Consider the following 56,682-nt stretch of genomic DNA (forward strand, 5'->3'; position numbering starts at 1 on the left):
CTTTGTCGAGATCGAAGAGGTGCGTGGCGAGAATGTTGGCACCGGGCCCGATGCAAAAGACGATGCGTTCGGCACGGGCGAGGATGATGCCGCCGCGGTGCTGGGCAATGTTCTGGGCAATGACAGCAATACGTTGAGCACACCGCTCAGTGTGACGGCCGTGAACGGTGCCGCCGATGGCTTGGGCGCCGAGATAGCTGGTAGTGACGGCGGTGTCTTCACCGTCAATGCAGACGGAACCCTGCGGTTTGATCCGAAGGATGATTTCAACGGCCTTGGCGAGGGAGAGACCGCCACTACCTCAGTCACCTATTCCGTCGAGGACGGGAATGGCGGCACCGATACGGCCACGGTCGTGGTGACGGTCAATGGGGCCAACGACAGCCCGGTCGCCGTCGGCAATGCCTATACTGTTGAGAGGAGCGAGGGTGCGGGCGACGTAGACGGCAACGTGCTGACCGATGACACCGGCGCCGGGGCCGACAGCGACCCCGAAGGCGATGTGTTGAGCGTCGTCGGCGTGGGCGCTCCCGCGGGCAATGTGGGCGCACCTGTTGCGGGCGACAATGGCGGCCTGTTCACTATCAATGTGGATGGCAGCGTGGATTTCTCCGCCAACGGAGAGTTCGACGGTCTTGGCCTGAACCAGACGGCCACGACCTCCGTCACCTACACCGTGGCCGATGGGACTGGCGCAACCTCGACCGCGACGGTGAGCTTCACCGTCAAGGGCATCAATAACGGTATCGTCGAAGGCACCGATAGCGCCGACACCATCGTGCCCGACTACGTCGACAGCGATGGCGACATCGTCGATGGCAACGACGCCATCCTGCCCGGCGATACGGGCGATGACGATCTGATCCGGGGCTTCGGCGGGAACGACGTGATCGATGCGGGCGCGGGTGATGACCGGGTCGAGGGCGGCACGGGCAACGATACCATTGATGGCAATATCGGAGACGATGCGCTTCAGGGCGGTTCGGGCGATGACAAGATCACCGGCGGTGAAGGCAGCGACAAGATCGCAGGCGATGACGGCAACGATGTGATCAATGCCGGCAATGACGTGGACCCGGCCTTCGATACGCCCTATCCGGGCTTTGGCACGCCCGATGCCGACCCGAATGACGACAAGGACACGGTTTTCGGCGGCACGGGCGATGACACGATTACAACCGGTGACGATGCCGACAGTATCGATGGCGGCGCGGGCAGCGACCTTATCGACGCCGGGATCGACGATGATACGGTAATCGGCGGCACGGGCGATGACATAATTACCGGTGGCGAAGGGTCCGACCTTATCGACGGTGGCGAGGGCCACGATCTGATCTATGGCGGTCTCGACAACGATCTGTTCGACATTCCCGATGATCGTGACCTGCTGCCCGACAACAATATCGACACGATTACCGGCGGCGCCGGCAACGATACGATTTTCGGCCGCGATGACGACGATGTGCTGTCCGGCGGCACGGGCGACGATCTGATCGATGGCGGCGTCGACGAAGACAGCATCGATGGCGGCGAGGGCGACGACCGGTTGCTTGGCGGACAGGGTGCCGACACGATCAGCGGCGGCGCGGGTGACGACACGATCACCGGTGGGCAGGATGCCGATCAGCTTTCCGGTGGTCTGGGCAACGATCTGTTCGTCGGCGGCAGCGGCGGCGACCATGTGGTCGGCGGCGAAGACCCGGATCTGGACGGTGACGGCTTTTCCGATGACACCGATGTGCTGGACGTCTCGGGCGAAAACGTGGAGCGGATCGAATACGATCCGGACAATTCCGAAAAGGGGACGGTGTTCTTCGCGGACGGGTCGACCATGACCTTCGAGGAGATCGAGAAGGTCATTCCCTGCTTCACGCCGGGCACCACCATCATGACCCCGCGCGGCGAACGGCTGGTGGAGGAGTTGCAGGTCGGGGACCGGGTCATCACCCGTGACAACGGCATTCAGAAAATCTCCTGGGTGGGGCAGAAGGGTCTCGACGGCAACGCCCTTGCAGCCAATCCGCATCTCAGACCGATCCTGATCAGAGCGGGTTCTCTGGGAGGCGACCTGCCCGAACGGGACATGCTGGTCAGCCCGAACCACCGGATTCTCATCGCGAATGAGATCGCCGAGGTCCATTTCGACAACCGCGAGGTTCTGGTGGCGGCAAAACACATGGTGGGTGCCAATGGCATCAAACAGGTCCCCGTCGCGGAAACGACCTATATCCACTTCATGTTCGAACAGCATCAGGTGGTGTTGTCCAACGGCGCATGGACCGAGAGCTTTCAGCCCGGCGCCTACACGTTGAAGGGCATCGACCAGGCTCAGCGGGACGAGATTTTCGAGTTGTTCCCAGAGCTTGCGACGAACGATGGAGTGTCGGGCTATCATGCGGCGCGCAAAACCCTGAAGGCTTACGAAGCACGTTTCTTGTTGGCAGAGCGCTGAAACCGGGCACCCCCCAGCCCATAACGCCTTTGCCGGCAGAACCCCGGCCCCGCCCCTTGATCTACGGGGGGCGCGGGCCGGGATCCTGCGCTTCCGCGCCATCCTCCTCCAAAGACCCTGCGACATCCGCCGAAGCGGTCGGAGATCCGGAGAGTTCCCCGCGCTGCGATGGGAGGGTCCGCTTTTGCCACCCTGCCACAGCGCTTGCCAGTCAGGGCAGTCGCGATGCAGCCATCCCTGTTAGAGGCAGTTCAGCAGCAACTGGCGCGTGTTCTCCGCCGTGAGCGGGATCGGGTTTCCGCCGCAGCTTGGATCCGCTAGCGCCAACTCGGTCAGCCTGTCGAGTTTGGTGTCGTCGACGCCGAGTTCGCGCAGGCCGCGCGGGATGTTCAGGCGGTCGTTCATCTGCTGCACGAAAGCGCAGAACCCGGCAAACCCGCCCGATATGCCCAGATACGCGGCGGCCATGTCGAAACGCGCCTCTATCGCGGGGGCGTTGAATTCCAGAACGGCGGGCATGCAGACCGCATTCGTGGTGCCGTGATGGGTGTTATAGATCGCCCCGATCGGATGGCTCAGCGCGTGGATCGCCCCCAATCCCTTCTGAAAGGCCGTGGCACCCATGGCGGCGGCGCTCATCATGTTGGCGCGGGCCTCAAGATCGGTGCCATCCGCATAGGCTCGTGGCAGGTAGTCCTTGACCAGACGCATGCCCTCGAGAGCGATGCCCTGGCTCATCGGGTGGTAATGCGGGCTGCTGAAGGCCTCCACGCAATGGGCGAAGGCATCAAGGCCGGTTCCGGCGGTGATGAAACCGGGCATGCCGACAGTCAGTTCCGGGTCGGCAATCACCACGCTCGGCAGCACTTTCGGGTGAAAGATGATCTTCTTCACATGGGTTTCGGAGTTGGTGATGACGCTGGCGCGCCCGACCTCCGAACCGGTGCCCGCGGTGGTGGGCACGGCCACGATCGGGGCGATGGCGTCGGCGTTGGCGCGGGTCCACCAGTCGCCCACATCCTCGAAATCCCATACCGGCCGGGTCTGGCCCGCCATGAAGGCGACCATCTTGCCGAGGTCGAGCCCCGAGCCGCCGCCAAAGGCGATCACGCCGTCATGCGCCCCGGCCTGGTAGGCCGCGATGCCGGCATCCAGATTCTTCTCGTTCGGGTTCGGGTCGACCTCCGCGAACAGCGCGCGCCCCAGCCCGGCGGCATCTAGGATGTCCAGCGCGGCGGCCGTGATCGGCAGACCGGAAAGACCCTTGTCGGTTACCAGAAGCGGGTTGGAGATGCCGGCCTGACGGCAGGCCTCAGGCAGTTCGGCGATACGCCCCGCACCGAATTTGATCGTTGTGGGGTAGGACCAGTTTCCTGTCAGGTTCATCTCAGGTGACCTTCTTCAGATGGTAGGACTTGGGTCGCGTCAGGCTGTGGTATCCGATGACCGACAGCCCGCCGCCGCGCCCGGTGTTCTTGCACCCAGTCCAGCAGAGGCCGGGATCGAGGTAATCTGCGCGGTTCATGAAGACCGTGCCGGTTTCGATCCGGTCGCCCACCCGCACCGCGCGGTCGAGGTCGCGGGTCCAGAGGCTTGCGGTCAGACCGAAGGCGCTGTCATTCATCAGGGCCACGGCCTCGTCGTCGGAGGTGACTTTCATCACTCCGACGACGGGCCCGAAGCTTTCCTTTCGCATAACGGTCATTGCGTGATCCACGTCGATCAGGATTTGCGGCGCAAGATAGGCGCCGCCGTCATCGTCGAACCGGGCGGTGTCGATGACCGGGGTCGCACCGCGGGACACGGCCTCGGCAATCTGGTCGCGCACGACGTCTGCAAAGCGGCTATGGGCCATCGGCCCGAGTGTCGTGGCAGGGTCGAGCGGATTGCCGAGGACATACGCTTCCACCACTGTCTTCGCCTTTTCCAGAAAAGTGTCGAACAGGTTTTCATGCACATAGATCCGTTCGATCCCGCAGCAGCATTGGCCTGAATTGAACATCGCCGCGTCGATCAGCGTGTCGACCGCCGCGTCAAGATCTGCATCCTCCATGACATAGCCCGGGTCCTTGCCGCCAAGCTCCAGCCCAAGGCCGGTGAAGGTGCCCGCGGCCGCCCGCTCCATCGCACGCCCGCCGCCGACCGAACCGGTGAAATTGATGAAATCGAACGCGTTTTCCGCGATCAGACCCGCCGTCGTGTCATGATCGAGAAAGACATTGACGAACACGTCTTCGGGCAAACCGGCCTCGCGGAAGGCGCGAACCATTCGTTCGCCCACCAGAAGCGACTGTGTGGCGTGTTTCAGAACAACAGTATTACCCGCGATGAGCGCCGGGGCGACGGTGTTGATGGCCGTCATGTAGGGATAGTTCCACGGCGCTACGACGAAGACGACCCCATGAGCTATGCGCCGGATGTACCGCTTGAAACCGGCATCCTCGCCCACATCGATATCGCCAAGCGCCGCCTCGGCGATCCCGGCCATGTGGCGCGCGCGTTCGTCAAAGCCGCCGAATTCCCCGCCATAGCGAACGGGGCGCCCCATCATCCATGCCAGTTCCGGGACGATATCGTCATTCATCGCCCCCACGGCGGCGACGCCCGCCATGACCAGATCGATACGATCCTGCAGCGGGCGCGCCGCCCAGGCGGATTGCGCGGCGCGGGTGCGGGCGATACGGGCGCGGGCGGTGTCCATGTCGAGCGTCTCCCGCTCGGCGAAGACCGACCCGTCGATGGGCGATATGCAGGTGAGAGTCTTTGTCATGTTGGCGCTTTCAAACTGGCGTGCGGCTTCCGGGCGGCTCCGATGCGGTGCCTTCATTCAGGCGCGTTCGAACCCGCGCGCGATCTCGTAATCGGTCACGACACGGTCGAACTCCTCGATCTCCCATTCGGCGGCGCGCACATAATGGTCGACCACGTCGTCGCCCAAGGCCTCCCGCAGCATGGCAGAGCGGTGGAGCGCGCTCCGCGCGTCGCGGAGGGTGCCGGGGATATGGCTGAGATCGCCTTCATAGGCATCCCCATTGAATGGCGGGCTGAGCGGCAAACCCTGTTCGATGCCCCATATCCCGGCCGACAGCAATGCGGCCATGGCAAGATAGGGGTTCATGTCGGATCCGCCGATCCGGCACTCGACGCGCACCGAGCCGGTCCCCGCGCCGCAGAGCCGGAAACCCGCGGTGCGATTGTCCACCGACCAAACCGTGCGGGTCGGCGCGAAAGTTCCCTTCTGGAACCGCTTGTAGCTGTTGATGTAGGGGGCCAGAAAATAGGTGTAGTCACCCGCATGGGCGATCAGCCCGGCCATGTAGCTTTTCATCAGGTCCGACATGCCGAGCGCGTCGTTCGGATCGTGGAAGACGTTCTGCCCATCCCTCCAGAGCGATTGATGAACGTGGGAGGAACTGCCGACCTTGTCATGATGCCATTTCGGCAGAAAGGTCACGGCATGGCCCTGCTGAAAGGCGATTTCCTTGATCGCGTGTTTCGCGATGCTGTGGTGCTCCGCCGTTGCCATCGCGGACGCGTATCTGATGTTGATCTCTTCCTGCCCGGTCTCGGCCTCGCCTTTGGAGTTCTCGACGGGAATACCGGCGGCGAACAGGTGATTTCGGATCGGGCGCATCACATGTTCTTCCTTGGTGGTCTGAAGCATGTGATAATCTTCATTATAGCCTGAAATCGGCTCCAGATCGCGGAATTTCTCCTTGCGGATCTGGTCGAAGCTTTTCTCGAACAGGAAAAACTCAAGCTCGGTTGCCATCATCGCCTGGTAGCCCATCTCCTCAAGCCGTCTGACCTGTTTTTTCAGAACCGAGCGCGGGGAATGGGGGACCTCCTCATGGGTGTGGTGATCCAGCACATCGCAAAGCACCATCACCGTGCCATCAAGCCATGGCACCGGCCGCAGCGAGGACAGATCGGGCTTCATCACGTAGTCGCCGTAGCCTTTTTCCCAACTGGTGGCGGCATAGCCACCCGGCGTCGCCATCTCCAGATCGGTTGCCAGAAGATAGTTGCAGCAATGGGTTTCTTCCCAGGCAGAGGCAATGAAATGCGCCGCGTGAAGGCGTTTGCCCATCAGCCGGCCCTGCATATCGACAAGGCAGACCAGCACGGTGTCGATATCGCCTGCGGCAACCCGCGATTTCAGATCGTCAAAACTCAAAGGCGCTTGCATGATACGTGTTCCGTTACAGAGGGTTGGGTGGCCCCGGCACCCTGGCGCCGGGGCCGCCGGATCAGGTGTAGCGATAGGGCCGGCCTGCGGCTTCCATATCGGCATTGTACTGGCGGATGATCTCGACCACCCGGGCCTTGGTGGGCGACTCCGCCGCGATCTCTTCCCAGAAGACCTGGGCCGCGGCTTCCACCTGGGCCCATTCTTCGTCCGGTATCGTGGTCAGTTCGAGGTCTTCGCCATGGACCCGCAGATGGGCCTCTCCGCCCCAGTACCACCACTGACGGTAGTAGTGCGACTGGTCGGTGCAGACCCGGAACAGGGTTTGCAGATCGTCGGGCAACTCGTTCCAGCGGTCCATATTGGCAAAGAAAGATCCGGCCCATGCGCCGGAGATGTTGTTGGTCAGGAAATAGTTGGTCACGTTCGACCAGCCGACCGTGTAATCCTCGGTGATGCCTGACCACGCGATGCCGTCCAGCTCGCCGGTTTGCACGGCCACCTCAATATCCTCCCATGGCAGCGTCACCGGCACGACCCCGAATTGTGTCAGGAAGCGGCCTGCGGTCGGGAAGGTGAAGACCCGCTTGCCCTGCAGATCGGCCAGTGACCGGATCGGCTCGACGGTGGCGAAGTGGCAGGGATCCCACGCGCCCGCCGAGATATGCTTCACACCCACGGCGGAATAAGCCTCGTCCCAGATCTCATTCAACCCGTACTGGTTGAACAGCACCGGCACATCGAGCGAATACCGCGATGCGAAGGGAAAATAGCCGCCGAACACGGTTACCTCGGTTGGCGAGGCCATCGAGTCGTCGTCGGATTGCACGGCATCGATCGTGCCCTGCTGCATCGCGCGAAACAGCTCCCCGGTGGGGACAAGCTGATCGGCGTAGAACAGCTCGATCTGCATCCGGTCTCCGGCGATCTTGTTGAACATGTCGATCGCAGGCGTGATCACATGCTCGGCCAGGGCGGCGCCTGCATAGGTCTGCATGCGCCAGCGGATGGTGGATTGCGCGATTGCCGGGGCCGCAAGGGTTGCGGCGGCGGCGCCCACCGTGGTCGTGGTGAGGAACTTGCGTCTGGTGGTCATTGGTTTTCTCCTTGTTGAATATCGCGCCCCGGTTCACGGGATCTGTCGATTTATTGGCCGTATACATATCCGGGCAGCCACAGTGCGATCTGCGGAAAGACCATCACGAGGGTCAGCGCCAGCGCCATTACGAGCACGAAGGGAATGATCGAGCGATAGATGTCGCCAAGGCTGATCTCGGGTGGGGCCATCGCACGCATCAGGAACAGGTTGTAGCCGAATGGCGGTGTCATGTAGGCGATCTGCGTCGTGATCGTGTAAAGCACGCCATACCAGATCAGGTCGAAACCAAGCTCGCCCACCAACGGCACATAGAGCGGCGCCACGATCACCAGCATGGCCGTGTCGTCCAGAAACGTGCCCATTATGATGAAGCTGAGCTGCATCAGGATCAGGATCGTCCAGGGGCTCAGATGCAGCTGTTCGGTAAAGAGTGCATCAATGGCCCGAACCGCGCCGAGCCCGTCGAAAACGGCGCCAAATCCAGTCGCGGCAAGGATGATCCACATGAACATGCAGGAAATCATCAGTGTCTTGCGGACCGAGTTTTCGAAAACCTCCCGCGTCATGCGCCCCTTGACCACGGCCACCAGAAAGGCTGTCGTCGCCCCCACGGCGGCGCTTTCGACCAGCGATGTCCAGCCATTCACGAAAGGCACCATCATCGCGGCAAAGATGCCAAGCGGCAGCAGGCCGGCGCGCAGAAGCCGGAGCTTTTCGGCCAGTGTGACCTTGCTCAGTTCCTCCTTGTCGATCGGCGGGCCCAGATCGGGCTGCATCCGGCAGCGGACATAGATGTAGAGGATGAACATGCCCGCCATCATCAGCCCCGGAAGTACACCGGCGAGCCAGAGTTGCCCCACCGGCTGCCGGGCGATCAGCGCATAGAGCACCAGCACGACCGAGGGCGGCACCAGAATGCCAAGCGACGATCCGGCCTGGATCACGCCGGTGACCATGATCTTGTCATAGCCCCGGCGCAGCAGTTCGGGCAGGGCGATGGTCGTGCCGATCGCCATGCCGGCTACGCTCAGCCCATTCATCGCCGAGACCAGCACCATCAGGCCGATGGTGCCGATCGCCAGCCCGCCGTTCAGCGGCCCCATCCAGACATGGAACATCCGGTAAAGATCGTCGGCGATCCGGCTTTCGCTGAGGACATAGCCCATGAAGATGAACATCGGCAGCGTCAGCAGCACATACCATTGCATCAGTTTCATGGCCGAGGAGAACGGGATTTCGACGCCACCCGTTCCCCAGAGTAGAACACTCGACAAGGCCGCTACGAAACCGATCGCGGCAAAGACCCGCTGCCCGGTGAACAGCATCAGCATCATCGAGGCGAACATGAGCGTGGCGATCATCTCGTAGGACATCAGAGCGCCACCCCGCGAATGCGGCCGATATCGCGGAAGAACTCGGCCAGCGCCTGCAACAGCATCAGGAAGACACCGATGCAAAGCGTGACCTTGATGGGCCAGAGATAAGGGCGCCAGGCCGTCGGGCTGCGCTCCAGAAAGCCGAGCATCTCGGCCGCGGCACCCGGCCCGCCGGTCACGAAGGCGACCAGCAGATCCCGGAAGAAACCGAACGGCTCGGTGCCGAAATAGCCAAGAGAGTAAGCGGTGGAACTGATCGCGCCGGTGAAAAGGACGCCCAGGTAGAAGATCAGGAACATCACCGTGAACGCATCGACCCAGGCCTTGGTACGCAGCGACCAGTTGCCGTAGAACAGATCCATCCGGACGTTCGCGCCAAGCTGTACGGAATAGGGGCCGCCGAGCACATAATAGGCGACCATCACGAATTGCGCCGTCTCCAACGTCCAGTGTACGGGGGTGAAGAACGTCTTGGAGATCGAACTCCAGAGCAGGATGCCCGCCAGCACGAAAATCAGATACATCGCGATCCGTCCGATAAACCGGTTCATGCTGTCGATGGCTCGGATATAGGCCAGGATGATCCTAGGCATGGGGCGGCCCCCCTGCTTGCACTCCCACCTCTGTCAGGGCCGGGGCCAGGATGCTGTGAAGCTCCGCAGCGATCCGGTGCTGTTCCGCCGGGGTGCCAATCAGGTCATTGCGGATTTCGATCATGACATTGGGCAGCGATCGGGCCATTCCGTGCAGCTTGAGCGAATGGGTCACCCCGTCCTCGGGGCCATAGGGGTCGTTGCGGCCGATCTTGCGATGTGGCAGCGACGCCGCCCGCTCAAGCACCGCATCGGCAAGCCGCGCGTCGGCGTCATGCACGATGCCGATATCGACATCGCGGGGTCGGCCGTGGAAAACGGGCGCGAAACTGTGCACCGTGACCAGCGCCGTGTCGGTTCCGGCCTGCTGCCTGCGGTCAAGCACGGTGCCCACCGCTGCCAGAAAAGGGCGGTAGATCGACTGCTCGCGCGCCAATCTGTCTTCGGGCGTCAGGTTGCGATTGCCGGGTATGTCGATGGCTTCGGACCGGTCGGGCATCGCGGAGGCGGCCTCCGGCGGACGATTGCAGTCATAGACAAGACGCGACACCCGCCCGGCCACCAGCGGCGCATCAAAGAGGTCGGACAGGTTCAAGGCCACGCCAATCGCGCCCGGATCCCACGCCGCGTGGCTATGCCGGGATGCTTTGGCAAGGCCAAGGTCCTGAAATTGCGCGGGGATATGGTGGGATGCATGTTCACACAGCAGCACCACGGGCCCGGACCGCGTCGGGTTGAAGGTTTCGACAACCTTGTCTTGTTCTGTTTCGACGAGGGCGGACATGGAGGATTCCCGGCAACTGGAAAAATCTTTCCTCACCAATATCTTTGTGTCAATATATTTTCAGTCGTGATCGGGCGGGCCGGGCAGAGCATCTTGGACCGGGGCAGTTTGCCTGAGAATGCAGCAGAGAAAGGATGACGGATCGGTGCCGAAACCCGATGTTACAGTGCGTGAACGGATCCGCGAGCAATATGCATCGCTGACGCAATCGGAACGAAAATTCGCCAAGGCGCTGCTTGAAAACTACCCGTCTGGCGGGCTGGCCTCGATCACCGCCGTGGCGGAAAACGCAGGCGTTTCAACGCCAACGGTCACGCGAATGGTTCAGAAGCTGGGCTTCAAGGGGTTTCCGCAGTTCCACAAGGCGCTTCTGCGCGAGCTTGAGGCGCGCGCCTCGGGCCCGACGCAACGCCGCGCCAACTGGGCGGCTGCCGCGCCGGATTCCCATATTCTGAATCGCTTCGCGGAAGCGGTGACCCACAACCTTGAACAGACATTCGCCAATGTGGATCTGGGCCAGTTCGATCAGGCGGTCGACATGCTGTCGGATACCGATGGTCGGCTGTATGTGGTGGGCGGGCGTATCACGCGGGCCCTGGCCGATTATTCCTTCACCCATTTTCAGGCCATTCGAAAACGCGTCACCCATATGACCTCGTCTTCGGCCACATGGCCGCATTACGTTCTGGATATGGAGCCCGGCGACACGTTGCTTGTCTTCGACGTCCGCCGTTACGAGACAAATATCGAGCGTCTGGCCGAATTGGTGGCGCCGCGCGATGTGAACATTATCCTGATCACCGATCAGTGGGCTTCGCCCGTGTCGAAAACGGCGAAACTCGTCTTCAATTGCTGGGCCGAAATCCCTTCCGCATGGGACAGCAACATCGCAACGATGATGCTTGTGGAGGCCCTGATTGCCGCGACGCAGGAAAACTGCTGGCCCGACACGAAGAAGCGGTTCGACAAGCTGGACGAACTGTTCGACATGACGCGGCTGTTTCGGAAGTTCAGTTGAGGGGACGGGCCGCGGGCCCATCCCGGCATGCTTTTCCCTCTTGCCGACCCACATGGGCCGCGCGAGGTCATCCGCAGGCTGGCTCGGGAGCGGCGCATCCTGCGTGAGGTGGCGCGGCGTCAGGCCTCGTCGGGTGATTTCGGCAGGCGGGGAAGCGCCCGTGTCATGTCGCCAAACGCGTCCGTATCCTCCGCGCCCTCCTTGCGCATCCCGAACAGCTGCAGGATCAGGCCGCCCCTGGCATCAAATGCCTCGATGCTGAGAGCGGGCCCGCGTTTCGTGGGCTTTTCCACCAGCCATGTCTCGGCAACATGATCGAGCCGCAGATGCAGGTTGAATCGTGAATCAAGCACGTTTTGCCATGGCCCCATTGCTTTCAGCGTCTCGATGCCGCCGCTGTGGATCTGAATGCAGCCCCGATTTCCGACAAAAACCATGACCGGTATGGCGCCTTCGGAACACGCGATCAGCGCGTTGTTCAGTGCGCCGGGGGCCAGCGCTTCGGCAAAGGGCGCGCCCGCGATGTGATAGGCACCAAGCCGGTTCATCTTCATCCTGGACACGAGGCGCAGGAACTGATGAGTGTCGGTCATTCTGGCCCAGGCAGTGCGCAGTTCCTCCGTTTTCTCCGGACGGCTGCGCGGAGGCTCGACATCCTGGCGTGCCGCTGGCACGAGCCTGTCAGAGCGATCGCCGGTGGCAAGTGCGGCCACCAGACGGTCCCACGCGGCCAGATCGGTCCCGTCACGCGGGTAGATCTTGTGAACCGCGTCGCCGCTTGCATCGAACACCTGCAAGCTTCTGGATGGGCCGGCATCGCGTTGATTGGTGACGGCAAAGGCATGAACCCAGCTTGACGGAAATATCCGCAGGTCGATTTCCGCGCCCAGAACCATTGCGGCATGCGCGCCGGGATGGAATGTTTCGTAGCGACCCGTTCGCTCGTGCACCGCGCTGTCGTTGCGGGTGAGCGCCATCACCTCGCCGAGGGTACAGACCGCCGGCATCAGCCTGTCGGGATGCGCCTCGATCCGGGTTGCACAGTGTCCGATTTGCGCCGCGACCAGTTCGGCCTCGGTGACGCGCAGCTTTGTTGCCAGATCGCGGGCGCGAAGGCCTGTGTTTTCAGCCATCGCGTCGCGAAGTGCGGCGGGAGACATCGAGATGTCGATCGTATCGGGGGAAGCCATGGCCGTATCCTCTTGCATGAAACTCGAAAGATGCGGGGTATCGGTCGATGCAGACCGGGCCTGGCTATTCTTGACAGTTTTTATCGGCTTTCGTAGGAGGATCAAGTCGGGATATGAAAACTCCGACCCGATCGACCCGAAATCGCGCAAGCCCGTTTGGTGCCAGCCTGACCACAACCCTGTTTCCAGATACAGGAGCGGACATGCTCACCCGGCTTTCACCCTATTCTCCTTTATCGTTCGCTCTGGCGCTGTTTGCGTCCGCGACCTCTTCGCAAGCACAGGACGCCGCCGCCGATGTCATGCTGGAGCTCAACCGAGTGGACCAGATCGACACCGCGTGTCGGTTGACCTTCATGGCCCGAAACGGCCTTGCGGAGGATATCGGGAGCTTTGCGCTGGAAACGGTTCTGATCGATGCCGAGGGCCGGGTGGCGCAACTGACGGTGTTCGATTTCGGGGCGCTGCCGGCCGGCACGCCGCGTGTCCGGCAATTCGATCTGGCGGAGCTGCGCTGCGATACGCTTGGCCGGGTGTTGATCAACGGTGTCGCGGAATGTGCCGGACCCGTCGATTGCGCCGAACGTTTGAGGTTCGAAACACGCACCGAGCTGGAGCTGATCGGATGACGGGCCTGCAATTCACCACCGACCGCCTGACCGATCTGCTAGATCTGGGCGGGCCGGTCATCGCGCTTCTGCTGGCGCTGTCGGTTCTGGTCCTTGCGGTGATCTTCTACAAGCTTTGGCAGTTCATGACATTGGGTGTCGGACGACATCGCGCGATAGACCGGGCGATGGCCGCATGGGACGCGGGCCAGAGGGAACAGGCCGCAATGCTGCTGTCGGAAAGCCGCAACCATCTTGCCCCGGTCCTGGCCGAGGCACTGGCAGGCGACCCGGAGCTCAAACCCCGGCTTGCCGCCATGGCGGAGGCGCGGCTGGCCAGGGTCGAAAGCGGTTTCCGGCTGCTCGACAGCATCGCACAGGTCGCCCCACTTCTGGGCCTCTTCGGAACCGTGCTTGGCATGATCGATGCGTTCCGCGCGCTGCAGGCCGCGGGCGATGCGGTCGATCCGTCCGTTCTGGCCGGTGGCATCTGGGTGGCACTTCTGACCACGGCGGCGGGTCTGGCTCTTGCCATGCCGACAGCGCTGGCGCTCACCTGGCTGGAAAGCCGTGCGGCGCGGGACCGGGCCCGCGCGGATCTGGCATTGGAGGCGTTGTTCAGGCCGCTATCCTCGCGCAGAAACCGCCAACCCGCGGTGCAGGGCCATCACGGGCGCTTGGAATTCGCCGATGCCCATTAGGGGTACCGCGTTCCGGCGGCGGCCAGCGGCGCTGACCCCGCTGATCGATGTCATCTTTCTGCTTCTGCTGTTCTTCATGCTCAGTTCCACCTTCACACGCTTTGCCGAACTGCCATTGCAGAACGCAGGCGGCGATGCGGAACCGGGCGGGTCACCTCCGGTTTTCCTGCGGCTGGAGCCCGACGGGTTGAGCCTGAACGGTGACGCGGTCACGTTTGACACGTTGTCCGCAGCGCTGTTCGAGCGCAGACCGCCGGGCAAGACAGTGACACTGCTTCTGGCAGTGGGCGGGGAGGTCTCGTCCCAACGTCTCGTCGATCTTCTGGTTCTGCTCCGGGCAAAGCCTTGGCTTGCCGTCAGCGTGTTGGGATAGCGGCCATGGCCCTTGCTTCACCCCGTAAACGACGCCGCGCCGAACCGATGATTGCGCTGATCAATATCGTGTTCTTGATGTTGGTCTTCTTTCTCGTCGCGGCCGCCGTCGCGCCGCCCCTTGACCGCGAGGTCCGGCTGGCGAGAACCGATCAGCTTGAGGGTCGTTCACCGCCCGATGCGGCTGTTATCCGAGCCGACGGCAGGCTGATGTTTCGGGGCGCGGAAATCACCTCGGAGGCCTATCTTGCCGCGCGCCTTTCGGAGCAGGAAGACGCGGTCGCCCTGCGGCTGATCCCAGATCGGGATCTGCCCGCCATCCGGCTGATCGAAATCGCAGGCGAACTCCGCGCATCCGGGGCGTCGGATATCCGGATCGTCACCGAACGGGGGCTCAGGTGAGAGGCCGGACGCTTTGGGGGGTGGGGCTGGCGGGCGCCGCATCAGTTTTTGTCCACGGTCTGGGGTTGCTTGTCGCGCCGGTCGCACCTGTCTCCATGCCGGGCGGCGGTCCGGCACAGATCGCCATGATCGGCGACAATTTCAGGGATGCCGCAACCGGGATCGTCCATAGCGCTCCGGATCGGACGCAAACGACCCCGATGGAACCCGTGGCGGATCGTGTCGGGGCGGCGCCGCCCCTGCCGCTTGCGCCTGCCACAATCCAGTCAGCGACCCTTCAAAGCCCGCCAGCGCCGGAACAGGTCGTGCGCGCGCACTCCGCGCCGATTGTCCCTGATGCAATCCCGGTTCTGCCCGCGACGCCGGTTTCGGCCCTCCCTACGGAAAGGGTGGTGGCCGCTGCGCCTTCGCCAGAAGTGACCGTGACATCGGCGCCGGTTCCGGAGCGGGTGGTCGGCCGTGCCGCGCCGGTCGAACAGACGCCAGGCGCAGACACGCCGCGCCCGATCCCGCGCGCCGAACGCCCGCCCATACCGGCCCCGGTCGCTCCGGAGCCTGCACGTACGCCGCCGCCAGCGGCAATGGCATCGCAAGGTAATGCCGACGCCAACGCCCGGGCCGGTCAATCCTCCGGCGAAGCCCGGGGCCGGTCCGCGCAAAGTCGCGAAGCTGGCGCCGGCCAAAACGTGCGGTCAGGTCGGGGGGCTGCCCAGTATCCGTCCCTCATCACCCGCCATCTGAGCCAAGTGCGCTGGCCCGTGACGGGGTTCGACGGAACGTCGGTGATCCGCTTCACCGTGGGCGATACCGGCGCTCTCTCGGCTATCTCGGTGCTGCACAGTTCCGGAAATGCGGAGTTTGACAGTCTGGCACTGAACCTGGTGCGCAATGCGGCCCCTTTCCCCGCTCCGCCGCCGGGTGCGCAACGCACATTTAACGTTCCGATCAGAAAGCGTTGATCGGAGTAGACTATATTATCATCCCAATACTTGACTTAATCTGTCAGGATTCTTTAAAGGACGGACAAGGCTCGCGACCCACCCCATGGCAGGTCCCGCGACAGGGACAGTCAACACATGGGGGAATATGATGCATCGCAGCATATTGACGATGACCACTGCACTTCTGGCAACCGGGATCACCTGGCAGGCACGGGCGCAGGACGACGGTTTCACACTCGATCCGATCCTGCTGAACTCCGCTTTCCGGGACGAACGCGCGCTTCTGGATACGCCCGTATCCGTATCGGTCGTGGAAGGCGAGACGCTGGAAAATCGACAGGCCGGAGATTTTCAGGAACTGATCGGCGATGTGCCCGGCCTGTCGATAGATGGTGGCCCGCGCGGCATCTCACAGGAGCCGAACATCCGCGGGTTCCGCGACGAACAGATCGTGCTGCGTTTCGATGGTGGGCGGTTCAATTTCGGGCAGGCCCATCGGGGGCGGTTCTTCGTCGATCCCGATCTGGTGCAACGGGTCGAGGTGATCCGCGGCGGGGGCTCGACCCTGTTCGGATCGGGGGCGCTTGGCGGCGTCATCTCGGTCGAAACCCGCGATGTCTCGGATCTGCTGGCGCCCGGGCGGACCATGGGCGGCCGCCTAAGCCTTGGCTATTCGTCGAACGGGGATGCGGTCAACGCCAGTTCGACCGTCTTCGCGGATTGGGGGGCATGGGATGCGATGCTGTTCCTTGGTGCGCGCCAGCTTGGTGAAAACATGGAGTCGGGCGGCGGCGCGGAGATCCCGTTTTCGGAGATCGACCTTGTAAATGGACTGATCAAGGTCGGGTTCGAGCCAAGCGCCGACAGCCGGATCGAGCTAAGCTTCTCGGCCTTCGAGGACGAGGGGCTGACGCCGGCCAATTCCAGCGGAAATCCGGACCCGGGCCGTGGCAACCCCATTGTAGAGCGGGAGGCAAGCGTCCGGAGTTTTCGGCTGAGCTGGGATTATGCGCCCTCCGGCTCGGATGCCGTCGATCTCTCGGTTCTGATTTATGGTGAACAGCTCGATATCACCGAAAACCGCGTTGACGTCTCGCGTCTGGACGAAACGCGCTATGACACCATCGGGCTGGAAGTCACCAACCGATCGCGCCTTGATTTCGGTGTGCCCATTGATCTGGTCTACGGCTTCGAAATGTTTCGGGATACCCAGGAGGGGTTGCGTGATGGTGCGCCGCGCGGGGCCTTCCCCAATGCGGAAGCCACGACCATCGGCATCTTCACCGAAGCCACGATGGAACTGAGCCCGCAATTCGATCTGATCGCGGGTCTGCGATTTGACCAATACGAACGCGACCCGGATGATCCTTCGCTGGCCGAAGTGTCCGAGACATTCTTCTCGCCGCGGATCGGGTTCAGCTATCGGCCGGTCGAAGACTGGCAGATTTACGGAAATCTCGCCCGTGCCTTCCGCGCGCCGTCGCTGAGCGAGCTTTACAGTTCAGGGCTGCATTTTCCGGGTCGGCCGAACAACTTTTTCGTGCCGAACCCCGATCTCAAGCCGGAGGAATCCACACAAGTGGAGCTTGGCGCCCGGTTTGAGCGTGGCGGCGTCTGGCAGTCAAACGACCGGCTGAGCTTTGCGGCGAATGTCTACTTCGCGGATGTGGAGAACTACATCGAGCAAATAGTCGACATAGCCGGCGGGACGACCAGCAGCGGCAATGTGGATGCCCAACTTTGGGGCTTCGAGGCCGAGGCCGAGTACGACGCTGAAACATGGTTCCTCGGCGCGGGCATCGGCATCGCGCGTGGCGAGGGGGATGACGGCGACTGGCTCGGCTCGATCCCGCAGGACCGGCTCACACTGCATGGTGGCTTCCGGCCGAATGACGCATGGGAACTCGGCACGCGCGCGACATTCGCCGCGGAGCAGGACCGGGTGCCGACGACTGGGTCGGTAGGGCCCTCCTACGAGGTTCTGGATCTCTATGCGACCTTCGCTCCCGACCGCGGCCCGCTGGCCAATGGCACGTTCCGCATCGGCGTCGACAACCTTTTCGACGAGACCTACCAGATTTATCCCAACGGCCTGTCGCAGCCGGGACGGACGCTTGAGATCTCGGCGACCTTCACCTTCTGACCAATGTGCCCGAGTCTCCCGAGATCGGCACCCCCCGCAGCCATCACACCGGCTGCGGGGGTTTATCTCCCGCGCCTTTGCCCGCCGCGGACCGAAGGGGCATAAAACGAGGCAGGCCGCACCGATCGATCCCCCCCTATAATCTGTGTCTCCGGAACGGCGACTAGCCCTGTCCGTCGTCGCGCCACTGGTTGACGATCGGATACCGCCGGTCGAGCCAGAAAGCGCGCTCGGTCAGGCGGGCGCCTGGTGCGGACTGGAACCGTTTGTATTCGCTGATATAAATCAGATGTTCGATCTTCTTCACCGTTTCACGGTCATGGCCCTTGGCCACGCAATCGGCGACGGAGGCTTCCTTGTCGATCAACATCTCCAGAATGTCGTCGAGAACCTCATAGGGCGGCAGGCTGTCCTCGTCCTTCTGGTTCTCACGCAACTCCGCCGTGGGCGGTTTCTCGATGATGCGTGGCGGGATCACCTCGCCCTCGGGGCCCTTCATCCATGGCCGGTGATTAGCATTGCGCCAGCGGCACGTCTCGAACACCCGCGTCTTGTAGAGATCCTTGATCGGGTTATAACCGCCCGCCATGTCGCCATAGATCGTCGCATAGCCTACCGCGACCTCCGATTTGTTGCCCGTGGTCAGTAGCATCTCGCCGAACTTGTTCGACAGCGCCATCAGGATCACGCCACGCAGGCGGGATTGGATGTTTTCCTCGGCGATGCCCGGCTGTGTCCCGTTGAAAAGCGGGCCCAGGGCCTCGGTCACCGCGGCGCGGGGCCCCGAGATCGGAACAGTGTCGAGTTTGGTGCCAAGGCGTTTCGCCAGATCGGCGGCGTCTTCCAGCGAGGTTTCGGAGGTGTATTCCGAGGGCAGCATGACGCAGCGCACATTCTCCGCGCCAAGCGCGTCGGTGGCGATGGTCGCCACAATGGCACTGTCGATCCCGCCCGAGAGCCCGAGGACGACCTTGGAAAACCCGGCCTTGGCGAGGTAATCCCGCGTCGCCTCCACCATCACGCGGTAATCGGCTTCCCAGGCATCGGGAAGCCTGGCCTTGTCTGCATCCAGCGCGCGCCAGCCTGCATCGGTTTCTTCGAAATCGACATGGAAGAGCCCCTCCTCGAAGGCGGGCATCTGATGGGTCAGTACGCCCCCGGGGTTCAGCACGAAACTGGCGCCGTCGAAGACCTGATCATCCTGGCCGCCAAGCAGATTGAGATAGACAAGCGGCAGCCCGGTTTCGACAACGCGGGACACCATCAGCATCTGACGGAGCGCGAACTTGCCCCGGTGGTAGGGCGAGCCGTTTGGAACCAGCAGGATCTCGGCCCCGGTTTCGGCGAGCGTCTCGGTGACATCCTCGAACCAGGCATCTTCGCATATGGGTACGCCGATCCGCACCGGACCGATCCTGACCGGTCCCGCGGGGTCGCCGGCATGGTAATACCGCTTCTCGTCAAAGACGTTGGAGTTCGGCAGGTGATGTTTGAGCACCTGAGCACTGATTTGCCCGTCCTGGAGAATGAAATAGGCGTTGAAAGGTTTGTCAGCGGCCGGCAGCGGGCCGCCGATGCCAATAGCCGGGCCGTCGGCGCAATCCTCTGCAAGCTGTTGCAGCACGCGCTGCACATCCGCGGCGAAGGCGGGTTTGCGCACCAGATCCTGCAACTGGTAGCCGGTGACGAACATCTCGGGAAAGGCGATCATGTCGGCACCGGCCGCCTTCGCCTCTTGCCATGCAGCGCGCGCCTTGGCGGCGTTGCCGGCAAGATCCCCCACGGTGGGGTTCAGTTGCGCCAGGGTCAGGCGGAAGGTCTGGGCCATCGGGGTCACACTTTCGGCAATCTCTGTGGGGCTGGTTTAGCAGAACGGCGCGCAGGGCCAAGCCATGGTGCAGCTCTTGCCCGTGAAATGCATTGCGAGCCCCCGGGTCCTCACCTAGGTTTGGGACGGATCAGGACAACAGGATCGAAACGGGGAGAGCGTAACGTGCATAAGCCGGGGTGGGGTATGATCCGACATTTGGCCGGGGCGGCAGCGTTTGGTCTGGTGCTGTCTGGTGCCGCCGCGGCGCAGGTGGATATCGAGATCTACGACAATGGCGGGATCTACGAGGGCGAGTTCCGCAATGGCGTTCAGCACGGGCAGGGCACCTATCGTCTGCCCAACGGGTATGAATACACCGGAGAATGGGTCGATGGCGAGATCCGCGGCCAGGGCCGCGCGGTCTTTCCCGATGGGTCGATCTATCAGGGCACCTTCGCCGCCGGACGGCCCGAAGGCTTCGGGATGATCACATTTGCCGACGGTTCCACCTATGAGGGGGAGTGGTCTGGCGGCCTGATCAACGGGCAGGGCGTGGCGCTTTATGCAAATGGCGTGCGCTATGAGGGCGGATTTCAGAACGCGCTGCATCACGGGACGGGCGTGATGGAAAGCCCCAACGGCTACCGGTTCGAGGGCCAATGGGACAACGGCCTTAAGGATGGCCGCGGAACGATCACCTATCCCGATGGCGCGGTCTATGAAGGTGAGTTCGAGGCCGGGCAGCGGGCGGGAACCGGCCGGCTGGAGATGGCAGATGGTGTCGTTTACGAAGGGGAATGGGCCGGCGGGCAGATCAACGGTGAGGGTGTGCTTACCCAACCCAATGGAGATGTCTACGAAGGCACGCTGATCAATGGCCAGCGGCAGGGCCGGGGCGTGGTGCGGTATTCCAACGGCGATGTCTATGAAGGGGAGTTTGCCGATGACCGCCGCCACGGTCAGGGCACGTTCACCGGGGCGGACGGGTATCTCTACGTGGGTGAATGGACCGAAGGGCGGATCGAAGGCGAAGGGCAGGTCACCTATCCGGACGGATCGATCTATCAGGGTACGTTCCGCAACGATCTGGCCCATGGACGCGGCACCATCACCTATGAAGACGGGTCCAGCTACGAGGGGGACTGGGTCGACGGTGTCATCCAGGGGTTCGGGATCGCACGCTATGCCAACGGGCTGGTTTACGAAGGTCAGTTTCTGAACGCCCGTCAGCACGGGCAAGGCGTTATGACGCAGCCCAATCCCGAATATGACGCCGAGGCCGCTGCGGCGGCGGGGGCGGGGTATGATGTGCCCGAATTTCTCTACCGCTACGAAGGCGCGTGGGAAAACGGCCTGCGTCACGGGCAGGGGATCGCCACCTATGGCGATGGCACCATTTATGACGGAGGGTTTGCCGAAGGTCAGCGTTCCGGCACGGGGACCCTGCGGATGCCTGACGGGTTCTCCTATACCGGGGAATGGGCGGATGGAGAGATCAACGGAACCGGTGTCGCGACCTATGCCAATGGCGATGTCTACGAAGGCGTGTTCGTGAATGGCCGGCGTCAGGGGATCGGCATGATGACTTATGCAACCGGTCAGGTGGTCGAAGGCGAATGGCAGGATGGGAGGTTGTCGGAGGCAACCGAAACCGCCGCCACACCCGCGCCGGCACCGGCGGCTGAGCCCGATACGACCGAGGCCGCGCCGGATGGTACGACCGAACCCGCCACCGACCAATAGCGGGGTTCTCCCGGGTCAGTCTGCCGTTCGGGATTGCTGCCGCCGGGGGGTGCCGACGGCGACTGGGGGCGCCCCCTGCATTCTGCGGTCAGCCCGCGATCAGACCCATGCTTTCCAGCTTCAGCAACACCTGCTGCGCGCAGAAATCGACCTCCATCCCCTCGGTGTCGACAACAAGCTCGGCGGCCTCGGGGGCTTCATACGGGTCTGAAATTCCGGTGAATTCCTTGATCTTGCCTTCCCGCGCGAGCTTGTAGAGCCCCTTGCGGTCACGGCGTTCGCATTCCTCGATGCTGGTTGCCACATGCACCTCGACAAAGGCACCATAGGCTTCAACCATTTCCCTCACGGAGCGGCGCGTTGCAGTGTAGGGTGCGATGGGCGCACAGATCGCGATACCGCCATTCTTGGTAATCTCCGACGCGACATAGCCGATCCGGCGGATGTTGATGTCCCGGTGCTCCTTCGAAAACCCGAGTTCGGAAGACAGGTGTTTGCGCACCACATCGCCGTCGAGAAGTGTCACCGGGCGTCCACCCATTTCCATCAGCTTCACCATCATCGCATTGGCGATGGTCGATTTGCCCGATCCCGACAATCCGGTGAAGAATACCGTGAAACCCTGTTGGGACCGGGGCGGACGGGTGCGGCGCAATTCGGCCACGACGGCGGGGAAGCTGAACCAGTCGGGGATCTCCAGCCCCTCGGCGAGGCGACGGCGCAATTCGGTGCCCGAGATGTTCAGAACGGTCGAGCCCTCGGCCACCTCGTCCGCGGGCTGATATTCGGCGCGCTCCTGCACAAACACCATATGCTTGAAGGGGACCATCTCGATCCCGATTTCCTCCGCATATTCCTTGAACAGATCCTGCGCGTCATAGGGTCCGTAGAAATCCTCTCCTTGGGAGTTCTTGCCGGGGCCCGCGTGGTCCCGCCCCACGATGAAATGCGAACAGCCATGGTTTTTGCGGATCAGCCCGTGCCAGACGGCCTCCCGTGGGCCGGCCATGCGCATAGCCAGATTGAGAAGGCTCATCGTCGTGGTCGCCGAGGGATACTGATCCAGCACCGCCTCGTAACAGCGGACCCGTGTGAAATGGTCGATATCGCCCGGTTTGGTCATGCCGACGACCGGGTGGATCAAGAGGTTTGCCTGCGCCTCCTTTGCCGCGCGGAAGGTCAGTTCCTGATGCGCGCGATGGAGCGGATTGCGGGTCTGGAAGGCGACGACGCGGCGCCAGCCAAGTTTGCGGAAATAGGCCCGCAATTCGTTTGGGGTATCGCGGCGGGCGCGGAAATCATAATGCACAGGTGGCTGGATACCGGTGATCGCGCCGCCCAGGTAGACCGGGCCCGCGACGTTGTGCAGATAGTTCACTGCCGGATGCGCGATATCATCGGCTCCAAAGACCATCTCGGCCTCGCGGGCCTTGTCGGGCGTGTACTTGTCGCCGACGGACAGGATGGCGAGGATCACACCTTCCTGATCGCGCAGCGCGATATCCTGTCCGGGTTCGATGCCATCGGCGAAATTCTGGCTGACATCCAAAGTGATCGGCATCGGCCACAATGTGCCATCGGCCAGGCGCATCGTCTCAACGACGCTTGTGTAATCCTCCTCGGTCAGAAAACCCTTGAGCGGGCTGAACCCGCCATTCATGAGCAGTTCCAGATCGCAGATCTGGCGTGGCGTCATGTCCCAGCTTGGCAGATCAGCCGCCTCTGTTTTCAGTTTCTGGGCGGACTCGTAGGAGACAAAAAGCTCGGGGATCGGGGCAAGCGGTTGGATGGGCATATACTCTGGTTTCCAAAATTGAATGGGACAACACTCGTGAGACGGCCCCGGAGCCGCCCCTGACCCCGCTCTCTAGTGCTGGAATATGGCCATATTCAAGCGATCCGGTGTCGCGTCGGCGAAATCGGGACGAAATGTGTTGTTTGAAACCCGCACGGGGACGTGCGTTCGCCTATTCCGCCGCGTCGGTCGCAACGGCGTAAACACCGGCGTCGGCCACGGTCTCGCCATCCTGTTCGGCCAGGAATTTCTCGGCGTCGAGCGCCGCCATGCAGCCCATTCCGGCGCTGGTTACCGCCTGACGATAGATGTGATCGGTCAGGTCACCGGCCGCGAACACGCCGGGAATGGAGGTGCGGGTAGAGCCCGGCTCCACCTTCACATAGCCGCCATTGTGCATTTCAAGCTGATCCTTGACCAGTTCGGTGGAGGGCGAATGGCCTATGGCGACGAAAAACCCCTTGCATGGCACCTCTGTAATCTCGCCGGATTCCACGTGTTTCGCGCGCACGCCCTCGACGCCACGTGGCTCGTCCGTGCCGACAATCTCCTCGACGGTATGGTTCCAGAGCACCTCGATCTTGGAGTTCTTGAACAGCCGGTTCTGCATGATCTTTTCCGCGCGCAGGCTGTCACGGCGGTGTATCAGGGTCACCTTGGAGGCGAAATTGGTCAGAAACAGGGCCTCTTCGACTGCCGTATTCCCGCCGCCGATCACCACGATCTCTTGCCCACGGTAGAAAAACCCGTCGCAGGTGGCGCAGGCCGACACACCGAACCCCTTGAAATGATCCTCAGACGGGAGGCCAAGCCATTTCGCCTGTGCGCCGGTGGCCAGAATGACCGCGTCGGCGGTGTAGGTCGTGCCGCTGTCGCCGATGGCGGTGAAGGGCCGGGCCGACAGATCCAGAGACATGATGTGATCGCTGATGATCTCGGTTCCCATCTCCTTGGCGTGATTTTCCATCCGCACCATCAGATCGGGGCCCATCACACTGCTGTCGCCGGGCCAGTTTTCCACGTCCGTTGTGATCGTCAGCTGTCCGCCGGGCTGGATGCCCTGCACAAGCACGGGCTTCAGCATCGCGCGGGAGGCATAGACTGCGGCGGTATAGCCTGCAGGGCCGGAACCGATGATCAGAACGGGGGAATGGCGGGTTTCGGACATGGGATGGCAGCTTTCGACAGAGGATGGCACAAGCCTTGCTTTCCGCGATATAACGATCACTGCGGGTGGAATAAAGGGTTTGCCAATACAGCACCGGAAAGCCTTGCATTTGGTTTTGAGCTCTTCCATATGTTGCGCAAGTGCGAAATATTGTTGCGCTTCATGTCTTGAATCGGGACGATTCTGACATGGGGCGAAGCGAGAAGGGGCTCCATCCATGGCAGGCAGCAAGCTCGACCCGATCGACAGAAAGATTCTGGCCGAGCTGCAGGACGATGGCCGCATGACCAATGTGGAACTGGCGAAGCGCGTCGGCATCTCCGCGCCGCCCTGTCTGCGCCGGGTCCGCACGCTGGAAGAGGCGGGGTATATCAAGGGGTATCACGCCGATGTCGACGCCCGCCAACTGGGGTTCGAGGTGCAGGTCTTCGCGATGGTCGGGCTGCACAGTCAGGCAGAGGCCGATCTGGTCGCCTTCGAAAGCCTGTGCCGGTCCTGGCCGCTGGTGCGCGAATGCCACATGCTGAATGGCGAGATCGACTTCATCCTTAAATGCGTGGCCCCTGATCTGAGCAGCTTCCAGACATTCCTGACCGAGCATCTGACCTCTGCGCCCAACGTCGCATCGGTCCGCACGTCGCTGGTGATCCGCGGTGCCAAGGACGACCCGGGTGTGCCTTTCGACGTCATGGAGGATCGGTTGAGCCAGTCGGCATGAAGAAGCCGGTACTCCCGCCGAAGCGACAGTCCATACCCGAGGCGTATCAGGCCGCGCTCAAGGCTCAGCAGGCCGGGCGGCTCGCCGACGCCCGAAAAGCTTATCTGGATATTCTAAAGCAGAAACCGCTGGCCGAGCCGATGTTCCAGATGGGCGAAATCAGCGCCAGAACGGGCGATTTGCCCGGTGCCGCCAAATGGTATCGGCGCGCGCTCAAGCTGAAGCCCAAGGAGCCCGCGCTTTGGCAGGCTCTTGCACGGGTCAGCGGCGGGGGGGGCCGCGAAAAGGTCCTGCGTCAGGCGAAGGCGGCGGGGGTGACCCTCAGATCGACCGCGGCGGAACTCGTGGCGAGGGCTGACGATCTGCTTGCCGCAGGGCAGGGCGAGAAGGCCAGACAGACCTATCGCGCCGCGATCAAGGCGGGCGGAACGGCCGTGCAGGTTCTGACCCATATGGGCACACGGCTTGGCGATGCCGATGACCATGACGGCGCCCTTTCCGTCCTGACCGAAGCCATTGCACTGGCCCCGACTGCCGCGGCGCCCAGGGTTGCGCGCGCGGTCTTGTTTCAGACCCTGGGGCAACTGGACAGGGCCGAGGCCGACCTGCGCGCGGCGCTGCAATCCGCACCCGCCCATGGCGGTGCGTGGCTGGCGCTCATGCGCGGGCGCAGGCAGGCAAAGGGTGCCCCGGATGTGGCCGAGCTGGAGGCACGGCTGTCCGAAGGGGTCAGCGATCCGGAAGGCAGGCGGCTGATGTGTTTTGCGCTGGCCAAGGCGCTGGAGGATCAGGCGCGGTATGACGAGGTTTTCGCCCATCTCAATGTCGCCAACCGGATCACGGCGAGGAAATTTCCGTATGGATTTGACAGTGATCTGAAGACGGCGCGGTCACGGCTGAGGAGCTTTGAGCCCGATCAGTTCGACGGGTATCCCGATATCGCGCCGATTTTCGTGACCGGCCTGCCCCGGTCGGGGACAACGTTGGTGGAGACGATTCTGGGTGCCCATCCCGATGTCATCCCGGGCGGGGAGATGGCCTTGTTCAGAGAGACGATCACGCCGTTGGTCGAGGCGCAGAGCGCCGGGCGACCGTCCTCTCCGGAGGCCTGGAAAAAGGCGGGCGCAGCCTGGGCCGACAAGGTGCGGGCCAGGCTGGGCAAGGGGCGCCCGACGGATAAATCCATCTCCACCTTCGCGCAGATGGGCTATGTGGCCCGAGCCCTTCCGAATGCGAAATTCGTTCTGCTGGACCGCGACCCGCGCGATGTGGGCCTGTCGATCTACAAGAACCAGTTTCCCGACGGTTTACATCGCTACGCCTATGATCTGGCCGAGATCGGCCGGTACATTCGGCTTTTCGAGACGGTAACCGCCGCCTGGCAGGAACGATTGCCGGGCCGCGTGAAAGTGATTTCCTACGAGGCGCTGACAGACGATCCGGAGCCCCAGATCCGCGAGCTCCTGGATTTCTGCGGGTTGAGCTGGGACCCTGCCTGTCTCAATCCCGAGAGGACCGGGCGGGCGGTCAAGACCTTGAGCGTGGCGCAGATCCGCCAGCCGATCAATCGCGGCTCTGTGCAGGCGTGGCGACGGTTCGAAAACGATCTGCAACCTCTGATCAAGGCGCTGGAAACAGAGATCACGCTCTGAACCGGTCCAGGAACAGAGAAAAGACGGCCATTCTAGCCGCCCTCTCTTGCAAGCATTCCGCTCGATGGTTTCAGCTGGCTTTGTCGAGCAATTCGCCCGTCTCCGCCCGCTTTTCTGCCCGGACCTGTCGTTCCCAGGGCATCCGGATCAGGTCTTTCCGGCTTTCAGCCAGAACCGATGTCATCCAACGCCGCGTTTCCATGTCCCAGTTCCTTTGTGCAGATCTTGTGGCTCGCTCGGGCGCGCTGCCCGCCTTGCAACAATCTGCACATTCAATGGGGCAGTCTTGCGACTTTTATCCTAATTTCCCGTAAAAATCCGTGGCGAAAATGTGGCTCCGTCGCCGTGCGTTTCAACTCGATTTTCATGAAACTAGATGGACCACGCCAGCTGCTTTGAGGCAGAGCCGGGGCAGGGGCTGCCCATACCTTGCCCAAATCGGCGATGCCTTGCCGCCAAAGGAGACGGGCCGGTGAGGTCAGGAAGGGTTAAAGCCGAATCGCCGAGATAAGGCGGCCGTAATCGGCGGCGCCCTCATGGGTCGCCCGGCGGTAGGAGTAGAAATGCGAGGGGTCGGAATAGGTGCAATGCCGCGTCCATTCCGCCTGCGCAATGCCTGCCGTGCGCAGACGCATCAGCCCGTAGGCCGGAAGATCGAACAGATACCTGTCGCCCGGCCCGTTGATGAAGAACCGCGCGGTTTCGGGATCATCGTCAAGAAACCGGTCGATGAACTCCGGACCGACCTCATAGGAGCGTTGGCTGATTGTGGGCCCGATTGCCGCGCGAATATCTTCGCGCCGCGCGCCGGCCTCCACCATGACCTCGATCGTGCGTTCAAGCACACCATCCAGGGCGCCTTTCCATCCGGCATGGGCGGCCCCGATCACCCCCGCCGTGGGGTCCGCGAACAGGACAGGCTGACAATCCGCGGTCAGCACGGCAATCGCTGTGCCCGGTGTCGCGGTAACGATGCCGTCTGCCCGGGGAACCGGATCGGGGCGGCCATCGGTGACCATGACGGCGTCGCTCGAATGCACCTGATAGATCGTCACGAGGCGGTCCCTGTCGACGCCCATCGCATCGGCGACCCGGTCCCGGTTCATGGCGACGATTTCAGCTTGGTCCGAAGACCCGCCGCCGCAATTCAAGCCTTCGAAAATACCCGAAGAGGCCCCACCCTTCCGGGTGAAGAAACCATGTCTCACGCCGTCCAGAAGGCTGGAGGTCAGAGGCTCAAGGCGTGTCGTGACCGGGGACATCGGGGGCAGCGGGCTCCAGGGCGGGCAATGGCGGGGCGTCTGGCGGGCAAAGGCCCATGACTTTGAACAAGGTTCCCATTTCATCGGGGTGCGTCAACCGCTTGTGGGCGGCGATATGCTGTTCGCGCGCCGGGCCGCTCAGTTTCGCAGCGAGTCTTTCGGCGCGCATGCCGATCCCCAGGCGTTCGAGAAACACGCCCTGCGGGATAAGCGTGGTGGCGCGCGCGGGCGACGCGGCGCGGGCCAGCGGCCCGAATGCCAGATGTGCGGTGAGATCGGCGGTGCCCGGATCCTGCAGCGGGTCGACCGCGCCGTGCCCCGCAACCGCCTGAAGAGTGTCGCCCCGGCTTTCCCAATCGCCATAATCCACGATCAGGGCAGCGCCGCCGTCCTTGGCGATGCGCCTGCCGATCTCTTCGGCCAGCGGCAGGGCGGGGGCGTTCAGCTCAACCAGATGGCCAGGCGGGGTGGTCTGCAGAACGTCATCCAGCGCCGCGATCCCCCGCTCGGGGCCAAGCCCCCAGAAGAGGCGGCTGCCATCGGTCCCTATCTGGCGTTCGTGCCACCCGGTGTCCGCCCGCAGAAACTGGCGGATCGGCAGGGCATCGAAGAACTCGTTCGCGACCAGAAAGAGCGGACCATCCGGGAGATCACCCACGTGGTCGCAAAACAGCGGCTCCCGCCCCCGCAGCGCGGCCTTCTGGCGGGCCCGCAAAACCGGTGAAGCCTCCACCAGAGCCAGGTGCATCGCGGCGTGAAATCCCTCCACGATTGTGGTGGCTCGCAAGATATCGGCCATCAGCGTCCCGCGCCCCGGCCCCAGTTCGGCCAGCACGAAATGGGGGGGGCGCCCCTGATCCAGCCATACCTGCGCCAGCCACAGGCCAAGGATTTCGCCGAACATCTGGCTGATTTCAGGTGCGGTGATGAAATCGCCCCTGGCGCCGAGCGGATTGCGGGTGGTGTAATAGCCGTCGCGCGGATTGAGCAGGCATTCGGTCATGTATTCCGAGACGGAAATCGGTCCTGTCCGGACGATCCGCGCGATCAATCGACGCCCAAGCGGTGTCACGCGGCGCGCCTGCGGGCGACGATGATGATGGCAATGCCGACCAGCAGCATCGGTAGTGACAGAAGCTGCCCCATGCTAAGCCCGATTTCAGGGCTGAGCGAAATCACATGGCCAAGCGGATTGTCCGGCGTGATGAATTGCGGGTCCGCCTGACGGAAATACTCGACGATGAACCGGCCAAGCCCGTAGCCCGCAAGAAACAGGCCCATGATCTGCCCCGGAATTTTCAGCCAGCCGCGGCGATAGATCAGCCACAGGATCACCGCGCCCAGAAGCAGGCCTTCCAGCCCGGCCTCGTAAAGCTGCGAGGGGTGGCGCGCGCAAAGAGTTTCCCAGGCGCGTTCCACGAGGCCAACCGGGCCGGGGCAGCTTTGCGCGTATTCGCCGGGAAAGATCACCCCCCATGGCGCGTCAGTGGGCCGCCCCCAGAGTTCAGCATTGATGAAATTCGCGATGCGCCCCAGAAGCAGCCCCGGCGGCGTCGCCATTGCCATCGCGTCGCCCACGCTGGCCATCGGCAGCTTGTGGACCCGGCAGAACAGCGCGCCGGCGATGACCACGCCCAGAAGCCCGCCATGGAAGGCCATGCCGCCCTGCCAGATCATCGGAATCTCTGCCGGGTTCTGCAGGTAATAGCCGGGCTGGTAGAACAGAACGAAACCGAGCCGCCCGCCCAGAATGACCCCGATGATGACCCAGGTGACCAGGTTTTCCACATGCTCCGGCGTCATCGGCGCGGTGTTGCCCGGCCAGAGTGCCGGACGCCGCACCGCCATCACCACCAGACGCCAGCCGATCAGCAGGGCCGCGATATAGGCCAGGGCGTACCAGCGCAGCGCCAGCTCGAAACCTCCGATGGTAAACGAGATCAGTTCCGGCGAAATGTCTGGGAAGGGAATGGCGGCCTGCATAGGGTCTCCGTTGCCTGTGATTGGCTTGTGGATGGGGCGTGCCTGCGGCGAAGTCAACCTTGATCCCGCCGCCTTGCGCCGCCATATCAGCCCTTGGCGACATGGAGGCTCTGATGCAGACCCGCAACAAGATCATGGAAGATATCTCACAGCTTATGACCAACGCGATGGGCGTGGCCCAAGGCGCGAAGGACGAGGCCGAGACGGCACTGAAGTCGATGATGGATCGCTGGCTGGCGGATCGTGATTTCGTGACCCGCGAGGAGTTCGACGCCGTCCGTGCAATGGCGCAGAAGGCCCGGGAAGAGAATGAGGCGCTGAAAGCGCGGATTGAGACGCTTGAGGCCGCTAAAGCCAAAAAGTAATCCCGGCATGACCATCCTTTTGGCCAATTAGGCCGGTAAACCTGATGGCATGATCATAAATCTACCCTCGCAAGACCCGGTTGCTTCCGTCGCTCATACGGTCTTCCGTGCCGCATTCGTCGGTGCGGTCTGGACTGGGGTGATCGTTGCCGTTCAAATGTTAATCCTTGCGGTCTTCTATGGCTCGGGCGCTGTGCTTTCGGCCTTTTTCGGCATGATCCTTGGCGCTGGCGTCAGTTTCCTTGTCTGGCTCCCCGGGCTTACAGTCGCGGTCCTTTTTGCCCGCTACCTGATCCGGCGGGATCTGCTGGCGCATCCGCGGTTCTGGCCGATCTGGACCGGCACCTCCGCCTGTCTGGCGGCATTCCTGCTCAGCCTGTTGTCGACGCAGGGCATCGGCGTTCTGATATCGTATCTGCCGATCCTGTCTCCCGCCCCGTTTGGCGCCTCCTCCGCAGGGCAGTTTTCCGTCTGGAACTCGCTGCTTGCGGCGGCGATCTGCGGGTCGGTCGGCATATGGGTCGGGGCGAGCCTGGGGCGGAGCCTCAACCACGAAAAGCTGGTCTCCTCCGGTTGAGGCGATCGGCCGGATCCGGCCACCTGACCGCAGCCTGTTGACCACTTGCAGATTTCTGTGGATAGAGCCGCGTGGCGGGGCTCTGCGCGGGAATTCACAAAAATACTGCTTTACAGGCCCGGCTCTACGGCCCACCATATCTTGTATGGGGTCGGGATCAATCCGGCGACCCATAGGTTAGACACCCAGCTTCTAGTGGGCGTCATGGTCGAAAAGACCAGACCCCGCCGAGGCTGCTAACAAAAAGAGGCCTGGGCAATGTCACTTTCCGAGCAGTATTTCGAGACCGATGAGATCCATCCGATCGACATCGTGGAGACGATAGCCACGCATCACGATTGGGATTTCGACCGTGTCGCCGACGACCAGATCGCCATGGCGATCGAAGGGCAGTGGCGCACTTATTCGGTCACGCTTGCCTGGTCGTCCTATGACGAAACCCTGCGAATGATTTGTACGTTCGATATGGAGCCGCCCGAGGAGATGCTGGGCAAGCTCTATGAAACGCTGAACCTCGCCAATGACAAATGCTGGGCCGGGGCGTTCAGCTATTGGCATGCGCAACGGCTGATGGTGTATCGCTACGGGCTGGTCCTGGCCGGCGAGCAACTCGCCTCGCCCGAACAGATTTCCTGCATGGTGGAAACGGCGGTTCTGGCGGCCGAGCGGTATTATCCGGCCTTCCAACTGGCCTGCTGGGGAGAGTCAACCCCGTCCGAGGCGATGCAGGTCGCCATTGCGGAGAGCTTTGGCCGGGCCTAGTCTCACCTGCGGCACATGCCGGAGGGATGATGAAATTCACTGATGTAAAGCGCCGCGGCCTGGTGATGCTGGGCTGCGGCAAGATGGGATCGGCGATGCTTGAGGGCTGGCTCGCCAAGGGTTTGCCGTCCGACAAGGTATGGGTGATCGACCCGCACCCATCCGACTGGTTGAGAGCACGGGGCGTGCATCTGAACGCCGATCTGCCTGCCGATCCCGCAATCGCCCTGGTCGCCGTGAAGCCACAGATGATGGAGGAGGCCCTGCCGCAACTCGCCCGCTACGGCGGTGGCGGCACGCTGGTGATTTCGGTCGCCGCGGGCACACCGATTGCAACCTTCGAAGCGGCGCTTGGGGAGAACACCCGTGTGGTTCGCGCGATGCCGAACACGCCTGCCGCGATCGGCAAGGGCATTACCGCGATTATCGGAAACGGGGCGTCAGACGCGGGAGACATGGATCTTGCCGCGGCTCTGCTGGAGGCCGTGGGGCAGGTGGTCCGGCTTGAAACCGAAGACCAGATCGACGCGGTAACGGGCGTGTCCGGTTCGGGCCCCGCCTATGTGTTCTACATGATCGATGCGTTGGCTGCCGCCGCCCGGGCCGAAGGTCTGCCCGATGGGATGGCGATGGATCTGGCCAAGGCCACGGTGGCAGGGGCCGGGGCGCTTGCCATGGCCGCCGGCGAAACCCCGGAGCAGCTTCGCGTCAACGTGACCTCTCCCAATGGCACAACCCAGGCCGGGCTTGAGGTTCTGATGGATCCCCGAACGGGGCTCGGCCCCTTGATGCGGGCCACGGTCACTGCCGCCGCCGAGCGTTCCCGAGCGCTGAAGGGGTAAGCCGGTGCCAGAGATCAGTTTCGATGACTTTCTGAAGGTCGATATCCGCGTCGGCACGGTCACCCGTGCGGAACCCTTCCCCGAGGCCAGGAAACCGGCAATCAGACTCTGGATCGATTTCGGGCCCGATCTGGGAGAGAGGAAATCCTCCGCCCAGATCACGGCCCACTATACGCCCGAGGCGCTGGTCGGCCGGCAGGTTATGGCCGTCGTGAACTTTCCCCCGCGCCAGATCGGCCCCATGCGGTCGGAGGTTCTGGTCCTCGGTGTCTCCGACCCCGAAGGTGGGATCGTCCTTTTGGCGCCGGATATCCCGGTCGAAAATGGGCAGAGGATGCATTGATGAAACTGCTGATATCCCGCCGGCTTCCCGACAGTGTCATGGCGGCGGCCGCGGCGCGCTTCGACGTTACCGACCGCGCCGGGGACGGCCCGATGACGCAGGCGGAATGCATCGCAGCACTGGCTGAACAGGATGCCGTGATCCCGACCCTTGGCGATGCCTTCGGCGCGGAGGTTTTCGCCTCCGCCGCATCGCCGCGATGCAGGCTTCTGGCGAATTTCGGGGTGGGGTACAACCATATCGACACCGCCGCCGCAGAGGCCGCGGGGGTCGCGGTCACCAACACGCCCGGCGCGGTCACCGACGCCACCGCAGATATCGCGATGACGCTGATCCTGATGACCGCCCGTCGCGCTGGTGAAGGCGAGCGAATGGTGCGGGCGGGGCGGTGGACCGGCTGGCATCCGACCCAGATGCTGGGCCTGCATGTCACCGGGAAGACCGTCGCGATCATCGGCATGGGCCGGATCGGTCAGGCGATTGCGCGGCGGTGCCATTTCGGGTTCGGCTGCCGCATCGTCTATGCCAACCGCTCCGCCAAGACCGTCGACTTTCCGGCCGACCGCCTGTCCCTTCCTGAGGCTGTGAGCACGGCGGATATCGTTGTAATCGCCCTGCCGGGCGGGGCGGAAACCAATCACCACATAGATGCCGATGTGCTGGCGGCGATGCGGCCCCACGCCATTTTGGTGAATATCTCGCGTGGCGACGTCATCGACGAAACGGCGCTTGTCGCCGCATTGCAATCCGGCCGGATCGGCGGGGCGGGGCTTGATGTCTACGAGTTCGAGCCTGCAGTGCCCGAGGCGTTGACGCGGATGGAGAACGTCACCCTGTTGCCGCATCTCGGCACGGCGGCTTTGGAGGTGCGCGAGGCGATGGGGCGGATGGCGCTGGCCAATGTGATCGCCCTTGCGGATGGCGAGCCCTTGCCGAACCCGGTCTAGACCGGTTTGATCATCGGCGTGACCGACGAGAAGCCGAAGACCCATTTCAGCGGTCCCAGCTTTTGTGGCGTGCCGGCGACGAAGCCCTTGCGCTGGTAAAGCGCCTTTGCCCGCGGATTGGAGTCGATCACATCCAGACGCACGCCCGTCAAGCCGCGCGCTTTCGCCTCGTCGACGATGCCGTCAAGCAGCGCCGAGCCGACGCCCTGCCCGCGGGCCTCGGGCGCCACGAAAATCCCGTCCATCACGAGGATCTCCGTCGATCTGGGGCGCTCCAGCATCTCAAGTAGCAAGCCGCGCCACATCGCCCCGAAGCGTCCGTAAATCTTGCAAAGGTCGGCTTCGGTTCCGGCGACAAACGTGTCCTGAGGGGTGGAAAACCCGGCGACACCCACAAGCGCGTCGTCTGCATTCAGGGCGGATATGGCATGGGATCCGTGCAGAACCGGTGTCAGAAACCGCAGCGCCTTGTCATCCGGCCCCAAAACCCGGCCCAGCTTGCCCCGGAACGCCTGCCAGTAAAGCCGCGCGACCCGCTCTCTCTGATGCTCGGGGAATCCGGAGACGAGGGTCAGCTCAGCCACGATCCCCGGTTTCCTCGCGCCAGTGCCGCCTGCAGAGCGATACGTATCTGTCATTCCCGCCAACCTCGATCTGTGCCCCGTGGGTCACGGCCTTGCCGCTTTCGTCGACGCGGATCACCATGGTCGCCTTGCGCCCGCAATGACAGATCGTGCGCACCTCGCGCATCTCGTCGGCCAGCGCCAGAAGTGCCGCGGAGCCGGGGAACAGCTGCCCCTGAAAATCGACGCGTAGCCCGTAGCACATGACCGGCACACCCAGATCGTCGACGGCGCGCGCCAACTGCCAGACCTGGTCGCGGGTCATCCACTGCGCCTCGTCGATCAACACGCAGGCGCATGGGCCCTGTTCCAGGCGGGCCGCGATTTTGGCATGCAGATCATCGGTTTGCGTATAGGTGTCGGCCTCGGCGGCAATCCCGATCCGGCTGCCGATCCGGCCGGTCCCGGACCGGTCATCGAAATTTGCGGTCAACAGATAGGTCTGCATTCCGCGTTCGTTATAGTTGTAGGACGCCTGAAGCAGCAGGGTGGATTTACCCGCGTTCATGGTTGAGTAATGGAAGTAGAGCTTGGCCATTTGACAGATTTGCCCCAGCCCGGGGGGCGGCGCAAGACATGGCGGGTGGGGGTGCCGGCATCGGACCGGTTCCGTGAGGCCGGTCGGGCCGTGCCGGTGTCACGGGGGATGGACACCGGCGACAGGGTTCGCCGCACAATGGCGCGAACCCCGGCCAGACCGGATCGGCCATGGCGACGAACCCCCACCCGATCGGCCAGGTACAACGGCCGATTACTGATTAACCACCTCCAGACACGGGAGGCCGGATCACCCTGCCATCCGACGCGATTGACCATCATGGGAAAAAGCGATTTGATTTCCCCGGATAATCAGTTTCGGGCAAGGGCGGATCCGTGGGAAGCTACCTGAAGAAACATACCGAGGCGTTAATCAAGGATGTGGGCTTTGCCGCGGCATGCGACGTCACGGGCAAGTCCAAGGCGACGCTTGGCCGCTACTTCTCGGACGCGCCGGAACACGCGGACCGGTTCATTCCGATCGACGCGGTGGCGGCGCTGGAAACGGCGGCGCAGTTCCCCCATGTGACGACCGCCCTGGCGGAGTTGCAGGGCATCACGCTCAGCTATGACGAACCGCGGCCCAACGAGGGCCGTGAGGGCGGGGTGAATTCCGACGTGGTCGCGCTGAGCCAGCGGTTTGCGATGCTGATGGCGGAGTATCACCAGTCGATTGCGGACGGTGTGATAACCATCAACGAAGCCAAACGCCTGCTGCGCGAGACGCTGGAGATCCAGAAGGTGCTGCTGGAGATGAAACTGCATCTGGAAGACGAGACATCCTCCTAGTACGGCAGAGGTGAACGGCGCGTCAGGCACGCTCCAGGATTACCGAGCCCACCGAATACCCGGCGCCGAAAGAACAGATCAGGCCGGTGTCACCCGCCTGCAGGTCTTTGGAATACTTGGCAAAAGCGATGATGCTGCCTGCGGATGACGTGTTGGCGTAATCCTGCAGGATGTTGGGCTGTTCGCCGTCGGCAGGGTCACGACCGAGGACTTTCTTGCCGATATAGTCGTTCATGGTCTTGTTCGCCTGATGAAGCCAGAGGCGTTTCAGGTCGGTCGCGGCGACGCCTTCGTCGGCCATGTGATCGGCGATATGCTTGGAGACGAGGGGCAGGACCTCCTTGAAGACCTTGCGCCCGTTCTGCATGAACTGCATGTCGCGGCGATCTTCCATATGGTCCTTGCGGGTGCGGCGCAGAAAGCCGTTATTGTTGCGGATATTGTTGGAGAACTGCGTCGCGCAGCGTGTGGATTTTATCAGGAAATGCGGGCCCTTGGCGTCCTCGGCCCGTTCGATCAGGACCGCCGTGCAGACATCGCCGAAGATGAAGTGGCAATCGCGGTCGCGCCATTCCAGATGGGCGGAACAGATTTCGGGATTCACCACCAGCGCACTTCTGATGCTGCCGGAGCGGATCATGTCGGCGGCGGCCTGCATACCGAAGGTGGCGGAGGAACAGGCGACGTTCATATCGAAGGCAAAGCCCTGAATTCCAAGGAGATCCTGTATCTCGATGGCCACGGCGGGATAGGCGCGCTCGTGATTGGAGGCGGCGCAGAGGACCGCATCCACATCGCCGGCGGTTTTCCCGGCCATCTCAAGGGCTTGGGTGCAGGCCTCCAGCGCCATTTCGGCCATCTGGCCGGGTTCGTCGTCGTCCCGCTCCCGCAGCCAGGGATGCATCACCTCGGGATCGAGAACGCCTGTCTTGTCAAGCACATAGCGCTGCTCGATGCCGGAGGCGGCGTGAATGAACTCGGAGGAGGAATGGGGCTTGGGCTCAAGCAGGCCGGCAGCGATTTTCTCGGCATTTTCAGCATTGTAGAGATCCGCATGGGCGTTGAACGCGGCCACGAGCTCGTCATTGGTGATGATCTGGCTGGGCGTGAACACGCCCGTTCCGGTGATCGCTGGCTGGTGCATCCTGGCCCTCCCCCTGGGTGCCCAGATGGGCCGGATTTTGGCCCGAGGTCAAGATATAGACCCGGTATATCATTGGTATAGATCCGGTATATCCTCCGGGTATCCACCCAATTTTAGGAAATTTTCGCGAAACTGCGCCTTCGCCCTGGGCAAGGAGCAGGATCATGGACCCGTTCGACGACAAGCCGCTGACCAAAAGGCAGCGCTACGACCACTACTACATGATGGAGGCGATGCAGCGGCTCGAATGGGACATGCACCACAAGATCGCCACGCATCTGCGCATTCCGCATGCCTGGCACGAGATCAGCCAGCGCCGGGAGAGAAAGAAGACGAAGATCTGCTTTTCGGTCGATGAGGATGTGGTGAAATGGTTCAAGTCGATGGGGCCGGGGTATCAGCCGCGGATGAACGATGTGCTGCGCAGCTTCATGCATGCGAAACTGATGGGACTGCTTAAAGGGGATGACACGAAGGACGCGTATAAGGAAGGTCTGGCCGTGGGGACGGAGCGGGTGCGCTGGGGCGAGATGGAAGGGAAGGTGAGACGGCGGGGGAGGCATGAGCGGGGGCGGTGAGGGGCGACTTGGGCCGCCCCTCGATTGCTTACTTCTCTTTGCGAACGCCTTTAAAGGGCGTTTTGGAAGAGGTTTTTTGATCCATGAAGCGGCCCGTTTTGGTGTCCCGCTTCACCCAGTTGCCGTTCGGTGCCTGGGTTTGGGACCGGCCACGGACAGCGCCGTTGCGCTTAGCGTCACCGGAGGGTGGATTGGTTGCCATTTTTCGATTTCCCTAAGATGTGTGGCACGCCGGAGAGCAAGTTGCGCACCCGTTCGACTGGCGGTGATGGTTGCGTTTTGCCTCGGCAACCGCACCATGGCAGTCAGAGAATTGACCGAGATAGCTGGTATTCTTAGCCAGCGAGAGCCAGTAGCAGCCCTGCTCGTGTACTTCGTGGTCGCCGTACTGTTGTGCGGTGTTGTTTACATAAAAGTGCTTCATTTTAGCCTCTTGCCCAAGTGACCGATTGATTGCGATATTGCAACTGATCGCCAATATAGGCGATTCGGAAATAATTGCAATACTGCAATAGGAGGTCACTATATGAACCAACCTTTTGACGCACAGGGCTTCTTCGCGGCGCTAAATGCACACCGGGAATCAAAAGGTCTGACATGGAAGCAGGTGGCATCTAAGACGGGAGTAGCTGCTTCCACGTTGACGAGGATGGGCCAAGGCAAACGCCCCGACGTTGACGGTTTGGCATCTTTGGCCAGTTGGTCAGGGATTGATGTGCGCAAATTCTACAGATTGGGTGAGCAAGGCGATGCGGAACCACTAGCAGAGATCACTACTATTCTCAGAGCGGATAAGAACTTGGAACAAGAGGCTGTTAAGGCCTTGGAGGTAATGCTCAAAACAGCCTATCAACAGATGAGACGCAAGGATGACGAGACTTAAGCACGGGCTAAGGACGTTTTTCGAAGACCTTGCGACACAGTTTCGAGGAGATCTGGGCCTCCAGAAACATGCTCCGATGTGCCCCAGAGCCTTAGCTGAATGGCTAGAAATACCCATTCTGGGCACGTCGCAGTTGGAGGGAGACACCGATCCTTTCAAATGGCTGTTGGAGGCCAGTGAGAAACAGTTTTTTGGGTGTGTTATTCCGCTGGGTGATAGCCGCAAAGGAATTTTGCACAATGACTACGTAGCGGAGAGCAGGCAAGCATCTGATATTGCACATGAAATCGCTCATATAGTGTTGGGGCATCCGCTGACCCCACCAGATTGTGGCGACGGAACGCGTGACTACGATCCAATACTTGAGCATGAAGCACGCGAACTTGGTATGACGCTTTTGGTGCCCAAACACGCTGCGCTGAAAATCGCGATGTCCAGTGTCTCAAACTCAGATGCAGGCAGGCACTATGGAGTAAGCCCATCGCTCGTCGAATACAGGCTCAGAATTACCAATGCCAAGAACTGGGCCTACAACAAACGCAATCGTGCCCGAGGTTTCTGAAGTCCATCCTCACCCCTGTAGCGACCTCACCCCCAACTCCCCTTCCCGCGCCGCTTTCATCGCCAGCGCGGCGGCATGGCTGGCGGCCAGCGTGGTGAAATAGGGGATCTTGTCGTAAAGCGCGACCGCGCGCATGGAGCGGCTGTCTTCGACCGCCTGCGCGCCCTCGGTGGTGTTGAGGACAAGGCTCACATGGCCGTCCTTCATGATGTCGACGATCGTGCGTCCGCCTTCATAGGCCTTGTTCACCACATCGGAGGGGATGCCATGCTCCGACAGGAAGGCGGCGGTGCCGCGGGTGGCGAGGATGGTCAGGCCCAGATCGGTGAGGATCCGCGCGGCCTCAAGCAGTTGCGGGGTCTTGTCGGCATCCTTGATCGACAGGAACACGGCGCCCGCGTCGGGAAGCGTGGTTCCGGCACCCAGTTGCGCCTTGAGGAAGGCGCGGGGGAAGGTGCGGTCCCAGCCCATGACCTCGCCGGTCGACCGCATTTCGGGGCCAAGCAGCGTGTCGACGCCGGGAAAACGGGCAAACGGCAGCACGGCCTCCTTGACGGAGAACCAGGGTGTGCGGAAATCGGCAAGCGACATCGGGTCGTTGGGGATGATCGGCGTGGCGTCATCCACGGGCTGATGCGGCGTGGCGACGGGAAAGCCGGACAGTTTTTCGCCTGCCATGAGGCGCGCGGCGATGGACGCGATGGCGCTGTCGGTGGCCTTGGCGACGAAGGGCACGGTGCGCGAGGCGCGGGGATTGACCTCGATCAGGTAGATCTCGTCATCCTTGACCGCGAACTGGACATTCATCAGGCCCACCACCCGGAGTGCCTTGGCCAGCGCCACGGTCTGTTCGGTGATCCGGTCGATGATGCTGTCGGAGAGCGTGTGCGGCGGCAGTGAGCAGGCGCTGTCGCCGGAGTGAACGCCGGCCTCCTCGATATGCTGCATGATACCCGCCACATGGACGTCCTCGCCGTCGGAGAGCGCATCCACGTCGACCTCCACGGCGCCGGAGAGGTAGCTGTCGAGCAGGACCGGGCTGTCCCCCGAGACAACGACCGCCTCGGCGATGTAGCGGTCGAGCTGTGCGGCGTCGCGGACGATTTCCATCGCGCGGCCGCCAAGCACGTAGGACGGGCGGATGACGAGCGGATAGCCGAGGGTTTCGGCGGCGGCCCTGGCCTCCGCATCGGTGGTGGCGATGGCGTTCTTCGGCTGCTTCAGGTCGAGACGCTGGACAAGCTGCTGGAACCGCTCCCGGTCTTCGGCGAGGTCGATGGCATCGGGCGTGGTGCCGAGGATCGGAATGCCCGCGTCATGCAGCGCGTTGGCGAGTTTGAGCGGTGTCTGGCCGCCGAACTGAACGATGACACCATGGAGTGTGCCGTTCTCCTGCTCGATGCGGAAGATCTCCATCACATGTTCGAAGGTGAGCGGCTCGAAATAGAGCCGGTCGGAGGTGTCGTAATCGGTGGAGACGGTCTCGGGGTTGCAGTTGACCATGATCGTCTCGAAGCCCGCGTCGGTGAGCGCGAAACAGGCGTGGCAGCAGCAATAGTCGAACTCGATCCCCTGGCCGATCCGGTTGGGACCGCCACCGAGGATCACGACTTTCCGGGCGTCCGAGGGACGGGCCTCGCATTCCACCTCGCCCATGACCGGGGTCTCGTAGGTGGAATACATATAGGGCGTCTGCGCCTCGAACTCGGCGGCGCAGGTGTCGATGCGTTTGAAGACGGCCGTTACGCCGGCGCTCAGCCGGTCGGCGCGGATGCTGGCCTCGGACCGGTTGGTGAGCCGGGCGAGGCGGGCGTCGGTGAAGCCCATCATCTTGAGCGCGCGGAGGCCTTTTTCATCGCTCGGCAGGCCATTCTCGCGGACGCCGTCCTCGGCCTCGATAATCTCCCGGATGCGGGCGAGGAACCATGGGTCGAAGCGGGTGACGGCATGAATCTCGTCGTCGCTGAGCCCGAAACGCATCGCCTGCGCAATGACGCGGAGCCGGTCGGGGGTCTGCCGGCTGAGCGCCTTGGTGATGGCCGCGGGGTCGGGGGCGCCGGGAATGTCGATTTCATCGAACCCGGTCAGGCCGGTTTCCATCGACGCCAGCGCCTTTTGCACGGACTCATGAAAGGTCCGCCCGACGGACATGGCTTCGCCCACGGATTTCATCGCGGTGGTGAGTTCCGGCTTGCTGCCCGGGAATTTCTCGAAGGCGAAGCGGGGGATCTTGGTGACGACATAATCGATGGTGGGCTCGAAACTGGCGGGCGTGACCTTGGTGATGTCGTTGTCCAGCTCGTCGAGCGTGTATCCCACCGCCAGCTTGGCCGCGATTTTCGCAATCGGGAACCCGGTCGCCTTGGAGGCGAGCGCGGAGGACCGGCTGACCCGCGGGTTCATCTCGATGACGACCATGCGGCCATCGGCGGGGTTCACCGCCCATTGCACGTTGGAGCCGCCGGTTTCCACACCGATTTCGCGCAGCACGGCGATGGAGCCGTTGCGCATGATCTGATATTCCTTGTCGGTCAGCGTCAGCGCCGGGGCCACGGTGATCGAGTCGCCCGTATGCACGCCCATCGGGTCGACGTTTTCGATGGCGCAGACGATGATGGCGTTGTCGGCCCGGTCGCGGACCACCTCCATCTCGAACTCCTTCCAGCCGAGCAGGCTTTCGTCGATCAGGATCTGCGCGACCGGGGAGGCTTCCAGCCCGCTGCGGCAGAAATGCTCGTACTCTTCCCGGTTATAGGCCACGCCACCCCCGGTGCCGCCAAGGGTGAAGGCGGGGCGGATGATGGCGGGCAGGCCCACATATTCGATGGCGTCGATGGCCTGCTGGAGACCCGCGGCGATGTCGTGTTTTCCGTTTTCCAGCTTCGGGGCGGCGACGATGGTGGCCTTGGGGTTTTCCAGCCCGATCCGGTCCATCGCCTCGCGGAACAGCTTGCGGTCTTCGGCCATCTCGATCGCGGGGCGCTTGGCGCCGATCATCTCCACACCGAATTTCTCCAGCACGCCCATCTCCTCCAGTGCGAGGGAGGTGTTGAGGCCGGTCTGACCGCCCATCGTGGGCAGAAGCGCGTCCGGGCGCTCCTTCTCGATGATCTTGGCGACGACTTCGGGCGTGATCGGCTCGATATAGGTGGCGTCGGCCAGGCCCGGGTCGGTCATGATCGTGGCCGGGTTGGAGTTGACGAGGATGACCCGGTAGCCTTCCTCGCGCAGCGCCTTGCAGGCCTGGGCGCCGGAATAGTCGAACTCGCAGGCCTGCCCGATGACGATGGGGCCCGCGCCGATGATCATGATCGAGCTGATATCGGTTCTTTTTGGCATCTCGTCCCCCAAGGCCCAAGCAAACTGTCGGCGTTATAGACTTGGGGGCCTTGGGCGCAACCCATATCGGTCGGGCGGCGCGGCTTGGGCCCGCGCGCCCTTGGGCGCGATGCCTCCGGCGGACATATTTGCAAAGTAGTGAAGCCGGGTTAACCCCGTTTAATACCGGACAGGTGAAATCGGGGTTGCGGCAGAGGCGGGCACGCCGATGACCGCGGGCGATGAAGGCCCCCGGCCCGAAGCCCCCATGCGAGATAGGGCCCGGGGGCGGCCTGCGCGTCAGCACCGTGGGGGATATGCCCTCGTGCGCTGCGCAGCCGGATGCGGTCAGGCCGGGTTGCGAAAGGGCATCCGGTTCCCGCAGGCGCTCTGCCTATTCCGCCGCATGCTGCCGCGCATCGGGGCCGTCGGCATAGAGATAGTCCCGCGTCAGCGGCACGGCCTGCTGATGCTTTGCCAGTTGCAGTTGAAACACGCATTGCCGGTGATGGCGGAAGGTCAGTTCCGAGGCCTTGAGATAGTAGCGCCACATCCGGGTGAAGCGCTCGTCGTAGAGCGCTCGCGCCTCCGCCTCGCGGGCGGTGAACCGGTCGTGCCAATGGCGCAGGGTTTCGGCATAATGCAGCCGCCAGATCTCCAGATCCGTGGGGTAGAGGCCGGATTTCTCCATCGCTCTCGACATTTCCGACAGCGCCGGCACATAGCCGCCTGGGAAGATGTACTTGGTGATCCATGGCGATGTGCTGCCCGGGGGCGCGGCGCGGCCGATGGTGTGGATCAGCGCCACCCCGTCGGGTTTCAGCCGGTCGTTCACATGGGTGAAGTATTCCCGGTAATGGGGCACGCCCACATGTTCGAACATGCCGATCGAGACCACGCGGTCGAACTTCCCGGTGACCGAGCGGTAATCGCGCAGTTCATAGCGGACCCGGTCGGCCAGCCCCGCCCGGGCGGCGCGATCGGTGGCTATGCGGTGCTGTTCCTCCGACAGGGTGACGCCCAGAACGCGCGCGCCGTAATCGCGGGCCAGCGTCAGGCCGAACCCGCCCCAGCCGCAGCCGATCTCGAACACCTCCATATCCGGTTGCAGCAGCAACTTGCCGGCGATGTGGTGTTTCTTGGCCGCCTGCGCCTCTTCGAGCGACATGTCGGGCCGGCTGAAATAGGCGCAGGAATACTGCCGGTCCTCGTCGAGGAAGAGATCGTAGAGCCGAGAGGACAGATCGTAGTGATGGGCGACGTTCTGCCGGGCGCGGTGCGCGGGGTTCCACTGGTCGAAGATGCGCCGGGCCCTGCGCAATCCGAGAGCAGTTTTCCGCCACCAGAGATGGTCCGATGCGACCGCGTTGCGTATGATCAGGGTCAGGAAACCCTCCAGATCATCCTGAGCGATGGTCATTCCGCCATCCATATAAGCTTCGCCCAGAGCCATTTCGGTGCTGAGGACCAGGCGCCGGGGAAGGTCGGCATCGTGGAACCTGATATGGACGGGCGGGGCGTCTGCAACGCCATATTTCCGTTCCTGTCCATCGGGATAGGTAACATGAAGCTCCCCGGTGGTGATGAACCCACCGAGCATGTGATCCAGAAGCCGGTCCCACATCTTCTCGCCTCCCTCATCATGACAAGGTCGATCCGAAGCCCTCGGGGATCGGATTGTGCCAGACCCTTGCGGAAAAGAAAAGGTTAACGGGTCGAAACCGGCGAGGATTGATCTGTGTCAAGGCAGGTTGACATGTTTACGTGTGGTCTGGGTTGACAGATAAGCAGGGAGACGGGCCATGCGGATTGTGTTGATACATCCGAATTATCACTCCGGCGGGGCGGAGATCGCGGGCAACTGGCCACCGGCCTGGGTGGCATATCTGGCGGGATCGCTGAAATCGGCGGGGTTCGACGACGTTCAGTTCATCGATGCGATGACCCATGATCTGAGCGAGGGGGACCTGCGTGTCAGACTGGCGGAGTTGCAGCCCGACGTGGTGGGCACGACCGCGATCACGCCATCGATCTATGTGGCCGAGCAGACCTTGCAGGTGGCCAAGGAAGTGGTGCCGAACGCGCTGAGGGTTCTGGGCGGGGTGCATGCGACCTTCATGTACAAGCAGGTGCTGAGCGAATGCGACAGCGTCGACGTGATCGTGCGCGGCGAAGGCGAAGAGATCATCGTGGAGCTGATGGAGGCGGTGCGCGACGGACGCTGGCCCGAAGACAGGCACAGGATCAAGGGGCTTGCCTTCAAGGACGGGGAGACGATCAAGGCGACGCAGGCGGCTTCCACGGTTAAGAACCTCGATGCGATCTCGCCCGACTGGTCGTTGCTGGAATGGGAGAAATACATCTATGTGCCGCTTGGGCGGCGCGTGGCGATCCCCAATCTGGCGCGCGGCTGTCCGTTTACCTGCTCGTTCTGCTCGCAGTGGAAATTCTGGCGTGACTACCGGGTGCGGGACCCGCTGAAGGTGGTCGACGAGATCGAGCAACTCGTGAACGAACACGATGTGGGCTTCTTCATTCTGGCCGACGAGGAGCCGACCATCAATCGGCGGAAATTCATCCAGTTCTGCGAGGAGCTGATCAGGCGTGATCTGCCGCGGCGGGTGCAATGGGGGATCAACACGCGGGTCACCGATATCATGCGCGACAAGGAGCTGCTGCCGCTTTACCGGCGCGCGGGGCTGGTGCATGTGAGCCTCGGCACAGAGGCGGCGGCGCAGCTGAAACTGGACCAGTTCAACAAGGAAACCAAGGTCGAGGAAAACAAGGAAGCGATCCGCCTGCTGCGGGAGGCGGATATCTTCGTGGAAGCACAGTTCATCGTCGGTCTGGACAACGAGACGCCCGAGACGCTGGAAGAGACCTTCCAGATGGCCTGGGACTGGCAGCCGGATCTGGCCAACTGGGCGATGTACACGCCCTGGCCCTTCACGCCGCTGTTTCAGGAGCTCAAGGACAAGGTCGAGATCTTCGACTTCTCCAAATACAATTTCGTTACGCCGATCATGGCGCCCGAGGCGATGGACCGCGCCACGCTTCTGGACCGCGTGATGCATAACTACCGGCGCTTCTATTCCCGCAAGGCCCTGTTCTACTACCCCTGGCGCGGAAACGGATATCGGCGGAAATACTTGCTTGGCTGTCTGAAAGCCTTCGCAAAGGCCGGGTTCGCGCGGACGTTCTACGATCTGGGCAAGGCGAATTACTGGGGCCCGCAATCGAAGGACAAGGTCAATTTCAACTTCGACCGGACACGAACGATCGCCAAGGCGCAGATGGACGACTGGCAGTCCACCCAGGATATCGCGGCGCAGAAACGAGCGCAGAAGGTGTCCCGCGATACCTCTTTCAAGATGCCGAACGGCGCCGAGGTCAAGGCCTGCGGCGGTGGCGACAAGCAGATGGATGACGTGATTCCGGCGGAGTGAGCGGATGGCCAAGATCGGCCCCAATGCGATCCTGCAACTGGTTCCGGTACTGGAAGATGCCGCCGGGCCGGACGCGGTGGCGCATATGCTGGCACTGGCGGGCCTGTCCGATTTGCCGGACCCGGAGGAGGGGTTGATGGAGGAGGCGCCCGCAGCACGGCTGCATCAGGTGATGCGGGCGGAGATGCCTGACGTGGCCCCGATGCTGGCCGACGCCGCCGGGCGGCGTACGGGAGACTACATTCTCGCCAACCGGATCCCGCCCGCGGCGCAGGCGGTGCTGAAATGTCTGCCCGCCAGGCTGGCCGCCCCGATGCTTGCGAAGGCCGTGGCGAAGCATGCCTGGACCTTCTGCGGCTCGGGCGTATTTCGACTGGTCTCCACTTGGCCGGTGGTCTTCGAGATCGCGGATAATCCGGTCGTCCGGGGTGAGCATGCCGCGACGCCGCTTTGCCACTGGCACGCAGCAGTCTTCGGTCGCCTGTTTTCTGCGTTGTGCGGTCCGGGTTGGCACTGTGCCGAGGTGGGGTGCTGCGCACAGGGGGCCCGGGCCTGTCGTTTCGAACTGGTCCGGAGCGGCTGAAGTATCTCGGCCCGGGTAAGTTCACCCGCGTCACGCCCCCGTGCCGGGGGCCCTTCTTGGGCGAAGATGTCTCCGACGGCCATATTTCCGGGATAGAGAAGGGGCGCGTTAACCCTTGGAAAAGACCCTGACCCTAGGGTTTTCCCACGGTACAGGCAGCCATGCCGATGACCGTGGATGGAGAAGGCCCCTCCGGTGAAGCCGAAAGGATAGCCGCGGGGGGCCGGTCTCCGCCTGAAGCCCTGCCTTCTCTATCCCGGAAATATGGCCGCCGGAGGCGTCCCAGGGCTGCCGGTTTTCCTGACGGTCCCATGCCCCGGATACCTGTGAACAGGTCCGCTGGCCGCGATCGCGTCCTGCTGGCCGGGTGCGCGAGAGTCAGGGCCCCGGCGGGGCCGTTTCGTCTTCAGTCGATGAAATCGGTCGGGTCGACCGCTTCGAACCCGCGCCGCACCTCGAAATGCAGGAAAGCGGGGTCGCCCGGGCCCACATCGGCCACGGTCTGGCCCCGGCTGATCCGGTCGCCGCGGCTGACCCGGATGTTCTGGATATTGGCGTAGACGGTCAGAAGGTTGTTCGGATGGCGGATGACGAGGATCGGGATCTGGTCGGTATCGCGGGTGATCGCGGCCACCTCGCCATCGGCCGCAGCGCGGACGGCGGTGCCGGTTGCAGCGGCGATATCGATGCCCTCGTTGCTGGAGGAGAAGGGCCGGATGATCGTACCGGACACCGGGCGCTGCATCTGCGCGCCGGAGGCGGCGGGAGCCGGTGCCGGTGCCGGGGCGGCGGCGGGCTGCGATGTATCGCGGAGATCGGGTGCGTCCGGCAGCGGCGCGGTGGTGATCGGCTCGGGCAGCGGGTCGGCCGCCGATGGCGGGACCGGTGTGACCGATTGGCCGGGCGCGCCCGCGTCGTTCAGCGCTCCGGCCTCCTGGATCACCAGTGGAATGATCAGGAACTGGCCCTCGCGCACCGAGAGGTCGGGGCCAAGCCCGTTCCATTCAGCCAGGGCGCGCACCGAAACGCCGTAGAGACGGGCCACGGAATAGGCGGTTTCGCCGCGGGTCACGCGGTGGCGCACGGGCTCCGCGCCGGTCTGGACAGCGACGGGTGTCGCGGGGCGGCTGGCATCGGCCTCGTCGATGGCGGCGGATGCGATCGAGGTGATGTCCGTCCCGGTGCCGGTGGGGCTGACCCGGCGGGGCAGGGCGACGATTTCACCCTCGCGCAGCGGGTCGCCGAGGTTGCGCCCGTTGAAGGAGGCCAGTTCCTGCGCATCGAGCCCGAGGCGGCTTGCAACGCTGGACAGCGTGTCGCCCCGGCGCGCAACGGCGACCTGATAGGTGGGATAGGTGATCAGCCCGTTTGCGTCGGGTTCCGGGCGCGGCGCGGTTTCGGAGTCCAATGCGCTGTTCGCGATTGCATTGCCGCGGAAGTCGAAATCGAAATCGGCGCTGTTGCTGACGCAGCCGGCCAGAAGCGGCAGGCAGAGGCCAAGCAGAAGAGATCTGGGGGCGGGCATTGCTCGGGGTGTCCTCAAAAAGATCGGTTCGCCATATGCGTACGTCTGCACCGGCTGGCCCGGTGTCTCGCACGTCGTTATGTCTGTTTTACACCACAATGGCAGGTCAATGCCAGCCCCGGTGCGCCTCAGTCGGGCGCGACACCTTCGATCAGCGGCACGAAGCGGACGGGCAGAAGTTCGTGATACTGCAGCCCGTCGGGACCGCGGGTGACCTTGATCAGGCTCTGGATCGCGTCCGACTGCCCCACGGGCACGACCATGATGCCGCCCTCCTTGAGTTGCGCCAGAAGCGGGCCCGGCGGGTCCTCGGCTGCGGCGGTCACCAGAATGCGGTCGAACGGGGCCTGTTCGGGTACGCCGAAACAGCCATCGCCGGTCATCACCGTCACATTGTGGATATCCTGCGCCGCAAGGCGTTTCTCGGCCTCCCGGATCAGGGTCCGGTGCCGGTCGATGCTGTAGACCCGCCGCGCCAGATGGCTCAGTACCGCAGCCTGATAGCCCGAGCCGGTGCCCACCTCCAGCACCTTGTCGCGGGGCTGCACGTTGAGCGCCTGGGTCATGAGCCCGACCACGGAGGGTTGCGAAATCGTCTGCCCGCAGGAAATGGGCAGCGGCATGTCGTCATAGGCGCGGGTTTCGAAATGGCCGCGCACGAACTCGCCCCGGTCGACCTTCTCCATCGCGTCGAGTGTGCGTGCATCGGTGACGCCCTTGGAGCGGAGGGCGAAGAGGAACTGCATCTTGCGCTCGGCATCAAGGGTCATCGGCAGGTCATTCCAGAGCGGCCTTCAGATCGTCCAGCGCCTCATGCGCGGTCAGATCGGCGCGCAGCGGCGTGATCGAGATGTACCCTTCCAGATTGGCATGGGCGTCGGTGCCGGGTTCGGTCGGAATATGCTGCGGCCCGCCCGTGATCCAGAGAAACCGCCGGCCGTTCGGAGCTGTGTGGGGGGCCATGCCGAACCCGGTATCGGTGCGGAACCCCTGCGCGGTGACCTTACGCCCGCGGACATCGGCGGCGGGCGCGGGCGGGAAGTTCACATTGTAGAAAATCCGGTAATCAGCCTTGTCCCAATGGCCCTGATCCACCAGTGCGCGGACCACCGCCGCGCCATGGTTGGCGGCGGCTTCGAACGGGTTGTCCAGATGGGCGTTGGCCGGGCCGTAATACTGCGACAGCGCAATAGCGGGCAGACCTTGCAGCGCGGCCTCCATCGCACCACCGATGGTGCCGGAATAGAGCACGTTTTCGGCCGCGTTATTGCCCTTGTTCACGCCCGAGAGGACCAGATCGGGCCTGCTGTCCGACAGGACATCGTAGAGCCCGGCCAGAACGCAATCGGCAGGCGTGCCTTCGGCGGCGTAGCGGCGGGGCGCAAGCTCGGCGATCATTGTCGGGTGGACGTAGGAGATGCAGTGGCCGACGCCCGATTGCTCGAAGGCCGGCGCCACGGTCCAGACCTCGCCATCGGGGCCGGCGACCTCGGCGGCGATGGCCTCCAGCACCTTCAGGCCCGGCGCGTTGATGCCGTCGTCATTGGTGATGAGAATGCGCATCTGCTGCCCCTGATCCTGCGGTGCCCGTGTTCTGGCCTGCAATAGCTTTTCCGATGGGGCGGGGTAAAGGCCGGAAGGCCGGCGCGATGGTCGCGGCCGGTGAGGTGTTGCAGTTGAGAGATGCAGGCCGCCCGATCCCGGCGGCCTGCGCCTGATCAGCCCGGGCGAAGGCCGCGCACAAATCCCAGGGCGATGGCGAGAAACGCGAGGATCACCCCGACCGCGAAGGGCAGGTTGAGCGGCTGGCTTGTGAAGACAGACACCGCGACACCGACGAGGGCCCAGTCCAGCGCCACCGCATAGGTGACCGGTGGGCGAAGCCGCAGAATTGCAAGGCCAAGTGCGCCGACGCCGATCAGGCCGATCCAGCTGGCGGCGCCGGGGCCGAGCCCGGTCCAGCCCGTCAGCGTGGTGGCGCCGGCCACGAAACTGGCCGCCGTGAGCCAGCCTGCGTAAAGCCCGATCGGTGCTGCGCAAAGCCACATATCCGCCATCGGCGCCCGGGCCATCGCCAGGACCGCCCCGCCCAGCATCACGAAGATCAGGACCGTTGCGATCAACGGGTTGAGAAGCGCCACGCCGATCCAGGCCGACCCGACCGCGAGGCTCAGGAAAAGCGGCCAGCGGGTTCTGTCCCAGCCCGGATCGGTATCCCGCTTGATCAGGCCGTAAAACGCCGAGACGATCAGCCAGGCATAGATCACGCCCCAGATCGAGAACGCGTATCCGGCCGGTTGCAGCGCGAGAGGCGGTGTCGGGTTGGGAAACTGCTCCGGGTCGAAGCCGGTGAAGGGCTCCGTCATCAGGGGGGCCGCGGCAAAGGCAAGTGCGGCGCAGGTCAGAAGGATCGCCTTCAGCTTGGCGCTGTCCTGCGGGTCGTCGGGGTTTTCGAGTTCAGACAAGGTGTCCCTCCGCGTCGATCCGGGTTTTGCCGCCCAGATAGGGCTGGAGCGCGGCAGGCAGCGTGACGGAGCCATCCTCCTCCTGCCCGTTTTCCAGAACGGCGATGAGGGTGCGGCCCACGGCAAGGCCGGAGCCGTTCAGCGTATGCACGAACTCGGGTTTGCCGCCGCCCGCGGGGCGGAAGCGGGCATTCATGCGCCGGGCCTGAAAATCGCCGCAGGTGGAGCAGGAACTGATCTCCCGATAGGTGTTCTGCCCGGGCAGCCATACCTCGATATCGTGGGTGCGGCGCGCCCCGAACCCCATATCGCCGGTACACAGGATCACCGTACGGTAGGGCAGACCGAGTTTTTCAAGGATGCCTTCGGCGCATTTCGTCATCCGCTCCAGCTCCGCATCGGAGTGGTCGGGATGGGTGATGGAGACCATCTCCACCTTCTCGAACTGGTGCTGGCGGAGCATGCCGGAGGTGTCGCGGCCCGCGCTGCCGGCCTCGGACCGGAAGCAGAGCGAATGCGCGGTATAGCGGCGGGGGAGATAGCTTTCCTCGATGATCGTGTCGTTGACGATATTGGTCAGGCTGACCTCCGAGGTGGGGATCAGCCACCAGCCATTGGTCGTCTGATAACTGTCCTCCCCGAACTTGGGCAGTTGCCCTGTGCCATACATCATCTCGTCGCGGACGAGGACGGGGGCGTTGACTTCGGTGAGGCCGTTTTCGGTTGTATGCGTGTCCAGCATGAACTGCGCCAGGGCCCGGTGCAGACGCGCGATGGCGCCGTTCAGGAGCACGAAACGGCTCCCCGACAGCTTGGCCGCCGTCTCGAAATCCATGCCGCCCTCTGTCGCCGCCAACTGATAATGTTCCTTCGGCGCGACGCTGAAATTGCGCGGGTTGCCCCAGCGGCGGATTTCCTTGTTATCACCCTCGTCCTCACCATCGGGGACGCTGTCATAGGGCAGGTTCGGCAGCGCCGCCAGCGCCTCGGTCAGGGCCGCGTCGCGGGTCTTGGCCTCCTCCTCCAGACGGGCGATTTCGTCTTTCTTTTCAGCGACGAGGGCGCGGAGGCGTTCGAATTCGGCCTCATCCCCGCTGGCCTTGGCCTTGCCGACTTCCCGGGAGGCTGCATTGCGCTCGGCCAGGGCGGTTTCGGCGGCCAGAATGCAGGCGCGGCGCGCCTCATCCAGCGCCAGAATGGCGGCCGATTGCGGCGTAAGACCCCGACGGGCGAGGGCGGAATCGAAAGCGTCCGGATTGTCGCGAATGGCGCGGATATCGTGCATGGTCGGGCCTTTGGTCGGGCATGTGGTCTGGGCGGGGTATGCCTGATCCCGCGGCGGGTTTGAAGGGGAAATGGGGCGTATAGAAGCGGTATATCCGCGGTATAGAACCGGTATATCCCGGGCGCGGGTCAGCGCGCTGGCGGATCGGAGGACGGATCGGGCGGGGTGTAGGCGGGGGTGGTAGGCAGTTGCGGATAACTGTGGGCCGTTCTCAATTGGTCAGGGATGCCCATCAACGCCATAGCTCCGGCTGAAGTCGCCCATACTGCGGCCAGCCCGTGAAAGACACTCCGACCATTTACTCCTTGTATCTTTTTCCGAGCCTACCCCAAGGCTTACGAGCTTTCCATCCTGAAGTGCCGCTTCAATGGATTGGCTGTGGGTCGTTCCAGCTTCTGAAAATATAAATACCGATCTACTACAACCATCCAGTAGGCCGTTTAAATCACCTAACTGGTTTTCTGGCAGTCTAGAATATGAAAAATCAGCATTATCATTACAGAAGGTATTTTTGAACTTTGCCATAAAAAAATCGGAATCTTGTACGGTGGTGCCGTTGAAGTTGGTTTCCTTAAGGTTGCAATACCAAAAGCGTGTTCTTGAAAGATCGCATTCAATCACGGTGGCCGCGTCTAAAGTGGATCCTGAGAAATCGCTATCAGCAAAATTGCTTTTTCGAGCATTCAGTGCTCTGAGGCTTGCGTCAAGGATCAAAGCATGAGCGAAACTGCCCTCTAGCCAAGCTCCGCAGAGTTTTGCACCATCAAGAATTGAATGTTCAAAGTCACCAATGAGGCGTGCACGTTGTAGATTGGTGCGACGTAGATTGATGCAGAAATCTGGGTCCAAGATTGAGTTGACTTTTTCAGCTCGTTTTTGCTCGGGCCGACGGCGCCCGATCACAGTCAAGGCAGCTTGAATATCTGACCTTAGAGGTGGCAGGTTCATGGTCCATTTTTTCAAGTTATTCATGGTCAGCCGAGTGAAGACCTCATGGGGGCTTTGGATAGCCTCTTGGAGAGGACTGTTCTCCCGAATGTAAGCACAGAGGATTTCCATGATCTGGACGTGGAAATCGAGGTTTTCGCGGGCGATGCGTTCCAGCGCGTAGATCGCGCCGATGCGGACCTCCATATTGGGGAGGGTTTCGGCCGCATCGCCGGTGCCGCGGGTTTTCTCTTCTCCCAGACTGGCCACGGCGGCGTTGATCCGGTCGGTGATCAGGCCTTGTTCGGTGATATCCACCGTCTTCTGCGCCACCACGCTGCGCCAGATCAGGAAGGGCGCGCCGAGCAGCGCGACGAGGAGCGCGCCGATGCCGAAGCTTTGCGCGGGAGTCGTCTCTGAGATGTCCGCGAAGAGCGCCGCGCCGACCAGACGGTACGATGCGATCAGGGCGAGGGCGAAAAGCCCCGCGAAGGCCAGAAAGACAATGCCGAGCAGCCGCGCCTGCCATGGCGCAATGTCGCGGATGCCGATCCAGCCGGCGAGGCCGGAGGAGCCGTCGGGCGCGGATTTCGTGCGGTCGGCCCAGATGTAGAGAGCAAGAATGACAAGTGCGGTCAGGATGACGGCGGTTGCGGTCTGCTCGCCGGAGGACAGGCTGTGCCAGAGCATGCCCTGACCCCGCACGGTGGAAGTTGCGCTGTTTCCGTCCATCAGATCCCCCGATCCAAAACGTCTTTCGCGGTTGCCATCCATCCCTTCCTTCCCATATGCCGCAGAAGGCCGATGCAGGGAAACCGGAAATCGCGGGGGCGCGGGCCATTGCCTTCGTCCGCGCCCGCCCGTATCGTGCCGCCGATTTCGCGGGATGGCCCGCCAGACCCAAGCGGGTAGCCCCGCATGACCCGACAAGAGGACCGTCCATGGACAGCGCTTTCGCCCAGTTTCTCCCCCTGATCCTGATCTTCGCGATCATGTATTTCCTGTTGATCCGGCCACAGCAGAAGAAGGTGAAGGAGCATCAGGCGATGGTTGCCGGGCTGCGCCGCGGCGATCAGGTGATCACCCAGGGCGGGCTGTACGGCAAGGTGACCAAGGTCAAGGATGACAGCGAGATCGAGGTGGAGATCGCCGAGGGCGTGAAGGTGCGCGTGGCGCGCCCGACCATCGCGCAGGTCGTTTCCAAGACCGAACCCGCCGAGAAGGCCTGATCATCCGTTCTGGGAGCCGCCCGCGATGCTGAACATCCCCATCTGGAACCGGGTGCTGATCTGGGGCGTGGTCGTGATCGGCCTCGCGCTGGCGATGCCGAACCTGTTTTACGACCGGGTGGAGCGGCATAACGATGCGGTGGCGCTGATCGAGGAGACGGGGGCGACCACCGACGCGCTGGAGGCGGATCGGGCCGGCTGGCCGGAGTTCCTGCCCGGGACGCTGGTCAATCTGGGTCTTGATCTGCGCGGCGGCGCGCATCTGCTGGCAGAGGTGCGGGTGGAGGATGTCTATGAGCAGCGGATGGATGCGCTTTGGCCCGAGGTGCGCGACGCGCTGAGGCTGGAGCGTGACGTGGTGGGCACGATCCGCCGGCAGGAGGCGCCCGCCGGCGAGTTGCGGGTGCAGATCTCCCAGCCCGAGGGGATGGCGGCGGCGGTGGCCGCGGTGCGCGCGGTGGCGCAGCCCGTGGTCAGCCTGACCGGCATCGCCCAGAGCACGCTGGATGTGCGTGGCGAGAACGACGTGCTGATCGTGACGCTGAGCGCGGCCGAGCAGCAGGCGACCAATGACCGGACCATGCAGCAGTCGGTGGAGATCGTCCGCCGCCGGGTGGACGAGGTGGGCACGCGGGAGCCGACGATCCAGCGGCAGGGGGACCGGCGGATCCTGATTCAGGTGCCGGGCATCGGATCGGCGGAGGAGCTGAAGCTGCTGATCGGCACGACCGCGCGGCTGACATTCCACCCGGTCGTGGGGCGCGCGGGGTCGGCCGATGAGGTGCCCGGGTCCCGCCAGATGGTTCTGCCGTCGCTGGACGAGGAGGGCGTGTACTACATTCTGGAGCAGACGCCCGTGGTGACAGGCGACGATCTGGTCGACGCGCAGCCCGCCTTCGACGCGCAGACCGGCCAGCCGAGCGTGACGTTCCGGTTCAACCCCAACGGTGCGCGCGCCTTTGGCGAATACACCGCCGCCAATGTGGGCGCGCCCTTTGCCATCGTTCTGGATGACGAGGTGATTTCCGCGCCCACGATCCGGCAGGCGATCACCGGCGGGTCGGGGCAGATCACCGGGAATTTCACCGTGCAGCAATCCACCGATCTGGCGGTTCTGCTGCGGGCGGGTGCGTTGCCCGCGGAGATGACCTTCCTTGAGGAGCGGACCATCGGGCCGGAGCTGGGTGCCGACAGTATCGCGGCGGGCGAGATCGCGGCGCTGGTGGCCTTTGCCGCGGTGCTGGTCTTCATGGTGCTGAGTTACGGCCTGTTCGGGATATTCGCGAGCGTCGCGCTGATCCTGAATGTGGGCCTCATTTTCGGGATCCTGTCGCTGATCGGGGCGACGCTGACCCTGCCGGGGATCGCCGGGATCGTGCTGACCATCGGGATGGCGGTGGATGCCAATGTGCTGGTGTTCGAGCGGATCCGGGAGGAGCTGAAGACGGCCAAGGGCCCGGCGCGCGCGATCGAGCTGGGATACAGCCGCGCGCTGAGCGCGATCATCGACGCCAACCTGACGACCTTCATCATCGCTGTGATCCTGTTCACGCTTGGCTCGGGCCCGGTGCGGGGCTTTTCGGTGACCCTGGGCATCGGGATCATGACATCGGTCTTCACGGCCATTTACGTCACCCGCCTGCTGATCGTGACCTGGTTTGACCGCCGGCGTCCCAAGACAATCGAGGTCTGACAAGATGCGCCTGCGCCTGGTTCCTGCCGAGACGAATTTCAACTTCTTCCGATATGCCCGCGCGACCTTCGGTGCGTCGGTCGTGGCCATGGTGCTGTCGATCGGCATCTGGCTGGCCATGGGGCTGAATTTCGGCATCGATTTCCTGGGCGGCACGACGTTGCGCGTGGAAAGCAGCCAGGAGGTGGTGGTGGCCGATTACCGCGCCGCGCTGGAGCCTCTGGGCCTTGGCGATGTCGCGATCACCGAGGTGTTCGACCCGACCTTCGAGGCGGGCCGTAACGTGGCGATGGTGCGCATCCAAGCCCAGGAAGGCCAGGAAAGCGTGGCGGCGGACACGGTGAACGCCGTCGAGGAGGCGCTTGGGTCGTCCTTCGGCGGCGCCCTGTCGGTGTCCTTCGATACCGGAACATGGACACAGGAGGCCGCGGCCGCCGCGCTGGCGGATGCCGGCATCGCGGCCGAAATCCCCACCGGTGACACCTCCACCCTGCGGCTGCCGGCGGGTTTGCCGCTGGGAAGCTGGCAACAGATCGTGGACGTGCTGGGCACGGACCAGCCGACCGGATCGGGGGTGTCCTTCGCCTATGAGGGGATGACCTTCCCCTCGGTGGAAAGCGTGGGGCCGAAAGTGTCGGGCGAGTTGATCATGACGGCCCTGCTGGCGGTGGGTGTCTCTCTGGCGGCGATCCTGATCTATATCTGGCTGCGCTTCGAATGGCAGTTTTCGTTGGGCGCGGTGGCGGCGCTGATCCATGATGTGGTGCTGACGATCGGCGTGTTCAGCCTGCTTCAGATCCGCTTCGATCTGGCGACCATCGCGGCGCTTTTGACGATCATCGGCTATTCGATCAACGACACGGTGGTGATCTTCGACCGGCTGCGGGAAAATCTGCGGAAATACAAGAAGATGCCGTTGCAGGACGTGATGAACCTCAGCGCGAACGAAACCCTGAGCCGGACCCTGATGACCAGTGGGACGACGCTTCTGGCGCTTCTGGCGCTGCTGATCCTTGGCGGCGACGTGATCCGCGGCTTCGTCTTCGCGATCTTCTGGGGCGTGATCGTGGGCACCTATTCGTCGATCTATGTGGCCAAGAATGTGGTGTTGATGATCGGCGTGAAGCGCGACTGGTCGAAGCCTGACGCGAATGCGGGAACCCAGTTTTCCAACATAGATGCCTGATGCGCTGAGCGGCGTGCTGGCCCTTGACGGGCTGGTATGGATACTGGGTGTGACCGCGCTGGCCGGTGTGATCT

Annotated in this window: 53 protein-coding genes (2 of these 53 cut by a window edge); 27 read left to right on the top strand and 26 right to left on the bottom strand. The window is 63.0% G+C overall.

The genetic code is table 11. From position 1 onward, the window contains the following. Positions 1-2,452, top strand: the 3' portion of a protein-coding gene (locus tag D9R08_RS16435) for a Hint domain-containing protein (protein WP_158599026.1). Its footprint begins 1,316 nt before the window's first position; the window shows 2,452 of its 3,768 coding nt (coding positions 1,317-3,768); its start codon lies off the left edge, out of view; the stop codon is at positions 2,450-2,452. Positions 2,453-2,692: 240 nt separating this feature from the next. On the opposite strand, the gene D9R08_RS16440 is transcribed toward D9R08_RS16435, so the two are convergent. The 7 genes from D9R08_RS16440 to D9R08_RS16470 form a co-directional block, all read right to left on the bottom strand. After that, entirely contained in the window at positions 2,693-3,838 is a 1,146-nt protein-coding gene (locus tag D9R08_RS16440; protein WP_121899157.1) for an iron-containing alcohol dehydrogenase, read from the bottom strand. Position 3,839: 1 nt separating this feature from the next. Next, positions 3,840-5,222 (bottom strand): aldehyde dehydrogenase family protein, encoded by a 1,383-nt coding sequence (locus D9R08_RS16445; RefSeq protein WP_121899227.1) that lies wholly within the window; start codon positions 5,220-5,222, stop codon positions 3,840-3,842. Positions 5,223-5,279: 57 nt separating this feature from the next. After that, positions 5,280-6,641, bottom strand: a complete 1,362-nt coding sequence (locus D9R08_RS16450) for a glutamine synthetase family protein (protein WP_121899158.1) — start codon at positions 6,639-6,641, stop codon at positions 5,280-5,282. A 61-nt stretch (positions 6,642-6,702) separates the two neighbouring features. After that, on the bottom strand, positions 6,703-7,737 hold the full coding sequence (locus tag D9R08_RS16455; protein WP_121899159.1) for a TRAP transporter substrate-binding protein: 1,035 nt from the start codon (positions 7,735-7,737) through the stop codon (positions 6,703-6,705). A gap of 50 nt (positions 7,738-7,787) precedes the next feature. After that, positions 7,788-9,113 (bottom strand): TRAP transporter large permease, encoded by a 1,326-nt coding sequence (locus D9R08_RS16460; protein ID WP_121899160.1) that lies wholly within the window; start codon positions 9,111-9,113, stop codon positions 7,788-7,790. Further along, positions 9,113-9,709, bottom strand: a complete 597-nt coding sequence (locus tag D9R08_RS16465) for a TRAP transporter small permease subunit (protein ID WP_121899161.1) — start codon at positions 9,707-9,709, stop codon at positions 9,113-9,115. The genes D9R08_RS16460 and D9R08_RS16465 overlap by 1 nt, the downstream gene beginning before the upstream one ends. Further along, a complete protein-coding gene (locus D9R08_RS16470; RefSeq protein WP_121899162.1) occupies positions 9,702-10,493 on the bottom strand; it encodes an N-formylglutamate amidohydrolase in 792 nt (263 codons plus the stop codon). The genes D9R08_RS16465 and D9R08_RS16470 overlap by 8 nt, the downstream gene beginning before the upstream one ends. A gap of 145 nt (positions 10,494-10,638) precedes the next feature. Between D9R08_RS16470 and D9R08_RS16475 the strand changes: the two genes are divergently transcribed. After that, positions 10,639-11,511, top strand: a complete 873-nt coding sequence (locus D9R08_RS16475; RefSeq protein WP_121899228.1) for a MurR/RpiR family transcriptional regulator — start codon at positions 10,639-10,641, stop codon at positions 11,509-11,511. A gap of 119 nt (positions 11,512-11,630) precedes the next feature. Here D9R08_RS16475 and D9R08_RS16480 read toward each other — a convergent pair whose 3' ends face one another. Beyond that, positions 11,631-12,701, bottom strand: coding sequence for a hemin-degrading factor (locus tag D9R08_RS16480; RefSeq protein ID WP_233557532.1), 1,071 nt, complete (start codon positions 12,699-12,701; stop codon positions 11,631-11,633). A 203-nt stretch (positions 12,702-12,904) separates the two neighbouring features. On the opposite strand from D9R08_RS16480, the gene D9R08_RS16485 reads away from it, so the two are divergent. The 6 genes from D9R08_RS16485 (at position 12,905) to D9R08_RS16510 (ending at position 17,868) form a co-directional block, all read left to right on the top strand. Beyond that, entirely contained in the window at positions 12,905-13,330 is a 426-nt protein-coding gene (locus D9R08_RS16485) for a hypothetical protein (RefSeq protein ID WP_121899163.1), read from the top strand. Beyond that, on the top strand, positions 13,327-14,010 hold the full coding sequence (locus tag D9R08_RS16490; RefSeq protein ID WP_121899164.1) for a MotA/TolQ/ExbB proton channel family protein: 684 nt from the start codon (positions 13,327-13,329) through the stop codon (positions 14,008-14,010). Before D9R08_RS16485 ends, D9R08_RS16490 begins: the two co-directional genes overlap by 4 nt. Continuing rightward, positions 14,000-14,383 (top strand): biopolymer transporter ExbD, encoded by a 384-nt coding sequence (locus D9R08_RS16495; protein ID WP_199709407.1) that lies wholly within the window; start codon positions 14,000-14,002, stop codon positions 14,381-14,383. The genes D9R08_RS16490 and D9R08_RS16495 overlap by 11 nt, the downstream gene beginning before the upstream one ends. A 47-nt stretch (positions 14,384-14,430) precedes the next feature. Then, positions 14,431-14,784, top strand: coding sequence for an ExbD/TolR family protein (locus tag D9R08_RS16500; protein WP_233557534.1), 354 nt, complete (start codon positions 14,431-14,433; stop codon positions 14,782-14,784). Beyond that, positions 14,781-15,743, top strand: a complete 963-nt coding sequence (locus tag D9R08_RS16505; protein ID WP_121899166.1) for an energy transducer TonB family protein — start codon at positions 14,781-14,783, stop codon at positions 15,741-15,743. Before D9R08_RS16500 ends, D9R08_RS16505 begins: the two co-directional genes overlap by 4 nt. Positions 15,744-15,894: 151 nt before the next feature. Beyond that, positions 15,895-17,868, top strand: coding sequence for a TonB-dependent hemoglobin/transferrin/lactoferrin family receptor (locus tag D9R08_RS16510; protein WP_158599027.1), 1,974 nt, complete (start codon positions 15,895-15,897; stop codon positions 17,866-17,868). 163 nt (positions 17,869-18,031) lie between these two features. Here the strand turns inward: D9R08_RS16510 and D9R08_RS16515 are convergent, their stop codons facing one another. Next, positions 18,032-19,696, bottom strand: a complete 1,665-nt coding sequence (locus D9R08_RS16515; protein ID WP_121899168.1) for an NAD+ synthase — start codon at positions 19,694-19,696, stop codon at positions 18,032-18,034. 186 nt (positions 19,697-19,882) lie between these two features. On the opposite strand from D9R08_RS16515, the gene D9R08_RS16520 reads away from it, so the two are divergent. Further along, complete coding sequence (locus D9R08_RS16520; RefSeq protein WP_121899169.1) at positions 19,883-21,421, top strand: MORN repeat-containing protein; 1,539 nt, start codon at positions 19,883-19,885, stop codon at positions 21,419-21,421. 88 nt (positions 21,422-21,509) lie between these two features. On the opposite strand, the gene D9R08_RS16525 is transcribed toward D9R08_RS16520, so the two are convergent. Then, complete coding sequence (locus tag D9R08_RS16525) at positions 21,510-23,216, bottom strand: bifunctional sulfate adenylyltransferase/adenylylsulfate kinase (RefSeq protein WP_121899170.1); 1,707 nt, start codon at positions 23,214-23,216, stop codon at positions 21,510-21,512. A gap of 172 nt (positions 23,217-23,388) precedes the next feature. Next, positions 23,389-24,384: a thioredoxin-disulfide reductase gene (gene trxB / locus D9R08_RS16530; RefSeq protein ID WP_121899171.1), complete on the bottom strand. Its 996-nt coding sequence runs from the start codon at positions 24,382-24,384 to the stop codon at positions 23,389-23,391. A 217-nt stretch (positions 24,385-24,601) separates the two neighbouring features. Between trxB and D9R08_RS16535 the strand changes: the two genes are divergently transcribed. Continuing rightward, complete coding sequence (locus D9R08_RS16535; protein ID WP_121899172.1) at positions 24,602-25,102, top strand: Lrp/AsnC family transcriptional regulator; 501 nt, start codon at positions 24,602-24,604, stop codon at positions 25,100-25,102. Beyond that, positions 25,099-26,754: a tetratricopeptide repeat-containing sulfotransferase family protein gene (locus D9R08_RS16540; RefSeq protein WP_121899173.1), complete on the top strand. Its 1,656-nt coding sequence runs from the start codon at positions 25,099-25,101 to the stop codon at positions 26,752-26,754. Before D9R08_RS16535 ends, D9R08_RS16540 begins: the two co-directional genes overlap by 4 nt. A 70-nt stretch (positions 26,755-26,824) precedes the next feature. Here the strand turns inward: D9R08_RS16540 and D9R08_RS19550 are convergent, their stop codons facing one another. The 4 genes from D9R08_RS19550 to lgt all read right to left on the bottom strand — a co-directional run bounded on the left by D9R08_RS19550 (position 26,825) and on the right by lgt (position 29,999). Further along, entirely contained in the window at positions 26,825-26,956 is a 132-nt protein-coding gene (locus D9R08_RS19550) for a hypothetical protein (RefSeq protein WP_267898159.1), read from the bottom strand. 286 nt (positions 26,957-27,242) lie between these two features. After that, the gene (gene pgeF, locus D9R08_RS16545; protein WP_121899174.1) at positions 27,243-28,016 is read right to left on the bottom strand and encodes a peptidoglycan editing factor PgeF; all 774 of its coding nucleotides are present in this window, start codon (positions 28,014-28,016) and stop codon (positions 27,243-27,245) included. Continuing rightward, positions 27,991-29,088, bottom strand: a complete 1,098-nt coding sequence (locus D9R08_RS16550) for a class I SAM-dependent methyltransferase (protein WP_233557536.1) — start codon at positions 29,086-29,088, stop codon at positions 27,991-27,993. The genes pgeF and D9R08_RS16550 overlap by 26 nt, the downstream gene beginning before the upstream one ends. Continuing rightward, positions 29,085-29,999 (bottom strand): prolipoprotein diacylglyceryl transferase, encoded by a 915-nt coding sequence (gene lgt, locus D9R08_RS16555; protein ID WP_121899176.1) that lies wholly within the window; start codon positions 29,997-29,999, stop codon positions 29,085-29,087. Before lgt ends, D9R08_RS16550 begins: the two co-directional genes overlap by 4 nt. 113 nt (positions 30,000-30,112) lie before the next feature. On the opposite strand from lgt, the gene D9R08_RS16560 reads away from it, so the two are divergent. From D9R08_RS16560 to D9R08_RS16585, 6 genes are all read left to right on the top strand, one after another. Then, the gene (locus D9R08_RS16560) at positions 30,113-30,364 is read left to right on the top strand and encodes an accessory factor UbiK family protein (protein ID WP_121899231.1); all 252 of its coding nucleotides are present in this window, start codon (positions 30,113-30,115) and stop codon (positions 30,362-30,364) included. A 49-nt stretch (positions 30,365-30,413) separates the two neighbouring features. After that, positions 30,414-30,941, top strand: a complete 528-nt coding sequence (locus D9R08_RS16565; RefSeq protein ID WP_121899177.1) for a hypothetical protein — start codon at positions 30,414-30,416, stop codon at positions 30,939-30,941. A 258-nt stretch (positions 30,942-31,199) separates the two neighbouring features. Beyond that, on the top strand, positions 31,200-31,703 hold the full coding sequence (locus D9R08_RS16570; protein ID WP_121899178.1) for a type III secretion system chaperone family protein: 504 nt from the start codon (positions 31,200-31,202) through the stop codon (positions 31,701-31,703). Between the two features lie 29 nt (positions 31,704-31,732). Further along, positions 31,733-32,545 (top strand): pyrroline-5-carboxylate reductase, encoded by an 813-nt coding sequence (gene proC, locus D9R08_RS16575; RefSeq protein ID WP_121899232.1) that lies wholly within the window; start codon positions 31,733-31,735, stop codon positions 32,543-32,545. Positions 32,546-32,549: 4 nt separating this feature from the next. Further along, positions 32,550-32,888, top strand: coding sequence for a tRNA-binding protein (locus D9R08_RS16580; RefSeq protein ID WP_121899179.1), 339 nt, complete (start codon positions 32,550-32,552; stop codon positions 32,886-32,888). Then, entirely contained in the window at positions 32,888-33,835 is a 948-nt protein-coding gene (locus D9R08_RS16585; protein ID WP_121899180.1) for a 2-hydroxyacid dehydrogenase, read from the top strand. Before D9R08_RS16580 ends, D9R08_RS16585 begins: the two co-directional genes overlap by 1 nt. Here D9R08_RS16585 and D9R08_RS16590 read toward each other — a convergent pair. After that, the gene (locus D9R08_RS16590) at positions 33,832-34,419 is read right to left on the bottom strand and encodes a GNAT family N-acetyltransferase (RefSeq protein WP_233557537.1); all 588 of its coding nucleotides are present in this window, start codon (positions 34,417-34,419) and stop codon (positions 33,832-33,834) included. The genes D9R08_RS16585 and D9R08_RS16590 overlap by 4 nt on opposite strands. Next, positions 34,412-34,996 carry a thymidine kinase gene (locus D9R08_RS16595; RefSeq protein ID WP_121899182.1) on the bottom strand — a complete coding sequence of 195 codons (585 nt, stop codon included), beginning with the start codon at positions 34,994-34,996 and terminating at the stop codon, positions 34,412-34,414. The genes D9R08_RS16590 and D9R08_RS16595 overlap by 8 nt, the downstream gene beginning before the upstream one ends. A gap of 335 nt (positions 34,997-35,331) precedes the next feature. Between D9R08_RS16595 and D9R08_RS16600 the strand changes: the two genes are divergently transcribed. Next, entirely contained in the window at positions 35,332-35,784 is a 453-nt protein-coding gene (locus tag D9R08_RS16600; protein WP_121899183.1) for a hypothetical protein, read from the top strand. 22 nt (positions 35,785-35,806) lie between these two features. Here D9R08_RS16600 and D9R08_RS16605 read toward each other — a convergent pair whose 3' ends face one another. Then, positions 35,807-36,928: a beta-ketoacyl-ACP synthase III gene (locus D9R08_RS16605; RefSeq protein WP_121899184.1), complete on the bottom strand. Its 1,122-nt coding sequence runs from the start codon at positions 36,926-36,928 to the stop codon at positions 35,807-35,809. Positions 36,929-37,092: 164 nt separating this feature from the next. Between D9R08_RS16605 and D9R08_RS16610 the strand changes: the two genes are divergently transcribed. From D9R08_RS16610 to D9R08_RS16625, 3 genes are all read left to right on the top strand, one after another. Continuing rightward, positions 37,093-37,506, top strand: a complete 414-nt coding sequence (locus tag D9R08_RS16610; RefSeq protein ID WP_121899185.1) for a BrnA antitoxin family protein — start codon at positions 37,093-37,095, stop codon at positions 37,504-37,506. 526 nt (positions 37,507-38,032) lie between these two features. Continuing rightward, positions 38,033-38,389, top strand: coding sequence for a helix-turn-helix domain-containing protein (locus D9R08_RS16620; RefSeq protein WP_121899187.1), 357 nt, complete (start codon positions 38,033-38,035; stop codon positions 38,387-38,389). Next, positions 38,376-38,951 (top strand): ImmA/IrrE family metallo-endopeptidase, encoded by a 576-nt coding sequence (locus D9R08_RS16625; RefSeq protein WP_121899188.1) that lies wholly within the window; start codon positions 38,376-38,378, stop codon positions 38,949-38,951. Before D9R08_RS16620 ends, D9R08_RS16625 begins: the two co-directional genes overlap by 14 nt. A gap of 9 nt (positions 38,952-38,960) precedes the next feature. On the opposite strand, the gene carB is transcribed toward D9R08_RS16625, so the two are convergent. Together carB and D9R08_RS16635 are read right to left on the bottom strand one after the other, a co-directional pair. Further along, positions 38,961-42,290, bottom strand: coding sequence for a carbamoyl-phosphate synthase large subunit (gene carB / locus D9R08_RS16630; protein WP_121899189.1), 3,330 nt, complete (start codon positions 42,288-42,290; stop codon positions 38,961-38,963). 373 nt (positions 42,291-42,663) lie between these two features. Then, positions 42,664-43,893: an SAM-dependent methyltransferase gene (locus D9R08_RS16635; RefSeq protein ID WP_121899190.1), complete on the bottom strand. Its 1,230-nt coding sequence runs from the start codon at positions 43,891-43,893 to the stop codon at positions 42,664-42,666. A gap of 178 nt (positions 43,894-44,071) precedes the next feature. On the opposite strand from D9R08_RS16635, the gene bchE reads away from it, so the two are divergent. Then, on the top strand, positions 44,072-45,715 hold the full coding sequence (gene bchE / locus D9R08_RS16640) for a magnesium-protoporphyrin IX monomethyl ester anaerobic oxidative cyclase (protein WP_121899191.1): 1,644 nt from the start codon (positions 44,072-44,074) through the stop codon (positions 45,713-45,715). A gap of 4 nt (positions 45,716-45,719) precedes the next feature. Next, positions 45,720-46,298, top strand: a complete 579-nt coding sequence (gene bchJ / locus D9R08_RS16645) for a bacteriochlorophyll 4-vinyl reductase (protein ID WP_121899192.1) — start codon at positions 45,720-45,722, stop codon at positions 46,296-46,298. 406 nt (positions 46,299-46,704) lie between these two features. On the opposite strand, the gene D9R08_RS16650 is transcribed toward bchJ, so the two are convergent. The 6 genes from D9R08_RS16650 to D9R08_RS16675 form a co-directional block, all read right to left on the bottom strand. Then, complete coding sequence (locus tag D9R08_RS16650; protein WP_121899193.1) at positions 46,705-47,823, bottom strand: M23 family metallopeptidase; 1,119 nt, start codon at positions 47,821-47,823, stop codon at positions 46,705-46,707. A gap of 128 nt (positions 47,824-47,951) precedes the next feature. Then, the gene (locus tag D9R08_RS16655; RefSeq protein ID WP_121899194.1) at positions 47,952-48,593 is read right to left on the bottom strand and encodes a protein-L-isoaspartate(D-aspartate) O-methyltransferase; all 642 of its coding nucleotides are present in this window, start codon (positions 48,591-48,593) and stop codon (positions 47,952-47,954) included. A 7-nt stretch (positions 48,594-48,600) separates the two neighbouring features. Beyond that, positions 48,601-49,386 (bottom strand): 5'/3'-nucleotidase SurE, encoded by a 786-nt coding sequence (gene surE, locus D9R08_RS16660; protein WP_121899233.1) that lies wholly within the window; start codon positions 49,384-49,386, stop codon positions 48,601-48,603. A 155-nt stretch (positions 49,387-49,541) separates the two neighbouring features. After that, positions 49,542-50,288, bottom strand: a complete 747-nt coding sequence (locus tag D9R08_RS16665; protein WP_121899195.1) for a hypothetical protein — start codon at positions 50,286-50,288, stop codon at positions 49,542-49,544. Next, on the bottom strand, positions 50,281-51,573 hold the full coding sequence (serS, locus tag D9R08_RS16670) for a serine--tRNA ligase (protein WP_121899196.1): 1,293 nt from the start codon (positions 51,571-51,573) through the stop codon (positions 50,281-50,283). Before serS ends, D9R08_RS16665 begins: the two co-directional genes overlap by 8 nt. Before the next feature lie 219 nt (positions 51,574-51,792). After that, positions 51,793-53,274, bottom strand: a complete 1,482-nt coding sequence (locus D9R08_RS16675; protein WP_121899197.1) for a pentapeptide repeat-containing protein — start codon at positions 53,272-53,274, stop codon at positions 51,793-51,795. A 167-nt stretch (positions 53,275-53,441) separates the two neighbouring features. Between D9R08_RS16675 and yajC the strand changes: the two genes are divergently transcribed. The 4 genes from yajC to D9R08_RS16695 form a co-directional block, all read left to right on the top strand. Further along, positions 53,442-53,729, top strand: a complete 288-nt coding sequence (gene yajC, locus D9R08_RS16680; protein ID WP_121899234.1) for a preprotein translocase subunit YajC — start codon at positions 53,442-53,444, stop codon at positions 53,727-53,729. A gap of 25 nt (positions 53,730-53,754) precedes the next feature. Further along, entirely contained in the window at positions 53,755-55,422 is a 1,668-nt protein-coding gene (gene secD, locus D9R08_RS16685; protein WP_121899198.1) for a protein translocase subunit SecD, read from the top strand. Between the two features lie 88 nt (positions 55,423-55,510). Continuing rightward, a complete protein-coding gene (gene secF, locus D9R08_RS16690; RefSeq protein ID WP_407690616.1) occupies positions 55,511-56,608 on the top strand; it encodes a protein translocase subunit SecF in 1,098 nt (365 codons plus the stop codon). Continuing rightward, positions 56,601-56,682 carry the 5' end (the start) of a sulfite exporter TauE/SafE family protein gene (locus D9R08_RS16695; RefSeq protein WP_121899200.1) on the top strand. It continues 671 nt past the right edge of the window, so the window shows 82 of its 753 coding nt (coding positions 1-82); the start codon lies at positions 56,601-56,603; its stop codon lies beyond the right edge, outside the window. The genes secF and D9R08_RS16695 overlap by 8 nt, the downstream gene beginning before the upstream one ends.

The sequence above is a fragment of the Rhodophyticola porphyridii genome (assembly GCF_003688285.1).
Taxonomy (GTDB): Bacteria; Pseudomonadota; Alphaproteobacteria; order Rhodobacterales; family Rhodobacteraceae; genus Rhodophyticola; species Rhodophyticola porphyridii.

Excerpts from the sequence above, each read along its gene's own strand:
- D9R08_RS16440 (WP_121899157.1), bottom strand. The coding sequence starts at position 3,838 with ATGAACCTGACAGGAAACTGGTCCTACCCCACAACGATCAAATTCGGT.
- D9R08_RS16445 (WP_121899227.1), bottom strand. The coding sequence starts at position 5,222 with ATGACAAAGACTCTCACCTGCATATCGCCCATCGACGGGTCGGTCTTC.
- D9R08_RS16450 (WP_121899158.1), bottom strand. The coding sequence starts at position 6,641 with ATGCAAGCGCCTTTGAGTTTTGACGATCTGAAATCGCGGGTTGCCGCA.
- D9R08_RS16455 (WP_121899159.1), bottom strand. The coding sequence starts at position 7,737 with ATGACCACCAGACGCAAGTTCCTCACCACGACCACGGTGGGCGCCGCC.
- D9R08_RS16460 (WP_121899160.1), bottom strand. The coding sequence starts at position 9,113 with ATGTCCTACGAGATGATCGCCACGCTCATGTTCGCCTCGATGATGCTG.
- D9R08_RS16465 (WP_121899161.1), bottom strand. The coding sequence starts at position 9,709 with ATGCCTAGGATCATCCTGGCCTATATCCGAGCCATCGACAGCATGAAC.
- D9R08_RS16470 (WP_121899162.1), bottom strand. The coding sequence starts at position 10,493 with ATGTCCGCCCTCGTCGAAACAGAACAAGACAAGGTTGTCGAAACCTTC.
- D9R08_RS16480 (WP_233557532.1), bottom strand. The coding sequence starts at position 12,701 with ATGGCTTCCCCCGATACGATCGACATCTCGATGTCTCCCGCCGCACTT.
- D9R08_RS16485 (WP_121899163.1), top strand. The coding sequence starts at position 12,905 with ATGCTCACCCGGCTTTCACCCTATTCTCCTTTATCGTTCGCTCTGGCG.
- D9R08_RS16490 (WP_121899164.1), top strand. The coding sequence starts at position 13,327 with ATGACGGGCCTGCAATTCACCACCGACCGCCTGACCGATCTGCTAGAT.
- D9R08_RS16495 (WP_199709407.1), top strand. The coding sequence starts at position 14,000 with ATGCCCATTAGGGGTACCGCGTTCCGGCGGCGGCCAGCGGCGCTGACC.
- D9R08_RS16500 (WP_233557534.1), top strand. The coding sequence starts at position 14,431 with ATGATTGCGCTGATCAATATCGTGTTCTTGATGTTGGTCTTCTTTCTC.
- D9R08_RS16510 (WP_158599027.1), top strand. The coding sequence starts at position 15,895 with ATGACCACTGCACTTCTGGCAACCGGGATCACCTGGCAGGCACGGGCG.
- D9R08_RS16515 (WP_121899168.1), bottom strand. The coding sequence starts at position 19,696 with ATGGCCCAGACCTTCCGCCTGACCCTGGCGCAACTGAACCCCACCGTG.
- D9R08_RS16520 (WP_121899169.1), top strand. The coding sequence starts at position 19,883 with ATGATCCGACATTTGGCCGGGGCGGCAGCGTTTGGTCTGGTGCTGTCT.
- D9R08_RS16525 (WP_121899170.1), bottom strand. The coding sequence starts at position 23,216 with ATGCCCATCCAACCGCTTGCCCCGATCCCCGAGCTTTTTGTCTCCTAC.
- trxB (WP_121899171.1), bottom strand. The coding sequence starts at position 24,384 with ATGTCCGAAACCCGCCATTCCCCCGTTCTGATCATCGGTTCCGGCCCT.
- D9R08_RS16535 (WP_121899172.1), top strand. The coding sequence starts at position 24,602 with ATGGCAGGCAGCAAGCTCGACCCGATCGACAGAAAGATTCTGGCCGAG.
- D9R08_RS16540 (WP_121899173.1), top strand. The coding sequence starts at position 25,099 with ATGAAGAAGCCGGTACTCCCGCCGAAGCGACAGTCCATACCCGAGGCG.
- D9R08_RS19550 (WP_267898159.1), bottom strand. The coding sequence starts at position 26,956 with ATGGAAACGCGGCGTTGGATGACATCGGTTCTGGCTGAAAGCCGGAAA.
- pgeF (WP_121899174.1), bottom strand. The coding sequence starts at position 28,016 with ATGTCCCCGGTCACGACACGCCTTGAGCCTCTGACCTCCAGCCTTCTG.
- lgt (WP_121899176.1), bottom strand. The coding sequence starts at position 29,999 with ATGCAGGCCGCCATTCCCTTCCCAGACATTTCGCCGGAACTGATCTCG.
- D9R08_RS16560 (WP_121899231.1), top strand. The coding sequence starts at position 30,113 with ATGCAGACCCGCAACAAGATCATGGAAGATATCTCACAGCTTATGACC.
- D9R08_RS16565 (WP_121899177.1), top strand. The coding sequence starts at position 30,414 with ATGATCATAAATCTACCCTCGCAAGACCCGGTTGCTTCCGTCGCTCAT.
- D9R08_RS16570 (WP_121899178.1), top strand. The coding sequence starts at position 31,200 with ATGTCACTTTCCGAGCAGTATTTCGAGACCGATGAGATCCATCCGATC.
- proC (WP_121899232.1), top strand. The coding sequence starts at position 31,733 with ATGAAATTCACTGATGTAAAGCGCCGCGGCCTGGTGATGCTGGGCTGC.
- D9R08_RS16585 (WP_121899180.1), top strand. The coding sequence starts at position 32,888 with ATGAAACTGCTGATATCCCGCCGGCTTCCCGACAGTGTCATGGCGGCG.
- D9R08_RS16595 (WP_121899182.1), bottom strand. The coding sequence starts at position 34,996 with ATGGCCAAGCTCTACTTCCATTACTCAACCATGAACGCGGGTAAATCC.
- D9R08_RS16605 (WP_121899184.1), bottom strand. The coding sequence starts at position 36,928 with ATGCACCAGCCAGCGATCACCGGAACGGGCGTGTTCACGCCCAGCCAG.
- D9R08_RS16610 (WP_121899185.1), top strand. The coding sequence starts at position 37,093 with ATGGACCCGTTCGACGACAAGCCGCTGACCAAAAGGCAGCGCTACGAC.
- D9R08_RS16620 (WP_121899187.1), top strand. The coding sequence starts at position 38,033 with ATGAACCAACCTTTTGACGCACAGGGCTTCTTCGCGGCGCTAAATGCA.
- D9R08_RS16625 (WP_121899188.1), top strand. The coding sequence starts at position 38,376 with ATGACGAGACTTAAGCACGGGCTAAGGACGTTTTTCGAAGACCTTGCG.
- carB (WP_121899189.1), bottom strand. The coding sequence starts at position 42,290 with ATGCCAAAAAGAACCGATATCAGCTCGATCATGATCATCGGCGCGGGC.
- D9R08_RS16635 (WP_121899190.1), bottom strand. The coding sequence starts at position 43,893 with ATGTGGGACCGGCTTCTGGATCACATGCTCGGTGGGTTCATCACCACC.
- bchE (WP_121899191.1), top strand. The coding sequence starts at position 44,072 with ATGCGGATTGTGTTGATACATCCGAATTATCACTCCGGCGGGGCGGAG.
- bchJ (WP_121899192.1), top strand. The coding sequence starts at position 45,720 with ATGGCCAAGATCGGCCCCAATGCGATCCTGCAACTGGTTCCGGTACTG.
- D9R08_RS16650 (WP_121899193.1), bottom strand. The coding sequence starts at position 47,823 with ATGCCCGCCCCCAGATCTCTTCTGCTTGGCCTCTGCCTGCCGCTTCTG.
- D9R08_RS16655 (WP_121899194.1), bottom strand. The coding sequence starts at position 48,593 with ATGACCCTTGATGCCGAGCGCAAGATGCAGTTCCTCTTCGCCCTCCGC.
- surE (WP_121899233.1), bottom strand. The coding sequence starts at position 49,386 with ATGCGCATTCTCATCACCAATGACGACGGCATCAACGCGCCGGGCCTG.
- serS (WP_121899196.1), bottom strand. The coding sequence starts at position 51,573 with ATGCACGATATCCGCGCCATTCGCGACAATCCGGACGCTTTCGATTCC.
- D9R08_RS16675 (WP_121899197.1), bottom strand. The coding sequence starts at position 53,274 with ATGGATGGCAACCGCGAAAGACGTTTTGGATCGGGGGATCTGATGGAC.
- yajC (WP_121899234.1), top strand. The coding sequence starts at position 53,442 with ATGGACAGCGCTTTCGCCCAGTTTCTCCCCCTGATCCTGATCTTCGCG.
- secD (WP_121899198.1), top strand. The coding sequence starts at position 53,755 with ATGCTGAACATCCCCATCTGGAACCGGGTGCTGATCTGGGGCGTGGTC.
- secF (WP_407690616.1), top strand. The coding sequence starts at position 55,511 with ATGGTGCTGTCGATCGGCATCTGGCTGGCCATGGGGCTGAATTTCGGC.